Here is a 54124-nt window from a genome sequence, read left to right on the forward strand (position 1 = left end):
CGGTGAAGGACCCCGCGACGGGGCTCGACGTGCTCGAGAACGGCATGGTCGAGACGGTGAATGTCCGCGATGGGCTGGTGCAGTTCGCCCTCGCCGTGCCGCGGGAGCGCGCGCGCGAGCTCGAGCCGCTGCGCCAGGCCTGCGAGAAGGCGGCCGCCGCCGTGCCCGGCGTGCTCTCGGTGACGGTGGTGATGACGGCGCACCGCGAGGCCCCCGCCGCGCCGAAGGCGACCTCCACCCGCCCCCCGCCCGGCCAGGGCCAGATGCTGCTGCCCGAGGTGGGCAGGATCGTCGCCGTCGCCTCCGGCAAGGGCGGGGTGGGGAAATCCACCACCGCGGTGAACCTCGCCGTGGCGCTCGCCGCGCAGGGGCTGCGCGTGGGGCTGCTGGACGCCGACATCTACGGCCCCTCGCTGCCGCAGATGCTCGGCACGCAGGAGAAGCCGCGCGCCGTGGGCCAGCGCATCGTGCCGATCAGCCGCTGGGGGCTGAAGGCCATGTCCATCGGCTTCCTGGTGGAGCAGGAGACGGCGATGATCTGGCGCGGCCCCATGGTGATGGGCGCGCTGGAACAGATGATGGCCCAGGTGGAGTGGGGCGCGCTGGACGTGATGGTGGTGGACATGCCCCCCGGCACGGGCGACGCGCAGCTCACCATGAGCCAGCGCGTGCCGCTGGCGGGCGCGGTGATCGTCTCCACCCCGCAGGACGTGGCGCTGATCGACGCCCGGCGCGGCGTGCGCATGTTCGAGAAGGTGAATGTCCCCGTGCTCGGACTCATCGAGAACATGAGCTACTTCTGCTGCCCCGCCTGCGGGCATCGCAGCGACATCTTCGGCCATGGCGGGGCGCGGGCGGAGGCGGCGCGGCTCGGCGTCGAGTTCCTGGGCGAATTGCCGCTCAAGCTCGCCATCCGCGAGATGGCCGATGCCGGCACGCCCATCGTGCTGGCCGCGCCCGAGAGCGAGGAGGCCGGGCGCTACCGCGCCATCGCGGCGCGGCTGTGGGAGAAGCTGGGCGCGCCCGCCGCCGCGGCGGGGCCGCGCATCGTGATGGAGTAAGGGGGGCGGCCGCCGGGATGACGCTCAGCGCCCGGCGAGCAGCGCCTCGATCTCCGCCGCCCGCGGCATGGCGGGGGCGGCGCCCGGCCGGGTGCAGGCCAGCGCCGCCGCGGCGTTCGCGCGGCGCATGGCGGCGGGAAGCGGCGCGCCGCGATCCAGCGCGGCCGCCAGCACGCCGCACCAGGCGTCGCCCGCGCCCACCGTGTCGGCCACCGGCACGGCGAAGGCGGACAGCGTCACACGCTCCCCGCGCGCGGCCGCCTCCGCGCCGCGCTCGCCCCGCGTCACCGCCACCCCGCAGCCCAGCGCCGCGTGCAGCGCCTCCGCCTCCACCGCGCAGCCGAGCGCGGCGGCGAGCCAGGCGGCCTCCTGCTCGTTCACGATCAGCAGATCGAGCGCGGCCAGCGCCTCGCGCGGGAAGGACGCCGCCGGGGCGAGGTTGAGCAGCAGCCGCGCCCCCGCCGCCCGGCCGCGGGCGATCAGCGCCGCGTTCTCCTCCGGCGGAACTTCCATCTGCATGAGCAGCGTGGCGCCGGGCGGGATCGCCTCGACCTGCGCCGCGCGCGCGGCACGGTTCGCCCCGGCCGAGACGGCGATCTGGTTGCGCCCCGCCGCATCCACCACCACGGCGGCGAGGCCGCTCGGGCCCGGCGCCTCGGCGAGCCAGCCCGTCTCCACCCCCGCCTCGCGCAGCGCCGCGCGCAGCAGCGCGCCCTCCGCATCCGCGCCCACGCAGCCGGCGAAGCGCACCGAAACGCCGTCGCGCGCGGCGGCGATGGCCTGGTTGAGCCCCTTGCCCCCGGGCAGAGGCGGCCCCGCCTCGCCCAGCGCCGTCTCCCCCGGCGCGGGCAGGCGCGGCACGCGGAAGATCCGGTCCGCGATGGCCGCGCCGAAGACGATGACGCTCACGGCCTGAGCAGCCCGAGCGCCATGGCGCGCGCGTAGAGCGCCTCGATCATCGGCGCGAAGGGCGGGCCGAGATCGATGGCCGGCTGCATGCGCCTGAGGCTGCGCGCGCGCGTCAGCCCCACCTCGGCCCAGGCGGGCGCGCCGCAGCCCACCTGCTGGGCGAAGCCCTGCAGCCGGTCGCAGCCCATGGCGAAGCGCGCCTCGGCGCTCTCGCCGGCCTCGAACTCCTCCCACAGCGCCGAAAGCCGCGCGGCCAGATCGGCCGGCAGGGTGCCGAACAGGCGGCGGGCGGCGGCGCGCTCGCGCTCGGCCTGGGTGAGCAGGCCCGCCTCGTCGAAGGCGAAGGTGTCGCCCGCCTCGATCTCCACCAGATCGTGCACCGCGATCATCGCCAGCACCCGCGCGAGGTCGGGCCGCGGCGTCACCTCCTCGGCCAGCAGCACGGCGATCAGCGCCACATGCCAGGCGTGCTCGGCGCTGTTCTCGGCGCGGTCCTCGCCCGCATGGCGCGTGCGCGCGGCGCGCTGGACGTGCTTCAGCCGGTCGGCCAGCGCGAGGAAGTCGAGGATCGCCGAGAGACGCTCATCCACGCCCGAGCACCTCCATCAGCTCGCGCCATTCCCGCTTCGACAGGCCGCTCGCCTCCTGCGTCACCGCCTCGCCCGCCAGCATCCGCCGCACGAGGCCCAGCATCTGCGCCGAGAGCGTGACCGCGCCCATGCGGTAGTCGCGGAAGGCCTCGAAGCAGAGCGGCACCCAGGCCTCGACGGTGCGCAGCATCGCCTCGGCATAGGCGCGGATTTCGTACTGCGCGTGCGCGTCGGCGCGCAGCGAGAGGAAGTGGAACAGGTTGTGCAGGTCGGTCTTCCAGTACCACTGGGTGTAGGTGTTGAGGGTGAGGTTCATCCGCGCCAACTCGCGCGCCAGGCCGCTGCGCGCCTCGTCGAGCGGCTGGCCGGCCTCGTCCTCGTTCAGCATCCAGGCGTAGTGGTCGTAGTTGCGCTGCGCGTCCTCGCGCAGCAGGCGCAGCACCGCCTCGGCCTCCGCCCCTTCCAGCACCGCGCCGCGGCCCTGGCGGTTCACCGCCGACTGCGCGGCGAGATGGGCGGGGGCGGGGATGTAGAACTCCCGGTCCATCACGGAATAGCGGGCGGAATACTCGTTCACGTTCGCCGTGCGGTGGCGGATCCACTGCCGCGCCACGAAGATGGGCAGCTTCACGTGGTACTTGATCTCGCACATCTCGAAGGGCGTGGAGTGGCGGTGGCGCATGAGGTAGCGGATCAGCCCGCGGTCCTCGTTCGCCGCGCGCGTGCCGCGCCCGTAGGAGACGCGGGCGGCCTGCACCACCGCCCCGTCGTCGCCCATGTAGTCCACCACGCGGAGGAAGCCGTGGTCGAGCACCGGGATGGGCTCGAAGAGCATGGCCTCGAGCGCGGGCACGGTGGGGCGGCGCGTCTCGGCGCGGGCGGCGCGCGCCTCGCTCAGTTCCGCCCGCTGCGCCTCGGTGAGTTCCATGATCCGCCCCCGTCTGAAAGCCGGATGGGTGTAGCGGGCCATGCGCGGGGGGCAAGCCTGCCCCCTTCCCCCTCGCATCCGGCCGGTGGCTGCGCTACATGAGGGGTGCCGCTTGCGGCTATGGCGATAAACGTTGCGTGGAATAAACGTTGCGGACCCGGGGGCAGTGCCCGGCGTCTCCACCATCCTCCCGCCCCTGTCGTTGGGCGCGGCCGTGGGGACGAAACAGGCTCGACGCGCGTGGTAAAGACGCAGCTTTTGCCCGGCATGGTACCGCCGTCATCGGACCAAATCACAAGTGCCAACGACAACGTCCGCGAGGACGTGGCGCTCGCTGCCTAACCATAGGTAAGCGCGGTCTGGGGGGCACCGGGCAACAGAAGCCCCCCGCTTTCCTATGCCGCCCCGGGCAGGAAGCCCAGCAGCTCCTCCGCCGACATCACCTCGCAGTAGATCCGGTTGAGGATGCGCAGCTCCTGCTCGTGCAGATCCTGGCTGCCGGCGGCGCAGGCGTCCTCCACCAGCAGCACCTCGAAGCTCTCGTCGGCGAGGGAGCGGACGGTGGAGCTCACGCACTGGTCGGTGAAGATGCCGCCGACCACCGCGTGGGTGATGCCCATATTGGCCAGCACCAGGCGCAGATTCGTGCCGGTCAGCGCCGAATCGGTGGTCTTGGTCACCACGATCTCGTCGGCCCGGGGCGCCAGCTCGGGCACGATCTGGGACTCCCATGCGTCCTTGGGCAGCAGCAGATCGTTCCAGCCAGGCTTGCGCTGGCTGAGCGAGCGGTCCCGCCCGTCCGGCAGAAGGGCTGCGATGCGCGCGAAGACCACCGGATGCCCGCCCGCGCGGAAGGCCGCGATGAGGCGCTGCAGCGTCGGGATCACCACGCCGCGCATGCGCTCGTGGAAGGGCGTCCAGCGATGCCAGCGCGCCAGCGCCTCGCCCTGCAGCGTCGCGGGATCCTCGCGCTGCAGATAGGTGTTCTGCACGTCGATCACGATGAGCGCCACATGGCCCGGCCGCAGCACCGGGTCCGGCGCCTCGGGCGCGCCCTCGTAGTAGAAGGAGCGCCACGCCTGCTTCCAGCCCTGCGCCATCAGCGCATCGTCACGTTCATCACCATCACCCGGTTGTCGGGCCGGTGCGCGACCTGCACGCGCTGGCTCATCGCCCAGGGGATGGTGAGGGTGTAGAGGGGAATGTGCCCCAGCTCCTCGTTGTGGATGCGGTGCGCCTCGCGCATCAGGGCGATGCGGCGGTCCTGGTCCACCGTCGCCTCCGCTTCCTCGATCAGCGCGTCCACGCGGGGGTTCGAGTAGCCGCCGTAGTTCCAGGAGGCGGGGCCCGCGCGCTCGCGCGTCATCATGATCGCGCGCAGCGTGTAGGACGCATCGAGCGTCGGCACGCCCCAGGTGAGGCCGTAGAAGCTCGTGTCCAGCCGCCCGATCTTCTGGAACATCGGCGCCTGCGGCTGGATGTTCACGCGCAGCGTGATGCCGACCTGCGCGAGCATGGGCGCCAGCGCGAGGCAGACCTCGTCATACACGCCCACGGGGCAGTCGAGCGTCACCTCGAAGCCGTTGGGATAACCCGCCTCGGCCAGCAGCGCCCGGGCCCGCGCGCGGTCGAGCGGCAGGCGCCGGTCCAGCGCCGGGTCATAGCCCGTCACGAAGGAGGTCCACATGGAACCGGTGGGCACGCCCTGCCCGCGCAGCGTCCGCCGCACGATGGAGTCGACGTCGATGGCGTGCGCGATGGCCTGCCGCACGCGCAGGTCGCGGAAGGGGTTTCGACCGCGGACATTCGAGTAGAGGAGTTCGTCGCGCCACTGGTCCATGGCGAGCCAGAGCGTGCGGTTCTCCGGCCCCTCCAGCACGCGCAGCCGCGGGTCGCGCCGCAGCCGCTCGAGATCCTGCGGCGGGACGACGTGCGACATGTCCACCTCGCCCGAGAGCAGGGCGGCCGTCCGCGTCGGATCGGATGCGATGATGACGTGGTGGTATTCCGTCACATTGCCGCGGCCGGGGCCGCCCCAGCCCCACCACGCCTCGTTGCGCGCGAGGATGGTGCGCTGTTCCGGCTCCCGCGAGCGCAGCACATAGGGCCCGGTGCCATTGGTGTTGCGGGAGGCATGGGTCTCCTCCCGCTCGCGGAAGTTCTGCGGCCGCTCGGCCCGATGCTCGACCGCCCACTCCCGGTCCATGATGAAGACGCGGGACATCTTGTTGGGCAGCACGGGGTCGTGCACGCGGGTGACGATGTCCACGGTCAGCGCGTCCACCCGCTCGGCCCGTTCCACCGTGTCCACGAAAATGCCCATGTTCGAGGTCGGCGCGCGCGCCCGCTCGATCGAGAACACCACGTCGTCGGCGTCGAAGGCGTTGCCGTTGTGGAACCGCACGTTCGGGCGCAGCACATAGCGCCAGCGCGTGGGGGAGACCTGCGTCCAGGAGAGTGCGAGGCCCGGCTCGAGCGAGAGGTCGTCTCGGTTGAGCGCCAGAGTCTCGTAGATGTTGGCCAGCAGCAGCGTGTTCACCGCCGCGTTCGAGGCGTGCGGATCGAGCGTCGAGGCGTCCGTGCTGGTGGCCATGCGGAACACGACGGGCTGCGCCGCGACGGGCGCAGCCACCAGCGCCGCCGCGAGCGGGCCGACAAGCCCGAGCAGACCGACCAGACGTCGAGACATTCGCATGTTCTTGAGCCCCCTGGATGACGCCCGAAGCATAAAAGCCGCCTCGGGGCGCCCGCAACGTCCTCCTTGCCCCGGACCGCCGCCCCTTCCTTCCCATGCGCGGCTGCGCGCCATATGGTGCCGGGACAGGAATGCCCCGCATGAGCACCACCCCCCCGAACAGCCTCCTCCCCTACGAAGAATGGGCCGGGCGCGCGCTGCGCGCCGTGGCGGTGGACGCGCTGGAGCATGCCGCGCGCGAGGGGCTGCCCGGCGAGCATCACTTCTACCTCTCCTTCCGGACAGACCATCCGGGCACGCGCATCCCGGGCCATCTCAAGGCCAAATACCCGCGCGAGATGACCATCGTGCTGCAGCACCGCTTCTGGGATCTGAAGGTGGACCGGGCGCAGCGGCATTTCTCGGTGGGCCTCTCCTTCGGCGGGGTGCCGGCCACGCTGGTGGTGCCCTTCGCCGCGCTCACCGCCTTCCAGGACCCGCACGCCCAGTTCGGCCTGCGCTTCGAGCCGGAGTTCGAGGGGCAGGAGGATTCCGCCGGCCTGCCCGAGGCCGCCCCCGCCGCCGAGGCCCCGCCCGCGCCCGAACCCCCGCCCGCCGCGGCCCAGCCCCAGGTGGTGAGCCTCGACGCCTTCCGCCGCAAGCGCGACTGAACGACCCCAGAGACCAGGACGCCACACCGTGCTCGACAGCACCACGCCCCCGCGCCCCGAGGGCTTCCGCTACAGCCCCATGTTCCCGCTGGCGAAGGACGAGACGCCCTGGCGCCGCCTGCCCATCGAGGGCGTCACGGTGATGGAGGTGGACGGCCGGCGCGTCCTGAAAGTCCCGCCCCGCGTGCTGGAGGAGCTGGCCTTCGCCGCCTGCCGCGACGCCTCGCACCTGCTGCGCCCCGGCCACCTCGCGCAGCTCCGCAAGATCCTCGACGACCCCGAAGCCTCGGCCAATGACCGCTTCGTGGCGCTCGACCTGCTGAAGAACGCCAACATCGCCGCCGGCGGCACCCTGCCCATGTGCCAGGACACGGGCACGGCCATCGTCTTCGGCAAGAAGGGCCAGCGCGTCTGGGTCGAGGGCGACGAGGAGGAGGCGCTGAGCTACGGCGTGCATCGCACCTACACCGAGACGAACCTGCGCTACTCCATGATGGCGCCGCTCACCGTCTGGGAGGAGGCGAACACGGGCAACAACCTGCCCGTGCAGTTCGACATCATGGCCGCCCCCGGCGAGGCACATGCGGAGGAGTTCCACCTCATGTTCGTGCTCAAGGGCGGCGGCAGCGCGAACAAGACCTTCCTCTACCAGCAGACGCGCGCGGTGCTCTCCAAGCCCAAGCTGCTCGCCTTCCTGGAGGAGAAGATCAAGACGCTCGGCACCTCCGCCTGCCCGCCCTACCACCTCGCGGTGGTGATCGGCGGCACCAGCGCCGAGGCCACGCTGAAGGCCGTGAAGCTCGCGAGCACGCGCTACCTCGACGCGCTGCCCACGACGGGCAGCAAGGCCGGCCACGCCATCCGCGACCCGGAGCTGGAGGCCGAGATCCACAAGCTCACGCAGAACCTCGGCATCGGGGCGCAGTTCGGGGGCAAGTATTTCTGCCACGACGTGCGCGTGATCCGCATGGCCCGGCACGGCGCCTCGCTGCCCATCGGCATCGGCGTCTCCTGCTCGGCCGACCGGCAGATCAAGGCGAAGATCACGGCAGAGGGCGTGTTCCTCGAGGAGCTGGAGCACGAGCCCGCCCACTACCTGCCCGACCACACGGAGGAGATCGAGGGCGGGGAATGCGTGCAGATCGACCTCTCGCGGCCGATGAGCGAAATCCGCGCCACCCTCTCGAAATACCCGGTCAAGACGCGCGTGGCGTTGACCGGCACCATGGTGGTCGCGCGCGACATCGCCCACGCCAAGCTGCAGGAGCGGCTCGACCGCGGCGAGGGCCTGCCCGACTACATCAAGAACCACCCGGTCTATTACGCAGGCCCGGCCAAGACGCCCGAGGGCATGCCCACCGGCAGCTTCGGCCCCACCACGGCGGGGCGCATGGACAGCTATGTGGAGGCCTTCCAGCGCGCCGGCGGCAGCCTGGTCATGCTCGCCAAGGGCAACCGCTCACGCGCCGTGCGCGAGGCCTGTCGGAAATACGGCGGCTTCTACCTCGGCAGCGTCGGCGGCCCCGCAGCGCGCCTCGCGCAGGACTGCATCCGCAAGGTGGAGGTGCTCGAATACCCCGAGCTCGGCATGGAGGCGGTCTGGCGCATCGAGGTGGAGAACTTCCCCGCCTTCATCGTGATCGACGACAAGGGGAATGACTTCTACGAGGGGCTTGAGTAACAGAGGGGGCGCATGTTCCCCCTCCCCGCCCGCTTCGCCCATCTCGTGCAGGGTTTCTTCCTGACCCTGTTCATGACCTGCATCGTCTCGGGCATCTCCACGCTCTGGGCGCTCGGCCCCTCGGCCGAGTTCCTGGCGCGCTGGCCGGTGGCCTGGGGCATCTCCTGGCTCATCGCCTTCCCCTCGGTGCTGGTGGTCCTGCCCATCGTGCGGCGGATCACCCAGCGCCTCGTCGCCCATCCCTGAGAAGGGAGGCCCGCCATGGCCCGCCGCCTCATCAGCTCCGGCTCCGTCTTCGAGGAGCAGATCGGCTATTCCCGCGCCGTGGTGGACGGGGATTTCGTCTTCGTCTCCGGCACCACGGGCTACGACTACGCCACCATGTCCATCCCCGATTCCGTGGTGGAGCAGTGCGAGCAGGCCTTCCGCAACATCGAGGCCGCGCTGCGCGAGGCGGGGGCCAGCATGAACGACGTGGTGCGCGCCACCTTCATCGTGCCCAGCCGCGCCGACTGGGAGCCCTGCTGGCCCGTGATCCGGAAATATCTCGGCGCGGTGCGCCCCGCCTCCACCATGTTTCACGCCGACCTGCAGACCGACAGGATGCGCATCGAGATCGAAGTGACGGCGCGGCTGCGCCGCCGCAGCGGGGAGCGCTGAGATGCGCTTCGCGGTGGACCGGCTCGATCACCTCGTCCTCACCTGCAGGGACGTGGACATCAGCGCCGCCTGGTACCAGCGCGTGCTGGGCATGGAGCGCGAGGAGTTCGGCCCGCACCGGCGCACGGCGCTGCGCTTCGGCGGGCAGAAGATCAACCTCCGCCCCGTCGAGGCGACGCAGACGGAGTGGTTCTCCGGCCAGGCCGCGGCGCCCGGCGCGCAGGATCTCTGCTTCGTCGTCACCGTCAGCGCGCCGCAGGTGGTGGAGCACCTGCACCGCTGCGGCGTGACCCTGGAACTCGGCCCGGTGCCGAAGGAGGGGGCGCTCGGCCCCATCACCAGCGTCTATTGCCGCGACCCGGACGGCAACCTCATCGAGATCGCGACCTACAGCGACTGAGGCCGCGCATGCCGCGCCACCTGCGCAAGCGCAGCCTGAGGCTTGCGGGCCACGACACCTCACTCGCGCTGGAGCCCGCCTTCTGGGAGGTGCTGGAGGCGGAGGCGGCGCGCCGCGGCCTCTCGCTCGCCGCCCTGGTCGCGGAGCAGGACGCGGCGCGGGCCGAGACGGGCGAGCCGCTGGCCTCGCGGCTGCGCGTCTTCGCGCTCGGCTGCATCAGGACACCTCGCGGATGAGCTTGGCGCGCAGGGCGCGGGCCAGGTCGCGCCGGCTCTCGGCCGTCATCACGAAGGCGCCGGGGCCGCCGATCACGTCGCGGCGGTAGTGCTCCTCCAGCGGCTCGCCCGCCCGCGTCACCTGCCCCGCCGCGGCGACGGCCAGCGCGTTCACCACCATGCCCCGCCGCACCACGATGTCGCGCGCGATGGGCGCGGGGCGCAGGCTGCGCATGTCCGGCCCGTCGCCCGAGACGTCGATGACGAGCTGCTCCGCGCTGAAGGGGCCCTCGCGCAGCAGGTGGCTCGCGTGGTGGATGGCGTCGCCGATGGCGTTCCAGGATTGCGGGGTGCGCGGCGCGGCCAGCAGCGCCTCGGCCACCGCCTGGGCGGACGCGTCGTCGCCGATCCGCATCCAGTCCACGATCACCTGGGAGCCGCCGGGGCTGCCCCACTCGATCACCGCCACCCCGATCGCGCCGCGCCGGCGGCTGCGGATGGCGGCGATCACCGAGGGGTGGGTCAGCGCCTCGGCATAGCCTTCGCGCTGGAGCAGGAACTCGTCCTGGTCGATGGAGCCCGAGGCGTCCATGGCCAGCACGAGCAGCGCGTCCAGCACCTCGCCCGCCGCGATAAGGGCGGGGGCGGCGAGCAGGGCGCGGCGGCTAACCGGCGATGGCATGGGCGGGCCTCCGCGTGTCGGCCCCCGCGGCGACGAGGCCGCGTTCGGGCAGGGTGAGCACCGCCTCGACGCTGCCGGCGAGCCAAGTGCTCTCCGGCCACTCCACCACCCCGTGCCCCCGCCGCGCAAGCTCCGCGCGCACCGCGGCCGGCACCCGCGCCTCGATGGCGAGCCGCCCGGGGAAGGCCTCGAAGGGCGCGAAGGAGGAGGGGGCGGCGTAGCTGGCGAAGCGCGGCGCCTCGATCGCCTCCTGCAGCTCCATCCCGTGCTGGAACAGGTTGAGCAGCACCTGCAGCATGGCCTGGATCTGCACATCCCCGCCCGGGGTGCCGAAGGGCATCACGCCGCCCTCGCGCGTGACCAGGATGGCCGGGTTGGGCGTCAGCCGCGGCCGCTTGCCGGGCGCGACGCCGTTGGGGTGGCGCGGGTCGGGCCGCGACTGGCAGCCGCGGTTGGAGGGGATGAGGCCGAGCCCCGGCACGACCGGCGCGTTCCAGGACCCGTCCGAGGGCGTGGCGCTGAAGGCGTTGCCGTGCCGGTCCACCACCGCGACATAGCTCGTGTCGGCCTCCACCTTGGGGATGGCGCGGGCACTCGGCCGCAGCGGCGCCGGCGCGGGGCCGAGCAGCGGCCCGGGAAGCGAGGGGTGGGCGCGGTCCATGCGGATTTCGGCCGCGCGGGCGGCGATGTGCGCCTCGCCGAGCAGCGCCTCGAGCGGCACCTCCACGAAGGCCGGGTCGCCGAAATGGTATTCCCGGTCGGCCATGGCGGCCTTGAGGCATTCGGTCAGCAGGTGGATGTAGTCGGCGCTGTTGTGGGCATGGCCCGCGATGCCGGCGCGCTCGGCCAGCAGCAGCGCCTCGACCAGCGCGGGGCCCTGGCACCAGGGGCCGCAGGCGAGCAGCTCATGGCCGCGCCAGGGGCGCGAGACCACCGGCTCGATGCGCGAGCGGAAGCCGGCGAGATCATCGCGCGAGAGCCAGCCGCCCTCCTGGCGCTGGAAGCGCACCATGGCCTCGGCGATGTCGCCCTCGTAGAAGGCGCGCCGCGCGGCGGCGAGGCCCGCGAGCCGCCCGCCCCGCGCCTCGGCCGCGCGCGCCTCGTCGCAGAGATAGGCGAGGGTGCGCGCGAGGTCCGCCTGCACGAAGCGCTCGCCCAGCGCCGGCACGCAGCCGCCGGGCAGGAAGATGGCGGCGTTGCTCTCCCAGCGCGCGTAGTCGTCGCGGTGCGCCAGGATGCTCTCGCGCAGCAGGGGGAAGACCGCGAAGCCCTCGGCGGCCCAGCGCAGGGCGAAGCGCGCCACATCGGCGAAGCCCATGGTGCCGTGGCGCTCCAGCGCCGTGATCCAGGCGTCCGGCGCCGCGGGGATCACGGTGCGCCGCACCCCGTCGGGGATCATGCCGCCATGCTCGCGCAGGAACACGTCGGGCGGCGTGGCGGCGGGCCAGTGGCCGAGCCCCGCGATGCTCTCCGCCCGCCCGTCGGCGAGGCGGATGAGGATGGGCGCCACCCCCGCGACGTTCACGAGATCGGGCTGCAGCACGCCGAGCGCGATGCCGGCCGCGCAGCCCGCATCCACCGCGTTGCCGCCCTCCTCCAGCACGGTCATGGCGGCGGTGGCGGCGAGGTAGTGCCCGGCCGCGACGGCGTGGCGGGGCCCGTAGAGGGTGTGGCGGCTCACGGACTCACGCCTTCAGCAGCTTGCGCACGGCCGAGGAGGCGGCGCGCCGGCCCTCGCCCGCATAGGCCTCGTGGTTGTCCTCGATGAAGGCGGGATCATAGAGGTAGTTCACCATCAGCCCCGCGCTCTCGCGCATGCCCTTCTCGGAGGTGTCGGCCCGCCAGTTGATGCGCTCGATGCGCGCGCCGTTGGAGAGGTGGAAATGCGCCACCGGATCGGCCGCGCGCTTGCCGTCGCGCCCCGCCTCCACCGCCACCCAGCGCGCGCAGAGGCGGATCAGCACCGCCTCGAGCGGCTTGGGCCAGGCGGGGCCGCCGCGCCGCTCCAGCAGCAGGGCGAGGGCGGCGAGGCCCGAGACCTCGGGCGCGGCGCCGGCGGCGGCGCGCAGCGCCGCGCTCTCCTCGGCGGTGAGCAGCGCGGCGTCGCCCGCCTCCATGCGCTGATCGAGCCAGCGGCGGAAGCCGGGCACGGGCGAGAGGGTGGCGAAGCGGCGGATGTTCGGGAACTCCCGCCCCAGCTCCTCCACCACGCGCTTGATGAGGAAATTGCCGAAGGCGATGCCGTCCAGCCCGCGCTGGCAGTTGTTGATGGAGTAGAAGATGGCCGTGTCGGCCCGGGCGGGGTCCATCACCTCGGCCTTGGGGTCGAGCAGCGCCTGCACGCTGTCCGCCAGCCCCTGGGTGAGCGCGACCTCGACGAAGATCAGCGGCTCCTCCGGCATGCGGGGGTGGAAGAAGGCGTAGCAGCGGCGGTCGGAATCCAGGCGGTTCTTCAGATCCTCCCAGCTCTCGATGCGGTGCACCGCCTCGTAGCGGATCAGCTTCTCGAGCAGCGCGGCGGGCGAGTTCCAGTCGATGCGGCGCAGCTCGAGAAAGCCCACGTCGAACCAGGCGGCCAGCAGGGATTTGAGATCGGCCTCCAGCGCGCGCAGCAGCGGGTCGCCCTCGGCGGCGCGCAGCAGCTCCTCGCGCAGCCCGACCAGCAGCTTCACCCCGTCGGGGATGGCGGCGAACTGCTGCAGCAGGCGCACGCGCGGCGCCTCCAGCGTGCGGCGCAGCCGCACCAGGGCCGCGGCGCGCGCCGCCGCATCCTGCGCCCCGCTCCAGGCGGCGATGGCGTCCTCCACCGCCTTGGGGTCGGCGTCGAAGGCGGCAAGGCTGCGCAGGAAGGCGATGCGCTCGGCGGGGGGCAGGTCGCGGTAGGCGGCGGCGAGGCGCGCGGCGCGGGCGCGGGCCGAGACCTCGCCCCCCCGCCCGTCCAGGCAGGCGCGCATCTGCGCGGCGAGGTCCAGTTCCTCCTCGGCCTCGCGCCAGGTGAGGCGCTGGGCCATCTCGCGCCAGACCTCGCCGAGGCTGCGGCGCGTGCGGTGCAAAAAGCCGTCGGCGAGGGCCGGGGCGGTGTCGGGCATGGGCGTCTCCGTCAGGCCCTCAGCCTAACGGAGACACATGCCGAAACACAACGCGAGCCCTCGCCGCCCGCGCCTCTCAGTCGAACATGGAGCGGTTGCGCTCGCTGCGGGGGGCGGGGCGCGGCGGCGGGGGCGGCGGCGGCGCGAGGCGCAGCACCACATCCGCCCCCGGCGGCGGCAGCCCGCCCGAGACGAGGCGCGCGTAGGAGAGGCGCTCGTCCACCCGATAGACCTGGATGATGCCCGTCTCCCGCTCCACCCGGCCCAGGCTCTCGCGCGTGTGCGGGTCGAACATCTCCTCGCCGAGCTGCATGGCGCGGAAGCGCTGGCCCTGCTGCACCGTGACGCCGCCCTGGTTGATGATCAGCTCGTCGGGGTTGGTCATGGCGATGAGGCGCAGCGGATAGATGCTCTGCGTCACCTGCCGGCCCAGCTCCTCGCTCATGCGCGTGAGGATCTGGGTGAGGTTGCCCGCCGTGCCCGCATTGATCGTGCCCGCATGCAGCACCTGGCGCGTGGCGATCTCGATCACCTGGAAGTCGAGATCCCCGCGCGCGAACTGGCGCACGATGGTCTCGCCGGTGATGGTGATGTAGGTCTCCTGCCGCACCGCGCCCACATTGCGCATGCGGCCCACCACCACGTAGTCCGTGCCCAGCGCCTGCCCGATGCGCACGCGCTCGGCGATGGGCGCATCGGCGGCGAGCAGCGCCATCTCGCGGTCATAGGCGGCGTCGTTCGCGCGGTCGAGCACGGCGAAGCGGCGGGACTGGGTGAGGTAGGCCACCAGCCGGTCCCGCAACTGGGTGCCGAACTCGGTGCGCCGGCCCTGCTGGTCGCGGAACTCGGAGACGGCGATGCGCCGGCGCGTCGCCGCCTGGTCCTGGGTGGGGCGGAAGACGGCGACCTCGGCCTCGATCCGCACCACGGTGTTGGGCGGCTCCTGCCGCACCTCCAGCACGCGGTAGCTGCCGATCAGCCCGCCCGAGACGCGGGCGATCTCCTGCCGCAGGTTCTCGCTCACCACGAAGGTATCGGTGCGGTCGGTGACGATGAGGGCGAGGCTGCGCAGCGCCACGTCGCGCGTGCCGACGATGGCGCCCGTCACCTGCTCCACGGCGGCGAGGAGCGCGGAGGTCAGCGCCTGGTCGCGCGTCGGGCCGCTGCCCTCGGCGGTGGTGACGACGAAGCGCGCCCCGCCCGCGCGCTCCTGCGCCGCGACGGGGCCCGCGCCCAGCGCCAGCAGCGCGAACGCGACGAGCAGCAGCCGGCGCATCACCACATCACCGTCCGGCCGGAGCCGACGCGCGAGATCACCTCCTGCCCCTGCCAGAGCGCGATGCCGGTGCGGATGTTGGTCAGGTTGAGCTGGAAGACGTAGTCCACGCGCATCGCGCCCCCGTCCACGCGGGTGCTGCGCTGGATGATGTTGCCCGAGAGGCTGAGGTCGGGCGCGATCATCTGCCCGCGCGCGGCCACGGTGCGCTGGTTGAACTCGCCCGACTGGCGGAGCTGGCGCGTCTGCATCGCGAGCGGATCGGCCGGGCCGTCGAGGCCCACCGCCGTGGTGGTGACCACGCGGCCAGAGTTGTTCAGCTCCACCGAGACGAGCTGCGTCAGCTCATTGGTGTTGATGCGCAGCGTCGTGTCGTTGGTGATGCGGCTGATGGCCATGACGCGCGGCTGCCCGTCGGGCCGCGGCTGGAGGCGGCCGCTCTCGAGCATGGAGCGCACCAGCGCGCGCGCCGCCTCCTCGAAGTCGCGGTTGTCGAGGCCCATGCCGATGGGCGTGCGGTCGTTGCGCGGGTCCACGCGCTGGGTCGCCATCTCGCCCGCCACGCAGGCGGGAAGGGCGAGCAGCGCCGCCCCCGCGAGCAGGGCGCGGCGGGCGGGGCGGGCGGTGTCGGTCATGCAGGCGGGCCTTTCGGTCAGTTGCCGATGTCGAAGGTCATGCGGAAGTCGCGCGCGCGGGGGCTCGGCGCATCCGCCTCGATGGTGGTGACCGTCTGGCGCGCCAGCGAGCGGAAGACGGGGCGCGACTGCAGCGTGGGCAGGGGCCGGCCCGTCTCGTCCAGCCAGTCGGTCTGGATGCGCAGCGGGAAATCCCCGCCATGCGGGTTCACCACGTTCACGTTCACGCGCAGCCGCCCGTCCGGCCCCGCATTCACCACGGGGGCGGAGAAGGAGAGGCTCTGCACCGCCGGCGTGATGATGAGGCGCGGATCGCCGGGCGGCGGCGGCGGCGGGGTGGAGCAGGCGGCGAGGCCGAGGCCCAGCGCCAGCAGGGGAAGGGAGCGGCGGATCATAGCGGATGCACCTGGATGGTGAGCGGGCTGCCCGGGTTCTGCGCCTTGACGACGACGATGGAGGAGCGGCCCTGCGGCACGCTGATCGTCTCGGCCGGGCCGCCCAGCGCGCGCAGGCTGAGCTGGCCGTTGGCCGGCACGGGCACGCGCGCCGCCTGGAACTCCCGCGGCAGCATGTACCAGGAGCGCGTGTCCGATTGCGTGACATTCGCCGCCGCGGTGGCCGCGAGGTCGGCGAGGATGGCCACCGCCGGATGGGCGCGCTGCGTGGCCGCGCCCACGATGCTGATGCCGGCGGCCTTGGCGATGGCCTCGAACACCGCGGCCGCCAGCAGCGCGTTGTAGCGGGTGCGGAACTCGCTCGCCATCACGCCCTCGATGGAGCCCACGATCTGGGTGGTGGCGCGCTGCGCGCCCGCCTGCACCTCCAGCCCCTCATAGGCGGAGGGCTGGAACACCATGCGCGGCATGGAGACGGTGACGGGCCGCACCGTCACCCCGCCATGCATGAACACGGGCATGGGCACGGTGAAGTTGAGCTGCTCGAAGAGCGGGCTCTGCCCGTTCTCGAAGATCACCCAGACATGGTGGCCCGGCCGCTGGCCCGAGGCGGCGCGGCGCGCCATGGCCAGATCCTCGGCCACCACGCGCGGGTTGCCGGCGATGCCCGCCACGCGCTCGAAGGCGTTGCGCGCGGCCTCGGCGTCGCCCGGCACGCCGCTGTTGAGCAGGAACACGCCGCGCAGATAGGTGCCGGCCGGATTCACGAAGGGCTGGTAGCTGCGCCAGCGGTCCAGCGCCTGGAGCTGCTCGCGCACCTCGGGGCTGTTCTGGGCGTTCTGCAGTGCCTGGGCGCGGCTGGGGTCGCTCGCCGCCTGCTGCTCGGCCGCCTGCTGGGCGGCGCTGATCTGGTCGCGGAAACGCTGGACGGTGCGCGCCTGGCGCTCCTCCATGCGGTTCATCTCGACCCGGGCGTTGTCGCGGTCGCCCCGGCCGAGCATGGCCATCGCCTTGTAGGCGTTGACCATCACCGCGTCATAGGTGCCGAAGCGGTAGGTCTGGCCGAAGTTCAGGCCGGCCTCCTCCACCCCGCGCATCAGCTCCTCCGCGCCGTCCAGCATGGTCACGCTGCGGGGGTGGTCCTGCGCGTGCAGGGCGGCGGCGCCGGCGTTGAGCGACCACAGAAGCTCCGTGCCGCGGCCGCTGGAGTCGGGGCGGGCCAGGGCGGTGGCGATGTTGGTGGCGGCCTGGAAGTTGCCGGTCGCGACCGCTTGGCGGAAGCCGGCGACCGAGGCGGGATCGGCCTGCGGGGCGCAGGCGGCCAGCGCCGCCACCAGAACCGTCGCCGCCGCCGCCTGGCGCCAGCGCGCGCCCCCCTCTCCGGCCATCCGCGCCCAAGCTGCCACCATGCTCTCGCCTCCTCTGATCCCGCCTGGACATGCCGCCGGCCGGTTGAGGAAAGGTTGCGTGCACCGCGCGCGACGCGTCAAGGAAATCAGTAATCAACCGCAGGTCATGGCCTCGGCGAGGTCCTCCGCGATCAGCCCGCGCCCGAGGCGCCGGGCCGCCGCGCCCTGCCACCAGGCGGCGGCGGCGGCGGCCTCGAAGGCGGGCATGCCCTGCGCGAGCAGCGACGCCGCCGCGCCCGCCAGCACATCGCCCGTGCCGCCGGTGGCGAGCCAGGGCGGCGCGTTGTGGTTGATGGCGGCCCGCCCATCGGGCGCGGCGATCACGCTGTCGCTGCCCTTGAGCAGCACCACCGCCCCGGTGCGCAGCGCGGCGGCGCGGGCGGCGGAGAGCCTGTCCTCGCCCGGCGGGCCGAAGAGCCGCGCGAACTCGCCCGCATGGGGGGTGAGCAGGGCCGCGCCGCGCAGCGCCTCCACCGCGCCCTCGCAGGCGGCGAGCCCGCCCGCGTCCACCACCACGCGCCGCCCCGCGGCGATAAGCCGCTCGATGGCCCGGCGCGTGCGCGCCTCGGGCGGCAGGCCGGGCCCGAGGAGGAACACCTGCCGCCGCGCATCGGCGAGCAGGAGGGAGAGCAGCGCCTCCTCCCCCACCGCCTCGACCACCAGCGCGCCGGGTTCGGCGATCCGGTGGGCCTGGGCCGTCGCGGAATCGGCGCAGGCGAGCGTCACCAGCCCCGCCCCCGCCCGCCGCGCCGCCCGCGCCGCGAGCCGCGCCGCCCCGGCCATGGCGCTGCCCGAGAACACCGTCACATGGCCGCGCGCGTGCTTATGGCTGCGGGCGTCGGGGGCCGGGATGCGCCACAGATGCGGCCCGTTGGCGACGCAGCGCGGGGCGATCGCCTCCAGCACCGAGGCGGGCAGCCCGATATCGGCCAGCACCGTCTCGCCGCAGAGCTCGCGCCCCGGCAGCAGCAGATGGCCCGGTTTGAGCCGGAAGAAGGTGACCGTCAGCGCGGCCTGGGGCGCGAGGCCGCGCACCGCCCCCGTGGCGCCGCACACACCGCTCGGGGTGTCCAGCGCCACCAGGGGCGCGCGCACGGCGCCCAGCACCTCCGCCGCCAGCCCCTCGACGGGGCGGGCGAGCCCCGCGCCGAACACCGCATCCAGCACGAGCCCGGCCCGCGCAAGGGAGGCCGGGGCGAAGGGCCGCAGCGGGCCGCGCCAGCGCGCCGCCGCGCCGGCCGCATCGCTGCCCGGGCGGGGCGGCGCGAGGGGGGCCACCGCCACGTCCCAGCCCGCGCGTTCCAGATGCCGGGCGGCGACATAGCCATCCCCGCCATTGTTGCCGGGCCCGGCCAGCACCAGCACGGGGCAGGGCCGGAAGCGCACCCGCACGGCGCGCGCGACCGCGCGGCCCGCCGCCTCCATCAGCGCCGGCCCGTTCCCGGCCAGGGCGTCGGCGCGCGCCATCTCGGCGGGGGTGAGGAGGTGGGGTGCGTCTTGCAAACGGTTCATGGTTGCGCAAAAAGGAATGAACCGGACAGGGAGGGGCTCGTCATGAGCAAAGCCTACAGCAGCGAACGCCACATCCACGAACTCTATGCCGACGATCCCGAGCGCGCCGACGCCCTGGTCTGGGGCCGCCGCGGCGCGCTGAAGGGCGCCGCGCTGGCCGCCATGGGCGCGGCGGTGGGCGGGGCCATCCCCTTCGCGGGGTCCATGCCCTCGGGCACGATGCCCGCGCTCTTCGCCCGGCCGGCCGCCGCGCAGTCGGGCGGCGCGCCGCAGATGATGCGCCTCGAGGGCAAGGTGGATCTGATCCTGCTCGGCGAGCGCCCGCTGGTGCTCGAAACCCCCGAGCACGAGCTGGACGACGCGATCACGCCCTACTCCAAGTTCTTCGTGCGCAACAACGGCCAGACGCCGCAGCCGCACCAGGGCGACCCGAACGCCTGGCGAATCACGGTCGAGGGCGAGGTGAGCCGCCCGCTGACCCTCACGCTCGGCGAACTCAAGAGCCGCTTCCAGAACGTGACGCGCCAGCTCCAGATGGAGTGCGGCGGCAACGGGCGCAGCTTCTTCGCCCCGCAGACGCGCGGCAACCAGTGGGGCAACGGCGCCATCGGCAACGCGGAATACGTGGGCGTGCGGCTGCGCGACGTGCTGCAGGCCGCGGGGCTCGGCCCCAACGCCCGCTTCACCGGGCATTTCGGCTCCGACCCGCACCTCTCGGGCGATCCGAACCGGCAGGCCATCAGCCGCGGCATGCGCATCGAGAAGGCGATGGACGAGGACACGCTCATCGTCTGGCAGATGAACGGCCAGCCCCTGCCGCACATCCATGGCGGGCCGGTGCGGCTGCTGGTGCCCGGCTGGCCCGGCAGCCTCAGCCAGAAGTGGTTCACGCGCATCCTCATCCGCCCCGACGTGCACAACGGCGCGGGCATGGGCGGCACCAGCTACCGCATGCCGGTGCGCCCCATCGTGCCGGGCAGCAACAATGACGGGCGCGACTTCGCGGACATGGAGAGCATGCCGGTGCGCTCCATCCTCTCCTCGCACGCGCACGGCACGCGGCTGCCGGCCGGCACGCGCCACCTCGACATCCGCGGCGCGGCCTGGGCGGGCGATCTGACGGTGCGCGCCGTCCACACCAGCGTGGACTTCGGCGCGACCTGGCAGGAGATGCAGGTGGCGGCCCCCGCCAACCGCCACGCCTGGCAGCGCTGGCAGGGCCGGGTGAGCTTCCCCACCGACGGCTACTACGAGATCTGGTACCGCGCGACCGACAGCCAGGGCCGCATGCAGCCGCACGCGCCCGCCAACTGGAACCCGCAGGGCTACGGGGCAAACCCCGTCAGCCGCATCGCGGTGCTGATCGGCTGATGCTGCGCGTCGTGATGATGCTGGCCGCGCTCGGGGTGGGCGCGGCCCTCGCCCAGCAGGGCGGCCAGAGCCTGGAGACCGTGACCCAGGCGCAGGAAGACCCCTCCATCCTGCCCGCCGGCGAGGGGCAGGAGGAGACCTTCTACGCCTGCACCGCCTGCCACAGCACCGCGATCATCCGCCGCAGCCATTTCAACCGCGAGCAGTGGGACAGGCTGATGGACTGGATGACCGAGGTGCACGGCATGAGCCCGCTGGAGGGCGAGGAGCGCACGCTGATCGTGAACTACCTCACCCAGCATTTCGGGCCGCGCCCCGCGGCGCGCGGGCGCAACCCCTTCCTGAACTGATCGTCCCGGACGATCCGCGCCCGGGCTGGCGTTCTTCCGGCGCCCGCTTGCCGTGACCCGTGATGCGGTCGGCGGCGACGCCGCCCGCGTCACGCCCGCCCGGGCCCCCTCTCCCGCAGCCTCAGCCGGTCCATCTCGGGCACCGGCTGGCCCGCATCCACGAAGGCCTGCTTCAGCGCGGCGAGGTTGGGGGCGAAGATGCCCTCGCGGTTGGCCACGCACCAGTCGCGGCTCTGCGCCGGCATGCGCAGGCTGCCCTGGAAGCGCGGCATCACCCAGCGCGCGAAAAGCTCGTAGCTGCGCAGCGTCTGCTCGCGGTCGGCCCATTCATGGCTGCGGAAGAGCACGCCGCCCGCGCCCCCCTCGGTGAAGGCGAGAAGCCGCGCGATGCCCTCGGCCACCGTCTCGGGGCTGCCCACCAGCGTGGTGCCGGCGCGCAAGCCATCGCCCAGCGGATCCTCGCTGCGCGTGGGCGGGCGGCCCAGCGTCTCGCCGAAATAGCTCTCCGTCTCCAGCCGCTCGCCGTGGCGCACCTCGGCCATGGCGCGCGCGTCGTCCTCGGCGCAATGCATGTTGACGACGAGGCGCCAGTTCGCGCGATCCATGGTCTTGCCGTGCTTGGCGGCCTCCGCCTCGGCCATGCGCCACTGATCGGCGAGCTTCTGCGGCCCGCCCGGCAGCCCGGCGCCGAGCGAGATCAGCCCGAGCCCGTGCCGCGCCGCCGCGAGCGCCCCCGCGGGCGTGGTGGAGGAGGCGACGCTGATCGGAAAGCGCGGATGGGTGTAGGGCGCGAGATGCAGCCGCGCCTGCCGCAGCTCGAACCACTCCGTCTTCATCGTGACGGGCTCCTCGCAGGCGAGCAGCGCCATGATGGCGGCGAGCGCCTCCTCCATGCGCGGGCGCTGGGTGCGCGCCTCGATGCCCATCATGTACGCGTCGGAGACGAGGGCGCCGGGCCCGCAGCCGAGCATGGCGCGGCCGCGCGTCATGTGATCGAGCTGGACGAAGCGCTGCGCGACGAGGAAGGGGTGGTGGTAGGGCAGCGAGGTGACGCCGGAGCCGAGGCGGATGTGCTTCGTGCGCTCGGCCGCCGCGGCGATGATGAGCTCCGGGCTCGCGATGGTCTCCCAGCCGGCGGAGTGGTGCTCGCCGATCCAGGCCTCGTCGTAGCCGAGCGCATCCAGCGCGACGAGCAGCTCGATGTCGCGCGCCAGCGCGAGGGTCGGGTTGTCGCCCAGCCGATGGAAGGGGGCGAGGAAGATCCCGAACTTCAGTCCGGCATGGGGCATGGGCGTTTCTCCTGCGGGGAAGGCTGGCCGCGCGGCGCGCCGCGGTCAACGGCGCAAGGCTTCCCCCGCGCGCGGCGTTCACCGCCGCACGCCTTTCCCTTGCGCGCGCCGTTCACCGCCGCAACCTTTTCCCTTGCGCGCGGCGTTCACCGCCGCACGACCAGCGCGACGCCGATGGCCGCCACCGCCGTGCCCGCCATGGCGAGCGGCGTCATCGCCTCGCCTAGCACGAACCAGGCGATGAGGGCGGCGAGCGGCGGCACCAGGAAGAAGACGGAGGAGGCGCGCGCCGCCTCGCCATGGCGCAGCATGGCGAAGAGGATCGAGAGCGAGATCAGCGAGTTCACGAACACCATCCAGGCGAGCCCCGCGAACAGCCCCGGCGCCCATTCCACCCGCATCGTCTCCAGGAGTGCGGCGAGCGGCAGCGTCGCCGCCAGCGCCACGCCGCACATCACGAGGTTCGCGGTGACGAGATGCGTCGCGCGCCCCGAGCGCCGCTCGAGCAGCGCGCCCGCCGTCATGCAGGCCAGCGCGGCGAGGGCGAAGAACAGCCCCACCCAGCCGAAGTTGCGAAAGCCCGAGCCCGAGACGATCACCAGCCCCGCCCCCGCGAGGCCGAGCAGAAGCCCCGCCCAGCCCCGCGCATCCAGCGGCGGATCGCCCGCCACCCGCGGCGCGAGCACCGCCACCGCCACCGGCTGCAGCCCGATCAGCAGCGCGATGGGCCCCGCCCCCATGCCCGCCTTCATGGCGAGGTTCATCGAGGCGAAATAGGCGAACTGCACCAGCAGCCCCATGCGGCAGAGATGCGCGAGCGCCGCGCGCTCCGGCCAGGGCGGGCGCAGCGCGAGCCAGAGCGGCAGCAGGATCGCCACCACCGCCGCATAGCGCAGCACCTGCAGCGTCAGCGGCTCGACATGCGGCAGGCAGAGCAGGATGGCCGTGAAGCCGCCCGACCAGAGCGTGACGAAGGCATAGGGCGCGACGGCGAGCCAGGCCGGGCGCGGCGCGGCTGCGGCGGGCGGCGTGCTGCGGCGGGTCACCCTTCCTCCCCTTCCGGGAGGGCGAGCCTAGGGCGGATCGCGCCCGCCCGGCCAGACGCCGGCGCGGAACGTCTTGAGCGCGCGCGCGCAAACGGGCACACAGGCGGGCACAAGAAGCCCCAGGGAGGCCCCGACCATGACGACCCGCCGCACCGCGCTGCTGGGCGCGCTCGCCGCGCCCGCGCTGCTCTCCATCCCCCGCGCGCAGGCGCAGGAGCTCACGCTGCGCCTGCACCATTTCCTGCCCGCCGTCTCCAACGTGCACCGGCATTTCCTGACGCCCTGGGCCCAGAAGATCGGCCAGGAGAGCAACGGGCGGCTGCGGGTGCAGATCTTCCCCGCCATGCAGCTCGGCGGCGCGCCGCCCCAGCTCTACGACCAGGCGCGCGACGGGGTGGTTGACATCGTCTGGACCCTGCCGGGCAACACGCCCGGCCGCTTCCCCTCCATCGAGGTCATCGAGCTGCCCTTTGTCGCGCACAAGCGCGCCTCGGTGAACGCGCGCGTCACGCAGGAGCTGCACGACACGGTCTTCGGCCGCGAGTTCCAGGACACGCACATCCTCTGCGCCTGGGCGCATGACGCGGGCGTGATCCACGCGCGGCGCGAGGTGCGCCGGCTCGAGGACATGAACGGGCTGCGCCTGCGCTTTCCCACCCGCCAGGCGGGCGAGGCGCTGCGCGCGCTCGGCGCGGCGGCGGTGGGCATGCCCATTCCGCAGGTGCCCGAGGCGCTGGCCCAGGGCGTGATCGACGGCGCCGTGGTGCCCTGGGAGGTGGTGCCCTCCATCCGCCTGCACGAGACGCTGCGCCACCACACCGAGATCGCGGGCAGCCCGACCTTCTACGTCGCCTCCTTCGTGCTCGCGATGAACAAGGCGCGCTACGAGGGCATGCCCGCCGATCTCCGCCGCGTGCTGGATGCGAACTCGGGCCAGGCGGCGGCGGCCATGGCCGCGCGGGTGTGGGACGAACAGGGCCCGGTGGTGGAGGAGATGGTGCGCCGCCGCGGCAACGCCATCGTGGAGCTCGGGGCGGAGGAAACCCAGCGCTGGCAGCGCCAGACCCAGCCCGTGATCGAGGCCTGGCTGCGCGCGATGCGCGAGCGCAACATCGACGGCGGCGCGCTGCTCGAGCGCACGCGCGCGCTGGTCGCGCAATACGGCCAGGGCGTGACCTGAGGCCTTGAGCGCGCCGCCCTCCCTGCCCGGCGGGCGCTTCGCCCGGTTGCCGGCCGCGCTCGCCATCGCGGGCGGGCTCGTGCTGCTGGCGGCCGCGCTGCTGACCTGCGTCTCCGTGCTGCTGCGCTGGCTCACCAGCCAGCCGGTGCGCGGGGATTTCGAGCTGGTCTCGCTCGGCTCGGGGCTTGCGGTGCTGGGCTTCCTCGCCTGGGGTAGCCTGACGCGCGCCAACATCCTGGTGGACAGCTTCACCGGCTGGCTGCCGCGGCGCGCCACCGCCCTGCTGGACGCCTTCTGGACGCTGCTCTGGGTGGCGGCGCTCTGGCTCATCGCCCTGCGCATGGCGCAGGGCGCGATGGACACCTGGCGCAACAACATGCGCACCATCGGGCTGCTCGCCCTGCCCTACTGGTGGGCCATCGGCATCGGCGCGGCCTGTTTCGCGCTGGCGGGGCTTGCGGCGCTGCTCTGGCTGCCGCGGCTGCTCCGGGGCCGGGGCTGATGGCGCCCGAATTCGCGCTGGCGGCGACGGGCTTCGCCGTGCTGCTCGGGCTGATCGCGCTGCGCGCGCCCATCGCGCTCGCCATGCTGCTGGTGGGCGCGGGCGGCTATGTGCACATCCTCGACGCCAACGCGCTCGCCAACTACCTCAAGACCACGCCCTACCACCTGTTCGCGAACTACACGCTCAGCGTCATCCCGCTGTTCATCCTGATGGGCGCGCTGGCCGAGCGCGGGGGCCTCGCGCGCGATCTCTTCGCCGCGGCGAACGCGCTGCTGGGCCGCCGGCCGGGCGGGCTCGCGATGAGCGTGGTGGGCGCCTCGGCGGCCTTCGGCGCGGTGTGCGGCAGCTCGGTGGCCACCACCGCCACCTTCGGCCGCGCCGCCCTGCCGGAGCTGCGCCGCTACGGCTACGCGCCCGGCTTCGCCACGGGCGCCATCGCCGCCGGCGGCACGCTCGGCATCCTCATCCCGCCCTCGGTGATCCTCGTGGTCTATGCGATCAGCACCGAGCAGAACATCGCCAAGCTCTTCATGGCGGCGCTCATCCCCGGGCTCATCGCCACGCTGTTCTACCTGCTGGCCATCCGGCTCTGGATGACGCTGCGCCCGGAGCTCGGCCCGCCCGCGCCCCCGCCCGCGCCGGACGAGCGGCGGGCCGCGCTGCTGCGGGTGCTCCCGGTCATGGCCATCGCCCTGCTGGTGGTCGGCGGGATCTATGGCGGCGTCTTCACCCCGACCGAGAGCGCGGCGGTGGGCTGCGTGCTGGTGCTGGCCCTCGGCCTCGCCCGCCGCTCCCTGCCCTGGCGCGAGGTGAAGGCCGCGCTGCTCGGCACCGCCGAGACGAGCGCGATGATCTTCGCCATCCTGCTGGGCGCGGAGGTGTTCAACGCCTTCCTCGCCCTTTCCCAGGCGCCGGATCTGCTGGCGGTCTGGGTCAGCGAGCAGGACTTCCCGCCCTATGGCGTTCTGATCGCGCTGCTGCTCACCTACGTGATCCTGGGCGCGGTGATGGACGAGCTGGCGATGATCCTGCTCACCCTGCCCGTCTTCTTCCCCGTCGTCACCGCGCTCGACTTCGGCATGACGACGGAGGAGACGGCGATCTGGTTCGGCGTCCTCGTGCTCGTGGTGGTGGGGATCGGGTTGATGGCCCCGCCGATCGGGCTCAACGTCTTCGTCATCTCCGCCATCGCGCGCGATGTGCCGATCGCGCGCACCTATGCCGGGGTGCTGCCCTTCCTGGCCACCGACCTGCTGCGCCTCGCCCTCTGCGTGGCGTTCCCCGCGCTGAGCCTCTGGCTCGTGCGCCTTCTCACCTGAGGTTCCGCGATGAGCGACCCGACCCCCTACGCCCCGCACGCCCCCGGCAGCCAGCCGCCGCTCGATGCGCCGGCCTATGGCAGCACCCACAAGCGCCACCCGAAGCTCGCGCCGATCCGCGCCCCGCTCACCCTGACCGAGGCGACGAGCCCGCGCCTCACGCCCGAGCGTTTCCCGCCCGAGGCCGACATGTCCCGCGTGAACGGGAAGGACGCGCTGGGCCAGCGCATCATCGTGGGCGGGCGCGTGCTGGACGAGGCGGGCCGGCCCGTGCCGCACGCCATGGTCGAGGTGTGGCAGGCCAACGCCGCGGGCCGCTACCACCACCCCGGCGACACGCATGACGCGCCGCTCGACCCCAACTTCCTGGGCCGCGCGCGCCTCTTCACCGACGCCGAGGGCTGGTACCGCTACACCACCATCCAGCCGGGGGCCTATCCCTGGCGGAACCACCACAACGCCTGGCGGCCGGTGCACATCCACTACAGCCTGTTCGGCGCGGGCTTCGCGCAGCGCATGGTCACGCAGATGTATTTCCCGGGCGACCCGCTGCTGCCGCTCGACCCCATCTTCAACGCGGTGCCCGACGAGGCCGCGCGCGACCGCCTGATCGCGCGGTTCGACCTCGAGCTCACCGTGCCCGAATGGGCGCTCGGCTACCGCTTCGACATCGTGCTGCGCGGCCCCGCCGCCACCCCCTTCGAGGAGGACCACGCCTGATGGCCACCGCCCAGCAGACCGCCGGCCCCTACTGGCACATGATCGACTTCCCCGAATGGGCGGACACGACGCGCTTCGGGGACGAGGGCCCGCGCATCACCCTCACGGGCGTCATCCGCGACGGCGCGGGCGCGCCGGTGACGGACGCGATGGTGGAGATCTGGCACGCCGACCCGGCCGGCCGCTACGACGCCGCGTTCCAGGGCTTCGGCCGCTGCCGCACCGACGCCGAGGGCCGCTTCCGCTTCACCACCCTCAAGCCCGGGCCCGTGCCCGGCCGGGGCAACGCGATGCAGGCGCCGCATGTGCTGGTGGCCATCTTCGCCCGCGGGCTGATGCGCCACCTGCTCACCCGCCTCTACTTCGCGGGCGAGCCGCTGAACGAGACGGACCCGCTGCTCGCCCTGGTTCCCGAGGCGCGCCGGCCCAGCCTCATCGCGCGCGAGAGCGCGCCCGGCGTCTGGACCCTCGACATCCGCCTGCAAGGCGAGGGCGAGACGGTGTTCCTGGAGGTCTGACCGCCCATGGCCGTGAACCCCGCCGATTCCACGGTGCTCGGCGTGCTCTACGGCACGGAGGCGATGCGCGCCGTGATGGGCGAGCGCGCCTTCCTGCAGAAGATGCTCGATGTGGAAGCCGCGCTGGCCCGCGCCCAGGCGCGGCTCGGCATCGTCCCGGCCGAGGCGGCGCAGGCCATCACCGCCGCCGCGGATGTGGACCGCCTCGACCTCGCCGCACTCGCCGCCGCCACGCGCAACACCGGCTACCCCGTGGTGGGGCTGGTGAAGCAGCTCAGCGCCCTGGCCGGCGAGGAGGCGGGGCGCTGGACACATTGGGGCGCCACCACCCAGGACATCATGGACAGCGCCGTGGTGCTGCAGCTCCGGGAAGCGCTGGCGCTGTTGCGGACGGAGCTGCTGGCCGTGAACCGCGGCCTCGCTCACCTTGCGCGCGCGCACCGCGCCACGGTGATGGCCGGGCGCACCCACCTCCAGCACGCGCTGCCCACCACCTTCGGCTGCAAGGTGGCGGTGTGGCTCTCGCCGCTCATCACCATGCTCGAACGGCTCGATCAGCTCGCGCCGCGCGCGCTCCGGCTGCAGTTCGGCGGCGCGGCCGGCACCCTCGCCTCGCTGGGCGAGCAGGGGCTCGCGGTGGCGGAGGCGCTGGCCGAGGAGCTCTCGCTGCCCTGCCCCGACATCCCCTGGCATGCGGCGCGCGACGGCCTAGCCGAGGTGGTGGGCTTCTGCGGCCTGCTGGCGGGGGCGCTGTCGAAGATGGCGACCGACGTGATCCTGCTGATGCAGACAGAGGTGGCCGAGGTGAACGAGCCGCACGCGCCCGGGCGCGGCGGCAGCTCCACCATGCCGCAGAAGCGCAACCCCATCGCCTGCGAATACATCCTCGCCCAGGCGCGCGGCGTGCAGGCGCTCGTGCCGCTCATGCTCGGCGCCATGGCGCAGGACCAGGAGCGCGGCACCGGCCCCTGGCAGGCCGAGCCGCTGGCCATCGGCCAGGCGCTGACCCTGACCCATGGCGCGCTGGTGCAGGCGCGCGTGCTCGCCGAGGGGCTGGTGGTGGATCCTGCGCGGATGGCGCGCAACCTCGCCGCCACGAGCGGGCTCATCGCGGCGGAGCAGGTGATGATGGGGCTCGCCCCGGTGCTCGGCCGCGGCGAGGCGCATCATGTGGTGAACCGCGCCTGCGACCATGCGCTTGCCCATGGGGTGCCGCTCGCCGAGGCGCTGCTGCTGGAGGAGGCGGTGGCCTCGCGCATGGAGGCCGATGCGGTGGCGGCGCTGTGCGATCCGCGCCACTACCTCGGCAGCGCCATGGCCTTCGTGGACCGGGTGCTGGCGCGGCACGCGGCGGGGTGAGGGGGGCGGCCGCATGGCCGCCCGTATCAGTTACCCACCGGCGATCCCGACCCGCCGTGGATGAAACTGTGGCACTATGGTTTGGCTGGTGGCGAGGTCGGCATGCCGATGGTGCGCCAGAGACCGCGTGTCAGTTTCTGTCTATACCAGCGGCCGCTTGCCGTGACTCGCGCGGCAGTGGCGCGGCCGCTGGTATGCCCTTGTTTTGGCACGCCGCCGCCCCACCGGGCCCCAACGCGGCTTGCCGCGTTGGGTGGTGGCAACCCGGCGTGCGTGATACGTCCGACGTGACCGCCGGCCGTATCAGCGCGCCGCCCGCGCCGCCGCCGCCTTGGCCGCGCCCTTGCGCCAGAGCTTCGCCGCGGAGGCGAGCAGGATCGCGCCGAGGATGAGCTTCAGCGCGGCGACCGGCACGAAGGGCAGCAGCGCCGCCCCCGCCAGCGCCCCCGCCACCGAGCCCGCCGCCATGGGCAGCCCCACGCCCAGCACCATCGCGCGCTCGCGATAGCCCCCCGCGCGGGCGTGGCGGATCACGCCCACCAGCACGGCGGGCAGGCTCACGATCAGGCTCGCCGTGCCCGCGGTGCGGATGTCGAGGCCGAAGCCGAAGATGAGGGTGGGAATGATCAGCTCCCCGCCCGCCACCCCGAGCAGCGAGGAGACGAGGCCGATCCCCGCCCCCGCCGCGAGACCCGCGGGAACGCGCCACCACCCCCCGGGCTCCGCGCCCAGATGCAGCGCCTCGCCCGCCGCCGCCTCGAGCAGCAGCAGCGCCCCGATGCCGGCCAGCAGCACGGCGATGATGCGCGTCAGGCGCTGCGCGTCGAGCCGCGCGAGCAGCCCCGCGCCGAACCAGGCCGCCGCCATGGCGGCGAGCATCAGCGCCAGGATTTCCGGCCAATGCGCCGAGAGGGCGGGAAAGGCGGCGAAGCCGAAACGCCCCAGCGCCGAGGCGGCGAGGGTGGCGAGGCTCATCAGCAGGTTGAGCCGCACCGCCGCATGCGCCGCCAGGGCGAAGAGGCCGAGCAGCACGGGCAGGCGGAACTCCGCCCCGCCCAGCCCGATCAGCCCGCCCAGCAGGCCGATGGCCGCACCCGAGAGCAGGGCGGGCAGCGGCCCGGCGGGCGGGGCGCTCACGCCGCCCGCCGCGGCATGGCGTGGATCGCCTCGCGCAGCAGCGAGACGGTGCAGCAGGCGCCGGGCGCGAGGCCGTTGCGCCGGGCGGCGTGCAGCGGCAGGGAAAAGCGCAGCGTGTGCCCGTCCGGATCCGCCACGTCGAGAGTGACCTGCGCCTCGTCGCCCAACGGCAGCATCTCCACCACCCGCCCCTCCACCGGGTTCTCGCGCTCGCCCACCGATGGCCGGCCGCGCCGGTGCAGCACCACCGCCGCCCCGGGCGCGAGCCAGTCCACCTCCTCGCCCGGAGCCAGATGGGGGGCGTGGGCGGCCTCGAGCAGCCTCTCGCCCCAGCGCAGCCGCGTCAGCCCCGCCGCGGCGTCATGCGCCTCCACACGGGCGCGGAAGAGGTTGCGAAGGTCGAGCAGGCGGGCCACCTCGGCGCTGGCGGGGCGGGCCAGCATCTCGAAGGGCGGGGCCTCCTGCAAGGCGCGGCCGCGATGCAGCAGCACCATGCGGTCGGCGAGCGCCAGCGCCTCGTCGAGATCGTGCGTCACGAGCAGGATGGGGATGGAGAGGCTGCGCCGCAGCCCGGCGAGTTCGGATTGCAGGCGGCGGCGCGTCGCGCGGTCCACCGCCGAGAAGGGTTCGTCGAGCAGCAGCACCGCCGGGTCGCGCGCCAGGGCGCGGGCCACAGCCACGCGCTGCTGCTGCCCGCCCGAGAGCTCGGCCGGGCGGCGGTCCTCGAGCCCTGCGAGATGCACGCGCGCCAGGAGCTCGCGCGCCCGCCCGGCCCGCGCCCCGGGCGGGAGATGGCCCATGGCGGCCATCAGGTTCTGCGCCGCCGTCATGTGCGGGAACAGGGCGTAATCCTGGAAGACGAGGCCGGCGGCGCGGCGGTGCGGGGGCAGGTTGCGGCCCCCCTCCGAGTCGAACCAGCACTCGCCCGCGCAGCGCACCCGCCCGCGCTCGGCCCGGTGCAGCCCCGCCACGCAGCGCAGCGCGGTGGATTTCCCCGCCCCCGAGGGGCCGACCAGCGCCAGCAGCTCCCCGGGCGCGACGCGGAAGGAGAGGTCGAGCGGAATGGGGGTGCGCGCGGCCAGCGCGACCTCGAGGCCCGGCTCAGCCATCGGCGCGCTGCCGCCCCACGCGGCGGGAGAAGGTGTTGGTCAGCCCGAGCGCCAGCACCGAGACGGCGAGCAGCACGGCCGACATGACGCCCGCCGCGCGGTCGTCGAAGGCCTGGACGCGGTCATAGATGGCGATGGCTATGGTCTGGGTCTCCCCGGGGATGGAACCGCCCACCATCAGCACCACGCCGAACTCGCCCAGCGTATGCGCGAAGGTGAGGACAGCGGCGGTGGCGATGCCGGGCCAGGCGAGCGGCAGCTCGATCCGCCAGAGCACCCGCCAAGGCGGCATGCCCGAAACCGCCCCCGCCTCCCGCACGCGAGGCGGGATGGCGGCGAAGGCGTTCTGCACCGGCTGCACCGCGAAAGGCAGGTTCACGATCACCGAGGCGAAGAGCAGCCCCTCGAAGCTGAAGGCGAGCCCATGGCCGAACAACCGCTGCCAGAGCTCGCCCAGCGGCGAATGCGCGCCGAAGGCGACGAGCAGGTAGAACCCCACCACCGTCGGCGGCAGCACCAGCGGCAGCGCCACCCCCGCCTCGACGAAGCCGCGCCCCGGGAAGCGGCGATAGGCCAGCACCCGCCCGAGCCAGACGGAGAGCGGCATGAGCAGCGTGAGGGTGGCCAGCCCAAGCTCGACCGAGAGGAGGAAGGCCGTCCAGTCCACGCGCGTTCACTCGCCGGGCAGGACGAAGCCGTAGCGGCGCATGATCTCGCGCGCCGCGGGGCCCTGGATGTAGGCGTAGAAGGCTTCGGCCACCGGGCCCGCGCGGCGCGTCAGCACCATGCGCTGGCGCAGCGGCTCGTGCAGGCTGTCGGGGATCAGCGCATAGGCGCCGCGCCCGCGCAGCGCCGGCGCCAGCACCAGCGAATAGGCGACGATGCCGCCCTGGCTGCCGCCCGCGATGGCGAACTGCGCGGCCTGCGCCACGTTCTCGCCCAGCACGAGATGCGGCTGCACCCGCTCCCACAGCCCCGCCGCGCGCAGCGCCTGTTCGGCGGCCCGGCCATAGGGAGCGTGGCCCGGATGGGCGATGGCGAAGCGGCGAACCTGGTCTGCCTCCAGCGCCGCGCGCAACCCCTCGAACCCCGCCTCGGCGCGCAAGGGCGAACCGGGCGGGGTGAACAGCACGATCCGGCCCACGGCGTAGAGAGCACCCTGGTCCCGCGCATGGCCGCCGGAGTGCAGGCGAAAGACGAAGTCCTCGTCGGCCGAGAGGAACATCTCCACCGGGCTGCCCTGCTCGATCTGGCGGGCGATGTTGCCCGAGGAGCCGAAGGAGAGGCGCAGTTGCTGCCCGGTCTCGGCGCGGAAGCGCTGGGCGATCTCCTCCAGCGCGAATTGCAGATCCGCCGCGCCGGCGATCAGCGGCGGCTGCGCCTGGGCGCGCGCGGCGAAGGGCGCGGCGGCGGCGAGCCCGACCAGGGCGATGCGGCGGGAAAGGCGGGGCATGGGCGACAACGGCTCCTCGCTATCTTTCGTTGTGGATAGCGCCCTGCGCTGGCCTTGTCCAGCCATGGCTGGAGCCGCGCCGCGAAGCGTGGAACTCTGCGCCCATGCCCCGCCAGCGCCCCGCCGCCGCGTCCCGATCGCCCCGCCGCGCCCTGACCCTGCGGCTCACCCTGCGCGAGGATGTGGCGCTCGGCCCTGGCAAGGCGGAGCTGCTGGAGGCCATCCGCGACACCGGCTCCATCGCCGCTGCGGGCCGGCGGATGCGCATGTCCTACCAGCGCGCGCATGACCTCGTCTCCGCGCTGAACGCGGGCTTCGCGGCGCCGCTGGTCGAGTCGGCGATCGGCGGCAGCAAGGGCGGCGGCGCGCGGCTGACGCCGCTGGGCGCGGAGGTGCTGGCCGCCTATCGCGCCGCCGAAGCCGCGGCCGAGGCCGCGGTGGCCGAGAGCCTCGCCCGGCTGCACGCGGCCCTCGCCCCCGCTCCGGGTCAGGCCCGCGACCGCACCCTGTGATGCGGGCGGCATGACATGCCGACCGTATGATGCGGGCGGCGCGCCATGCCGACCGCATCAATCCCTCAAGAAGAGCCAGTCATAGCCGGCGCCGGCGCGCTTGAGCCGCCCGGCCGTGGGGCTCGGGAAATGGATGGGCAGCATCAGCGTGGGCGTGTCCGCGATCTCCTCGAAGACGCGGCGGCGCGAGGCGCGCGCGGCCTCCGCATCCCAGCAGAAGATGGTGGAGAGGCTCGGGTCCGTGCACTGGAGCTGGTGGTGCACCAGGTCGCCCGCGATGATGGCGGTCTGGCCCCTGCTCTGCAGCTTCACGCAGACATGGCAGGGCGAATGGCCGGGCGTGAGGATGAGCGAGACGCCGTCGTCGAGGCAAAAATCCTCGTCCACCAGCAGGGCCTGGCCGGCGGCGACGATGGGCTCGCAGTTCATCTTCCACACGCCGCCCGCCCCGCCCGGCCGCTCCACGCCCTGCTTCGCCAGCGCCTCCCAGGCGGCGTATTCACCCTTGTGGAAGACGTATTTCGCGTTGGGGAAGGTGGGCACCCAGCGGCCGTCCACCAGCTTCGTGTTCCAGCCCGTGTGGTCGATGTGCAGGTGGGTGCAGAAGACGTAGTCCACATCCTCCGGCCGCAGCCCCTCGGCGGCGAAGGCGTCGGCCCAGGGCTGCTTGGGAAAGTCCATGGGCGGGCCATAGCCCTTGTCCTCGCCCGTGCAGGTGTCCACCAGCATGACGTGGTGCGGGGTGCGGACCACGAAGGTCTGGTAGGTGATGACCATCTTGCCGCTCGCGACGTCGAACACCTCGGGCGCGAGGGCCGCGACATTCCCCGCCTGGGCGGCGCTGTCATAGCCCAGGAAGAAATCCTCCGGCCGGCGCCAGGGACCGTCGCGCTCGATGAGGCTGGTGATCGAGATGTCGCCGAGTTGCAGGCGCTTCATGGGGTTTCCTCCTCCGTGGCGGGCGCATCCTGGCCCGAGGGCGGGTTGCGCGCCAGCCAGGCCCGGGCCAGCGCGTCGAAGGCGGCGATGGGCAGCTCCTCCGCCCGGCGCTCGGGCGCGATGCCGCAGGCGGCGAGCAGCGCCTCCGCCCCGCCGAGCGGCCTGAGCGCGCCGCGCAGCATCTTGCGCCGCTGGCCGAAGGCGGCGGCGGTGACGCGCTCCATGGCGCGGAACAGGGCGGGCGGGGGCTGGGCGGGGCGCGGCGCGATCACCACCACGGCCGAATGCACCCGCGGCGGCGGGCGGAAGGCGCCCGGCGGCAGGCGCAGCCCCACCGCGCACTCCGCCACCCATTGCGCGAGCACGGCGAGCCGCCCGTAATGCTCCGTGCCGGGGGCGGCGGTGATGCGCAGCGCCACCTCCTCCTGGAACATCAGCGTCAGCCGCTCCCAGGCCGCGCCCTGGCGCAGCCAGCCGAGCAGCAGCGGCGTGCCGACATTGTAGGGCAGGTTCGCCACCACCTGGCGGGGGCCGGGCAGCGCGGCCGCGCCGTCGAAGCCCAGCGCGTCCCGCCGCAGCACGGTGAGCCGGCCCGGGTGCGCGGCCGCGAGCTCGGCGAGTGCGGCGAGCGCCCGCTCGTCCAGCTCCACCGCGGTGAGGTGGGCGAGCGGCGTGGCGAGCAGCGCGCGCGTCAGCCCCCCGGGGCCGGGCCCCACCTCCAGCACATGCCGCCCTGTCAGATCGCCCGCCAGCCGCGCGATGCGCGCGCAGACCGCCTCGTCGAGCAGGAAATGCTGGCCGAGCGCCTTGCGCGCATCCAGCCCGTAGCGGCGGACGACCTCGCCGAGCGGGGTCAGCGGCGGCCCGGCCTCAGGCGCGGATTTCAATGACGCCGCGCCGCCGCAGCTCGCGCAGAAGCTGGCGGGAGATCACCTCCACCCGCTCGCGCAGGATCTGCTGGCGGATCGCCTCCGGCGAAAGGGGCGAGGCCCCCTCCCCTTCCTCCATGCGCCGCTGCTCGCGCGAGCAGACCATGATGAGCAGGATGCCGTCGGGCGAGACGATGGGCTGGCTGGCGCGCCCGAGCGGCAGCGAGGCGAGAAGCTGGCGCAGCGGCGGGGGGTTCACCGCCTCGAGCCGCACCGGCCCCGGGTCCACCGGCCGGTTTCCGGCGCGGGGCAGCGCCTCCATCTGCTCGCAGCCGCGCAGCGTGGCCTGCAGGCGCTGGGCGCGCTCCAGCGTGGCGCGCTGCTGCTCGGTGGGGGCCTGGGGGTCGAGCCGCGTCTCGAAGGGCAGGAAGGCCTGGCGGATGGAGAGCATGGTGGCGATGCCGGGCCCCGCGCCGCTCACCTGGCCCGAGCCGTCGCGCCGGCCGCGCACGGTCACGATCTGGAAGCCGCCGGCCACGCGGATGGGGTTGCTGATCGCGCCATTGGGCATGCGCTCCACCACCGCCGCCACCTCCGGGTCGAGCTGGCTGAGCGGCACCCAGCCGAGCAGCCCCCCCTGCACGGCGGACTGCGCCTGGCTGAACTGCGTCGCCACGATGGGGAAGGCCACGCCGCGGCGAAGCTGCGCCAGCACATCCTCCATGAAGCGGCCGACCTCGGCCTCCTGCCGCGGATCGTCCACCGGGATGAAGATCTCGCCCACCAGGTATTCGGCGCGGTTCTGCTCGGCGCGGCGGGCGGCGAGGGCGGCCTGCACCTCGGCGTCGCTGATCTCGGCCTGGGGGCCCAGCACCTGGCGCAGCAGCCGGCCCCAGCCGATCTGCACGCGAAGCTGGTCATAGAGCACGCGCGGCTGGATGCCGGCGTTGCGCATCTGCGCCACCAGCGCCCCGCGCGAGAGGCCGTTGCGCGCCTCGATCTCGGCCAGCGCCTCGGCCACGTCCTGGTCGCTGACGGGGATGCGGCGGCGCTGCACCTCCTGGATGCGCAGCCGCTCGTCCACCAGCAGGCGCAGCACCTGCGGCTGCAGGCGCTGCAGCGCCTCGGCCGAGGCGGCCACCCCCGTGTTGAGCGCGAAGAGCCGCGCGCGCGAGTTCACCTCGGCCTGGGTGATCACGTCGCCGTTCACAACGGCCAGGATGCGGTTCGCGCCGGGCGGGGCGGGCTGCGCCCCGGCCCCGGGCCGCGCCACGCCCGGGTTGCCCGGCTGGGCGGCGACGGGCCCGGCCAGGGCGAGGAGCAGGCAGCACAGGGCGGGCAGGAGGCGGCGCATGGCCGGACCCTCATAGAGCCGTTTCGGCCGGGGTGGAAAGCGCCCCCGGGCCGCGGCGCGCAGCCTGATGGGGTCGGCAGTGGCGCCGCCCCGATCAGATGGCGCGCAGCCCGTATTCGCCCACCGTCTTGAGACCGATGCGGAACAGCAGCACCGTGTTGCCGCGGTATTCCTGGTTGGTGGTGGGGTCCACCGCGAAGCGGCGCTGCAGCCGCGCCTCGAAGATGAAGCACTCGTCCTCGTAGCCGGCGGTGGCGATGACGAGGGAGGGGCGGTCGTTGCGCAGGTCGTAGCGGGCGAAGGCGTTGGCGCGCCACACCCCTCCGCCCGCGCTGCGCACATGGCCCGAGACGCCGAAGGAGACCTCGCTGCGCCCCGCCTCGGTGGGGAAATAGGGCAGGCGCGGCGTGTAGAGATAGCCGCCGACCAGCGAGAGGTTGTCGAGCGGCCCCACCCGTCCGAGCGAGACCGAGGCCGTGGCGTCGGCCATGCGCAGCCGCCCGTTCTGGCTGTCGAGCCGCGTCCGCCCCATCACCTCGAACCAGGAGACGGGGGCCACGCCCGCCCGCCCCACCCAGTCCGACCAGCGCCGGTCGAGCCCCGTGCCGGCGGGGAAGAGGGCGTCCTCGCTGAAGCGGAAGGAGCGCCCCACCAGCCCCTCGATGCGCCCGCCATTGGGGAAGTTCCAGGCCCCGCGCAGCGCCGCGTCCACCCGGGTGCCGCCCTCCTGCCGGTCGCGCCCGGTGAAGCGGTTGAGCTGGAAGAGGTTGGCGTCGGTGAACTCGAAGTCGAGGCTGTCCTCGTTGGGGATGCGCGCCTGCCGGCCCAGGCTGGGGCCGGTGACGATCTGCACCCGCGGCTCGATGATCTGCTCGCCCCATTCGCCGGCGGGGCGCAGGAAGGGCATGCGCCAGTCCAGCGCCGCGCGCAGGTTGGGGTTGGCGTGGCTGCCGCTGGCCAGGGGCAGGTTGGTCGGCGCGCGCTCCTGGTTCTGCGCGTAGTAGCCGTGGATGTCGGATTGCAGACGCACGGTCCAGACGCCGCCCACGGGATCATGCACCGGCCGTTCCCAGGCGATGCGCATGCCCATGCGCTGGCTCATCGAGCCGATCCCGCGCGAGATGCCGAGCAGCCCGAAATCCGTGGTCAGGAAGCCGCCCGCCACCTGGCCGCGCGGCGCGTATTCGAAGATCAGGTTGGGCGCGACATAGGGCAGGAAATTCGTGTTGTCGGTGGCGCGCAGCCCCTGATAGGCGCGCGCATCCAGCCGCGCGTAGCGCTCCGTGTTCCAGAAGCCCTCCAGGAACACGGTGCTGACGAGGAAGCGCCGCACCTCGAGCCGGTAGGTGCGCAGATAGGCCTCGGAGGAGGCGCGGTTCACGTCGAAGCCGGTGCGCCAGTTCTCGTCTATGTTGAAGCGCCCGCGCGCCGAGAGGTTCCAGGCGAAGCGCTCGTTCTGCGACTGGCCGTAGAGGCCGATGCGCTCCAGCGTCTCGCGCGGGAAATAGCCGCCCGAGCCCTGCACGCGCAGCTCGCCCGCATTGAAGCGACGGCGGTATTCGAGGCTGAGGTTGGGCAGCACCTGGGTGCCGGCGGTGACGGTGGCCAGCAGATCCTGCTGGTCATCGATGGCCCAGAAATAGGGGAGCTGGGCGAAGGCGCCGAGGAAGCGCGTGTAGCCCATCTGCGGGAAGAGGAAGCCCGAGGCGCGCGGCGTCTGCGGATCGGGGTGCGAGAAGAAGGGCGCGTAGAGCACCGGGATGCCGCCCACCTCCACCACCGCGTCGCGGTAGGAGATGCGCTCCTGCTGGCGGTCCTGGGTGGCGAGGCGGGCGCGGAGCTGCCACAGCGGCGGGCGGGTGGGATCGCGCTCGCAGAGATTGCAGGAGGAATAGACCACCCGGGCGAGGTCGGTGATCGTCCCTTCCGTGCGCCGCGCGCCCGTGCCGGCCATGCGCGCGTTCTGCACGAGGCGGGCGCGGATTTCGCGCAGCACCCCGTCGCGGAAGCCAGGGCCGAGCTCCGCCTCCTCGGCGTAGAAGGCCTGGCCGTCGGCCTCCAGCACCTGCACATTGCCGCGCAGCACGGCGACGCCGGTGTTGCGGTCGTAGGTGAACTCGTCGGCGCGCACGAATCGCTCGCCCTGCCAGGCCTCGACGCGGCCGCGGGCGGAGAGGATACCGGTCTGCTGGTTGAACTCCACCTCCTCGGCCTGGAAGGTCACGGGGGTCTCGTTGTCCACGCGCAGGCCGGGGCCCGGACCGGGGGCGGCGGGGCGCGGCGCCTCCGCGCCGGCGGGGGCCGCCTCTGGGCTGACCGTCACGGCCGTGCCGGGGGCGAAGATGGCCCCCGTCATGTCGGATTGCTGGGCGCGAGGGGCGGTGGCGAGCAGGCCGGCCAGCGCGAGCGCGAGCGGCCCCGCCGCCCGGCGCGGCAGGCCGAGGGCGGCGCGCAGCCGCCGGGCGAGGCGCGCGCGCGCGGCCCGGCGGGCGCGGCGCGCGGCGGGGGAAGGCGGGGGCGCAACGGGGGGCGTCATCAGCCTTCCTCCAGATGGAGCAGCAACGCGACGGCGAGCAGCAGCCCGGTGGCGGTGGGCGCCCAGGCGGCGAGCCAGACGGGCAGCGTGCCCGCCTCGCCGAACTCGCCCGTCACCCGGTCGAGCAGGAAGAGGCCGAAGCCCGCCGCCACGCCGATGGCGATGGCCCGCGCCGCCCCCCCCTGGCGCGAGTGGCGCATCGCGAAGCCCGCGGCCAGCAGCCCCATCGCCATACACAGGAAGGGCGTGGCGAGCATGGTGTGGAACTGCAGCCGGTGGCGCAGCGCCGAGAACCCCGCCTGCTCCAGCACCTCGATGAAGCCGGGCAGGGCCCAGAAGGAGAGGGTGTCGGGCGAGGCGAAGCTGTTCTCGATCCGGTCGGGCGTCAGGTCCGTGGGCAGCGCGAGCGGGCGCGGCCCGGCGGGAAGCTGGCGGCCGGGGGTGAAGACCAGCGCCTCCTCGATCAGCCAGGCGCCGGGCGCGAGGCGCATGCTGGGCGCCTCGATCCGTTGCAGCACCCGGTCCTGGCGCGAGAGCCGCCAGATGCTCACCCCCGAGAGGGTGAACTCGCCCGCGCGATCGGTGGCGAGCAGCCGGGTGGGCCGGCCGGTCAGGATGGCCACCCCCCCGGGCTCCAGCCCGGAATCGCCCTGGCGCAGCCACAGCCGCCCGCCGGCCAGCGCCGTCACGCCGCCGCCCGCGCGGAGATAGGAGGCGTCGAGCCGCTCGGCCCGCGCCAGCATGGCCGAGGAGACGGGCGAGACCGCCCCCACCGCCACCGCCCCGAAGCCGAGCGCCACCAGCACCGGCCCGGCGAGGAAGGCGAAGGCCGAGATGCCCGCGGCGCGCGCCACGATCAGCTCCGAGGAGCGGGCGAGCCGCCAGAAGGCCAGCATGCCGCCCAGCAGGATGGCGAAGGGCAGGATCTGCGTGGCGACGAAGGGCATGCGCAGCCCCGCGATGGAGGCGACGATGCCGAAGCTCGCCTCGGCCCGGCCGGCGGCGCGGCGCAGCAGTTCCACGAAGTCGAACAGCGCGACCAGCAGCGTCAGCGCCGCCAGCATGATCAGCACCGCGCCGAAGAAGCGCCGGCCGATGTAGAGGGCCACGGTGCGCGGCAGCGCCATCCCCCGCCCCCTCATCCGGCCCAGCGGCGCAGGCGCAGCGGCACGCCCGGCGCGCCCAGCAGCACCCAGGCCGAGGCGAGGCCCGGCAGCAGCGCGTGCAGCCAGATCAGCGGGATCAGCGCATGCTGCCGCGCCGCCATGTTGCCGAAGGCGAGGCCGAGCGCGAGCAGCCCCACCATGGCCGCGCAGCCCAGGAACAGCCGCATCCCGCCGCCGAAGCGGCGGAACTGCCCCGTCAGCGCCACCGCCAGCGCGAAGAGGGCAAGCCCCACGGCGGTGAGCGGGCTGGAGAGGCGCTGATGCGCCTCGGCGCGGAAGCGGCGCTGGTCGCGCACCGAAACCCCTTCCTCGGGGTGCAGAAGCTCGCCCAGCGTGCGCTCCTGCGCGTTGCGGTGGCGCACCCCCTCGGCGCGGGTGGCGCGCGCGAGGTCGAGGGTGTTCTCCTGGAAGCTCAGCACCGACAGGCGCAGGCTGCGCGTGCCGTCGGGCATCTGCACCGTCTCCACCTGCTGGCGCTGGCCGTTGAGCAGCGTCACGCGCGGGCCCTCGGGAGTGATGGTGAGCCGCCCATGCTCGGCGAGGATGGTCACCGCCGCCCCCGCCTCGCGCGTGTCGTGCACCAGGATGCCCCAGAGATGGCCGGCGCGGTCGCGGTGCCGCGCATAGACGGTGAGATCGGCGCCGAGGGAGCTGAACACCCCCTCCTGCAGCAGCAGCCCGGCCATCTGGTTGCGGATTTCGAACTGCCAGTCGCGGAAGCTGCGCTGCGCCGCCGGGGTGATCCAGAGGTTGAGCGCGTAGCAGGCCAGCATCGCCATGGAGGCGACGGCGATGGCCGGCCGGGTGAGCTGCCAGTTGGACAGCCCCGCCGCGCGCATCACCACCAGCTCCCGGTCGGAGGCGAGGCGCACATAGGTGAAGAGCGTCACCACGAAGGTGGTGATGGGCAGGATCATCCCGAAGAAGCCCGGCAGCAGCAGCCCCGTCAGCTCCAGGAACACCCAGATGGACAGGCCCCTGTCCAGCACCAGCTCGATGAAGCGCAGCGACTGGGTGAGCCAGACCAGCGCCGCGAGCCCGACCGTGACGGCGAGCAGCGCGAGCGCGAGCTGGCGCATGATGTAGCGGTCGAGGCGCGTCATGGAGCGGGCGTCATATCAGCCGCGGCCCGCCCGGTCATCCGCCGGGCAGCAGCTTGCCCGGATTCATGATCCCCAAGGGGTCGAGCGCGGCCTTGATGGCCCGCATGGCGGCAAGCTCCGCGCCCCCGCGCCATTCGGCCAGCATGCCGGTCTTGAGCCGCCCCACCCCGTGCTCGGCGCTGAAGGAACCGCCCAGTTCCCGCACGATGTCGTTGACCGCATGCATGATCTCCTCGCTGCGGGCGAGGAAGGCGGCGGGCTCCATCCCCTCGGGCTGGAGCAGGTTCATGTGGATGTTGCCATCGCCCAGATGCCCGAAGGGCACGGGCCGGCTGCCGGGGATGAGCGCGGTGAGCGCGGCCGAGCAGCGGCGGATCATCTCCGGCACCCGCGAGACGGGCACCGAGACGTCGTTCTTCACGCTGGCGCCGGCGCGCTTCTGCGCCTCGGGCTGCTCCTCGCGCAGGCGCCAGATGGCGGCGCGCTGCGCCTCGGAGCCGGCGATGGCCGCGTCCAGCACCTCGCCCGCCTCCATCGCCGCCTCCAGCACCCCCTCCATCAGCGCCGCGAGCCCCGCGCCCTCGCGCGAGGCGGTGAGGTCCACCAGCGCGTAGTGCCGCGCGGGGGCGGCGAGCGGCAGCACCGCGCCCTCGATGGTGGCCAGCAGCGCATCCATCCCCGCGCCCGAGATGTATTCGAAGGCGCGCACCGCCCCCTCGTCGGCCGCGCGGAAGCGGCGGAACAGGGCGAGGGCGGCGTCCTCGTCCGGCAGGGCGCAGAGCGCGGTGGCCGTCTCGCGCGGGGCGGGAAAGAGGCGCAGCACGGCCGCCGTGATGACGCCCAGCGTGCCTTCCGCCCCCACGAAGAGATGGCGCAGCGCATAGCCCGTGTTGTCCTTCCGCAGCCGGCGCAGCCCGTGGATCACCGAGCCGTCGGGCAGCACCACCTCGAGGCCGAGCATGAGTTCGCGCGCATTGCCGTAGCGCACCGTGGTGTTGCCGCCCGCATTGGTGGAGAGCAGCCCGCCGATCATGGCCGAGCCCTCGGCGCCCAGGCTAAGCGGAAAGAGGCAGCCATGCTCCGCGGCAATCTGCTGCGCGCGGGCGAGGACGAGGCCCGCCTCCACCGTCATGGTCATGTCCAGCGGATCGATTTCGCGCACCCGGTTCATCCGGGCGAGGCTGAGCACCACCTGGCCCGGCCGCGCCTCGGGCGTGGCGCCGCCCACCATGGAGGTGTTGCCGCCCTGCGGGATGATGGCGATGCGGTGCGCCGCGCAGAGGCGGACGCAGGCCGCCACCTCCTCGGTGCTGGCCGGGCGCAGCAGTGCCATGGCCTCGCCCCGGTAGAGGCCGCGCCAGTCGGAGAGGGCGGGGGCGATGTCCTCGGGCGCGGTCAGCAGGCCCTGCGGGCCCAGGATCTCGCGAAAGGCGTCCGGCAGCGCGGGGGGGGGCGGCAGGTCGGGCATTGCGCCAGATGCCCCCGGCGCGCCCGGCCGGTCAATGGGCCGGGGCGAGCTCGGCCGCGCGGTCCCAGAGATTGGGCAGATGTGCGTTGTGATAGCCCGAGACGAAGCGGCGCGGCGCGCTGGTCTCGGGGTCGAAGACATGGCGCTCGATGGCGCCGATGTTGCCGCCATAGACGTGGATGGAGAGGGAGGGCCGGTCCGTCAGCGCATTCTCGACCCAGTGGGCGTCCTCCTCGGCCGAGCCCACCGCCACCACCTCGCCGGGCGAGAGGTGGTCCACCTGGCCCGCGCGCATGGGCTGGCCGGGCACGGGGTGCATGGTGGTGCTGCGCTCCGCCCCGCGCAGCATGCCGACAAGGCCCCAGGTCCTGTGGTTGTGGATGGGCGTGCGCTGCCCCACCCCCCAGACGAAGCTGACGACGCAGAAACGCTCCAGCGGGTCGCAGTGCAGGAGGTATTGCCGGTAGCTCGGCCCCGGCGCCGCGAACTCATCGGGCAGCCAGTCGTCGTGGCGCAGCAGGCCGGCCAGCAGCGCGCGCCCCTCGGCGAGCCAGGTGGCCTCGTCCGGCGCGCGGTCGGCGAGGCGGGTCATGGCCTGGATGTAGTCGCGCAGGCGGGCGATGCGGGTCATGGGCTCAGCCTTCCGAAAGCGCGCGCTTCGCCACGGCCGCGAGATAGCCGGAGGCCGTGGGCAGGATCGCGTCGTTGAAGTCGTAGGCGGGGTGGTGCAGCTCGCGCCCGCCCTCGGCGGGGCCGTTGCCGATCCAGACGAAGGCGCCGGGCACCTCCTTGAGGAACCAGGCGAAATCCTCGCCGGTCATGGCGGGGGTCATGTGCTCCACCACCTCGGCGACCTCCGCCGCCGCGCGGGCGGCGAGGTCGCGCTCGGCCGGGTGGTTGGCGGTGACGGGCACGCCGACGCGGAACTCCACCTCCGCCTGCAGCCCATAGGCGGCGGCGATGCCGTGGGCGATCTCGCGCATGCGGGTCTCGATCAGCGCGCCGACGGACTCCTCCAGCCAGCGCGCCGTGCCCTTCAGCGTGGCGCGGCGGGGCACCTGGTTCTGCGCCTCGCCGGCCTCGGCGATGGTGACGCTGACCACGCCGGACTTCATGGGATCGAGCCCGCGCGCGACGATGGACTGCAGCGCGACGATGGCATGGCCTGCGCCCAGCATCGGGTCGCGCGTCAGGTGCGGCAGGGCGGCGTGGCCGGCATGGCCCTCGAAGGCGATCTCGAAGCGGGCGCCGGCGGCCATCACGGCGGAGTCATGCACCCCCACCACGCCGGCGGAGAGGCCGGGCCAGTTGTGCCAGCCGAAGATGCGCTCCATCGGGAAGCGCCGGAACAGCCCGTCCTGGATCATGTGGCGGGCGCCGCCCGCCCCCTCCTCCGCCGGCTGGAAGACGAGGCGGATGATGCCGCTCCAGGAGGGATCGGCCTGCAGCAGCGCCGCCGCGCCGAGCAGGGCGGCGGTGTGGCCGTCATGGCCGCAGGCGTGCATCACCCCGGGCTTGGTGCTGCGCCAGGGCAGGGTCTCGTCCAGCTCCTGGATCGGCAGCGCGTCCATGTCCGCGCGCAGCCCGACCGAGCGGTTGCCGCCTGCGCGGCGCAGCGTGGCCACCACGCCATGCCCGCCCACCCCCGTCTCGATTTCCGAGACGCCGAGTTCGCGCAGCCGCTCCACCACGAAGGCGGCGGTCTCTCCTTCGTCGAGGGTCAGGCCGGGATGGGCGTGGAGGTGGCGGCGCCAGGCGGTGAGGCGCTCATGCAGGGAGGGATCCATGGGTTGAATGTAGCGCGGGCCGGCCATGCTCGGAAACGCCCGGGCTCCGGGGCGGAGCGCGCCCGGCGGCTTGCCCTTTCTCTTGCCAATGCTTATCCGCGCCATCTATGTTTTTGAGCAAAGCCTAAGGAAAAGATATCGCCGAGGCGGAAATTTAAGTTGCGCCGCGGCCATGATCGCGACCTTGGGTTGTATCGCGTTGAGATCGCTTCGGAATCGGGCGTTGCGCGCCCCCCTGCATGGGGCAGGCATCGCGGCAGGGGTCAGACCGGGAAGAGGGCCGGCATGAAGTTCGCGGATATCGGGCAGCAGCTCCGGGCCTATCGGATGGAATCGGGCATGCGCGCCGAGGAGATCGCCGCTCGGCTCGGCGTCTCGCGCGCGGCGCTCTACCGCTACGAGAAGGGCGAGGTCATCAAGCTCGAGACGATCCGCCGCCTCGCCGAGCTGCTGAAGGTCTCCCCGCTCTCGCTGCTGGGCATCGGCATCGAGTATTTCGCCCGGCCCGGCGCCTATCTCGAAAGGCTGCGCGGCCTGGAGGAGCAGGCGGACCAGATCCTGATGGTGGGCGGCGCCTTCTGCTACCAGGTCACCACCGAGGCCTTCGACGGCGCGCTGGCGGAGGCCTGGACCCAGGCCATCGCCGCCGGAACCGACCGCGCGGCGCAGCTCTCCCTGGTCGAGCAGACGCTCGGCGTGCTGGCCGCGCGCAAGCGGCTCTACCAGCAGAAGCGCCCCACCATCATCGCCGTGCTCAGCGAGGGTGCGGTGGTGCGCGCCCTGCAGGAGGGGGTGGCCGCCGGGCTTCCCGCGCCCGAGGCCACGCGCAGCCGCTGCCGCGAGGCCGCGCGGCGCGAGGCCGAGAACATGGCGCAGCTCATGGAGAGCGTGCCCATCGGCCTGCAGCTCGGCCTCGCCACGGGGCCGGAGCCCAGCGCGGCCTTCATGCTGCTGCGCGGGCGGGACAGGGCGCATGTGGTCACCTCGGCCATCCCCGCCGACACGCCCCCGGTGGCGGTGACCGGGGTTGCGGGCATCACCGCCGCCGAGGAGGCGGTGAGCGTCTATCAGCGCGTGGCCGAGGGCCTCTGGCGCGATGCCGCCAAGGGTGTGGCCGGCGCGCAGCGCCTGCGCGAGCTGATCGCCCGGCACGGGTGATGCGGGCCGCCGCATCGTTTCATTGGCGTGACGCGCGCGCCTAGCCCTCCAGGTGCCGCGGCGGCCGCCAGCGCGCCCAGAGCCCGTCCACCGGCCCGAGCAGCAGCGACACCGCCCAGAGCCCGGCCGCGCAGAGCGTGATGGCCGGGCCCGTGGGCACATCCGCGTGGTAGGAGCCGAGCAGCCCGAGCACCGAGGCCAGCACCGCAAGCCCCACCGCCGCCAGCACCATCCCGCCGAGGCCGCGCGCCCAGTGCCGCGCCGCCACCACGGGCAGCATCATCAGCCCCACCGCCATCAGCGTGCCCACCGCCTGGAAGCTCGCCACCAGCGTGAGCACCACGAGGGCGAGAAAGCCGAGGTGCCACCAGCCGCCGCGCAGCCCCACCGACCGGCCGAAGCCCGGGTCGAAGCACTCGAGCGCCAGCGGGCGCCAGGCCAGGGCGAGGAAGAGCAGCGCGGCGCTCGCCGCCCCGCCCGCCAGCAGCAGCGCCGCATCGTCCACCCCGAGCACCGAGCCGAAGAGAAGCTGGGTGAGTTCCACCGGCGAGCCGCGCCAGGAGATCAGCGCCACCCCCGCCGCGAGCGCGGAGAGATAGAGCGCCGCCAGCACCGCATCCTCCCGCCCTCCGGTGGCGCGCGAAAGCGCCCCCGCGCCCAGCGCCACCAGCAGCCCCGCCGCGAGCCCGCCCGCCGCCAGCGCCGGCGGCGAGAGGCCGGCCAGCAGGAAGCCCAGGGCCACACCGGGCAGAATGCCGTGGGAGAGCGCATCCCCCGTCAGGCTCATCCGCCGCAGCATGAGGAAGACGCCGAGCGGCGGGGCGGCGAGGCTGAGGGCGAGGCAGGCCACCAGCGCCCGGCGCAGGAAGCCGAACTCCGCGAAGGGCGCGACCAGCGCCTCCCACAGCATGGGCGGGCCGTCAGGCCGCGCGGGCGCAGGGCGCGGCGTGCTCCGCCCAGGCCTCGGCCATCATCCGCGCGCGCAGACGATTCTCGGCCGAGAGCACCTGGGCGGTGGGGCCGCAGGCGATCACCTCGCGCGCCAGCAGCAGCGTCTCCGGGAACTCGCGCCGCACCAGATCGAGGTCATGCAGCACGGCGAGGATGCTGCGCCCCTCGCCGTGCCAGCGGCGCAGCACGCCGAGCAGATCCTCCACCGTGCGGGCATCGAGCGCGTTGAAGGGCTCGTCGAGCAGGATCACCGGCGCGTCCTGCAGCAGCAGCCGCGCGAAGAGCACCCGCTGGAACTGCCCGGCCGAGAGGCTGCCCACAGGGCGCCGCGCGAAGCCCGAAAGGCCCACCGCCGCCAGCGCCTGCTCCGCCCGCTCCGGCGCGGCGAGGGGGCGGAAGGCCCCGGCCTCGGACCACAGGCCGAAGAGCGCCGCATCGCGGCAGGTGAGCGGGAAGCCGCGGTCCAGATCGCCCGACTGCGGCAGCAGCGCCACGCGCCCCGCCCCCTCGATGCGGCCCTCGGCCGGCGGGTGCAGCCCGGCGATGGCGCGCAGCAGGGTGGATTTCCCCGCGCCATTGGGCCCCACCACCGCCATCTTGCCGCCGGGGGCGAGGCGGAAGCTCGCATGATGCACCGCCGGGTGCCGGCCATGCGTCACCGTCAGGTTGCGGACGACGAGTTCGGGCGTCACGCCGCAAGCGCCCAGAGGATCAGCGCCCACAGCGCGAGGAGCAGCCCCGCGGCCCAGAGAAGGCGCAGCCCCGCGCCGGCGGCGAGGTCGAGCGGGTGGAGGAAGGAGCGCATGATGTTATCCGATAACACAGCGCAGCCCCCGTCGCCAATGCGCGCGGCGCTGGGCTAACCTCCCCCCATGACATCGCCCGACGAGGGGCTGCGCCGGACCCTCGCCCGCCACCGCGCCTTCGCCACCTTCCTGCTGCTGCTCATGGCCGGCCTCACCGTGCTGGCCTACCGGTTTCCGGCCGGTTTCTGGCCCGATCTCCTGGCCGCCTCGGCCAAGGCGGGGGTGGTGGGCGGGCTTGCGGACTGGTTCGCCGTCACCGCCCTGTTCCGCCGCCCGCTGGGGCTGCCCATCCCGCACACGGCGATCATCCCCCGCCAGAAGGACAGGCTGGGCCGCAGCCTCGGCAATTTCGTCGCGGGCCATGTGTTCACCCCCGCCGAGGTGCATCGGGTGCTGGGAGAGCTCGACCTCGCGGGGATCATCGGCGCCTACCTCGCCGAACCCGGCCACACGCGCCCCGCCGCCCGCGCCTTCGCCGAGGCCATGCCGCGCCTGCTCGCCACGCTGGAGGACGGCCGGGCGCGCCGCCTGGTCACGCGGCTGCTGCCGCGGCTGGCGGGGGGGCCGGGGGCGGCGCAGGTGCTCGCCCGCGCCTTGCGGGCGCTGATGGCCGGCGGCCAGCACCAGGCGGTGTTCGACCTCGCCCTCGCCCAGATCAAGACCCTGCTCGCCGCCAAGCAGGAGGATCTGCGCGAGGCCATCAAGCGCCGCGTGCGCGACCAGGGCGGCGCGCTGGTGGGCTGGGCCGCCGGGGCCTATGTGGCCGACCGGGTGCTCGCCGCCGTGAACGCCGAGCTCGAGCGCATCGAGCCGGGCGATTCGGAGCTGCGCCTCGCCTTCGAGGCCTGGGTGGAGGCGGAAATCCGGCGCCTCGAGACCGATCCCGCCCGCGCCGCGGCGGTCGGCGCCGCCATCCGGCGCGGCCTCTCCCACCCCGTGGTCGCGGAATGGCTGGCCGACGCGTGGCGGCGGCTGCGCGACGCCCTGCTGGCCGACGCCGCCCTGCCCAGCGGCCGCACGGTGGAGCTGGTGGAGGCCGCGCTGGGCAATGCCGGGCGCTACCTCGTCGAGGATCCGGGAGCGCGCGCCCGGCTGAACGCCGCGCTGGAGAAGGCGGTGGCGAGCCTGCTGCCCGGCGCCCAGGCGCGGCTCTCGGGCTTCATCGCGGGGGTGGTGGGCGGCTGGGACGCAAAGGAGATCAGCGACAAGCTGGAGCTGCGGGTGGGCAAGGACCTGCAGTACATCCGCGTCAACGGCACGCTGGTGGGCTTCCTGGCCGGAGGGGCGATCTACCTCCTCATCCACTGGCTGAACCAGGGGAGGGTCGTGCATTGACCGCGCCCATCGCCTCCTTCGACGCGCTCTCCGTCGGGCAGCGCTTCGCCTATGGGCGTTTCGTCCTGAGCGAGGCCGAGATCATCGCCTACGCCCTGAAATACGACCCCCAGCCCTTCCACACCGACCCCGTGGCGGCGCGCGAGGCGCCGCTGTTCCGCGGCCTCGTCGCCTCCGGCCTGCACAGCATGGGCATGTGCTTCGGCCTGATCATGGGCAGCGGAATCTGGCGGGAGATCAGCCTCGGCGGCTCGGGCATCGAGACGCGCTGGCCGGCCCCCCTGCGCCCTGGCGAGGAGGTGGCGGTGGAGACGGAGGTGCTGGAGCTCACCCCCTCGCGCAGCAAGCCCATGGGGGTGGCGAAGCTGCGGCACACGGGAACCCGCCTCGCCGACGGCGTCTGCGTGATCGAGATGATCGGCACGCATTTCCTGAAACGCTGAGACGGTCGGCGGCCGCGCCGGAAGTTCCGACCGGCGGCCGCCGACACGCGCTACTCGTGATGCGCGAGGTAATGCGCGATGGCGCGGATGTCGGCGTTGGTGAGGCCGTGCATCAGCCCGTTCATCTGCGTGTCCGCGCCCACGCGCAGCCCGTCGCGGTATTCGGCGAGGGTGTGGACGAGGAAATCCTCCCGCTGGTGGTTGATGCGCGGCACATTCGCGCGGCCCGAATAATCGGGCAGGTGGCAGGCGTTGCAGTTGCGCGCGGCCGAGAGCTCCGCACCCCGGCGCGCCAGCGCCTCATCGCGCGGGCCGCGATCGGGCTTGGGGGCGGAGGGCTGGGCGGCGAACCAGGCGGCGATGTCGAGGATCTGCTGGTCCGAGAGGCCGCGGGCGGGCTCCATCATGGCCGGCACCTGGCGCAGACCCTCGCGGAACAGGATCATCTGCAGCGCCAGGAAATCCGCCTGCTGCCCGGCGAGGGAGGGCATCAGCGGCACGGGCGAGACGCCGCCCGGCCCGTGGCAGGCGGCGCAGTTGCGCTCGGCGATCAGCGCCTCGGCGGCGGGATTCGCCGTGGCGGGCGAAGAAAAGGCGGCGGCCAGGACGGCCGCCGCCAGGACCATGCGCGCCGCCATCACCGGCCGCGATAGGTGATGCGGTAGATCGCGCCGTTCTCCTCGTCGGAGACCAGCAGCGCGCCGTCGGGCATGGTCAGCAGCCCGGCGGGCCGGCCGAGGAAGCGCTGGTTCGCGTCGTCGCGCAGGCCGGAGAGGAACTCCTCCATCACCAGGCGCCCGCCCTCGGCCTCGCGCACCACCACCACGTTGAAGCCCGAAAGCCGCTCGCGGTTCCAGGAGCCGCGGTTGGCGATGAACAGCGCGTTGCGGTAGCGCTCGGGGAAGGCGGTGCCGGTGTAGAAATGCGTGCCGATGGGCGCGACATGCGGCCCCAGGATGAGCGCGGGCGGCGGGAACTCGCTGCACAGGCGCTGCGCCGGCACGGCCGGGTCCTGGAAGCCGCCATGGCACCAGGGGAAGCCGTGATGCTCGCCGCGGCGGAGGTTCACGTGCAGCGTGTCGGAGGGGTTGTCGTTCCCCGCCCAGTCGCGCCCGTGGTTGGTGAACCAGAGCTGCCCGGTGCGCGGGTGGAAGTCGAAGCCCACCGAGTTGCGCACGCCGCGCGCCTCGATGCGCCGGTCGCTGCCGTCGGGGCGGAAGGAGGCGATGAGCGCATAGCGCTCGCCATCCGTCTCGCAGATGTTGCAGGGTACGCCGCGCGGCACGTAGAGCCGGCCATCGGGGCCGAACTGGATGTGCGTCCAGCCATGGTGCGGCGCATCGGGCAGGTTGAAGGCGGCCGTCATGTCCACGGGCTGCGGGTTGGCCAGGTTCTGCTCGACATTGTCGATGCGCAGCATCCGGTTGATGGCCGAGACGTAGAGCGCGCCGCCCTGGATCGCGAGGCCGGAGGGCTGGGTGAGGCCCTGCAGCAGGATGCTCACCTGCCGCTCCGCCCCGGTGTCGCGCACGGCATAGACGCGGCCGATGACGCGCGTGCCCACGAAGATCGTGCCATTGGGCCCGCGGACCATCACGCGCGCGCCGGGCAGGCCATGGGCCCAGAGCTCGGCCTGGAAACCCTCGGGCAGGCGCAGCGAGGCGACGGGCACGCGATCGGGCGGCGTCACCGTCAGGCGCGGCGGGTGCGGGGCGAGGCGGGAGTTCGCCATCTCGGCCGGGCGGCCCTGCGCCCAGGCGGGGGGCGCCGGCGTCTGCTGCGCGAGGGCGAGGCCCGGCAGCGCGGCCGCCAAGGCGGCAAGTCCCAGGATGCGGCGTGGCGTCATTGGCGTCTCCTCCCCGATCCGTCGCGGGATCGTTGCCGTCATGAAAGGCCCTGGGGCGCGATCCGGCAAGATGCTGGCCGGCGCGTCATCCGGGGTTCATGTCGTCGCACCGTGCTCGCGCCAGATGAAGCGGTCGGTCCCGGCCTCCTCCAGCGCCCCGGCGAGCAGATGATGCTGCGGCGAGAGGGCGCAGGCCGGATCGGTGGCCGCGGCCTCGCCCGTCAGCGCGAAGGCCTGGCAGCGGCAGCCGCCCCAGTCCTGCTCGGCGCGCGCGCAGCCGCGGCAGGGTTCGCGCATCCAGCCCGTGCCGCGGAAGGCGGCGAAGGCCGGGCTCTCGGCCCAGGCGGCGGCGAGGCTCGTCTCGCGGATGTCGGGGAAGACGAGGCCCGCGATGGATTCCGCGGCGTGGCAGGGCAGCACCTTGCCGGCGGGCGAGACGGCGAGGAAGCGCCGCCCCCAGCCGCCCATGCAGGCCTTGGGCCGGCTGGCGTGGTAGTCGGGCACCACGTAGTCGATGACGAGCCGCCCGCGGTGTTCGGCGCGCGCGGCCTCGACGGTGGCGGTCGCGGCGTCGAGCTGCGCGCGCGTGGGCAGCAGCGCCGCGCGGTTGGCGAGCGCCCAGCCGTAATACTGCACATGCGCCACCTCGAGCCGGCGCGCGCCCCAGTCGAGGGCGAGGGCGATCAGCTCCGGCAGGTGGTGCAGGTTCTGCCGGTGCACCACGGCGTTGAGGGTGAGCGGCAGCCCCGCCGCGCGCACCAACGCCGCCGCGCGCGCCTTGCGAGGCTGCGCGCCCCTGAGGCCGCCGATGCGCTCCGCCCCTTCCTCGGTCGCGTCCTGCACGGAGAGCTGCACATGGTCGAGCCCGGCGGCGCAGAGGCGCTCCATCAGGGGCGCGTCCAGCAGCACGCCCGCGGTGATGAGGTTGGTGTAGAGCCCCGCCTCATGCGCGGCGGCCGTGATCTCCACGATGTCGCGCCGCGCCGTGGGCTCGCCGCCCGAGAGATGCACCTGCAGGCAGCCCAGCGCCGCCGCCTCGCGGAAGACGCGCGCCCATTCGGCGGTGGAAAGCTCCTCGGAGGCGCGGGCGAGAGCGAGCGGGTTCGAGCAGTAGGGGCAGCGCAGCGGGCAGCGGTGGGTGAGCTCCGCCAGCAGCGCGAGCGGCGGCTCGAGGCTCATCCCAGCAGCGCCCCGCGCGCGACGAGGTCCTCCAGCAGCGCGCGCACATCGGCGGCGATCACCTCGCGCGGTGCGTCGAAGCGCGCGGCCAGCGCCTCCACGATCGCGGCCTCGTCGCGCGCGCCGTCCACGAGGCGCAGCACCTCGAGCGCCGTCTCGTCGGGAACGAACATGCGCTCGGGCGCCATCACGATCCAGCGGCCGCGCGCCCTGTCCTCCTGCAGCCGCACGCCGGGGGCGAAGCGCGGCGTCATGGCATCAGCGCCGGGTCGGGGCGGAAGGCGCCGGGCGGCGGCAGCCGAGGTTCGACATAGGCGAAGTGCAGCGCGTCGAGCTGCGCCCAGAGCAGGTCGCACTTGAAGCGCAGCGCGGCGAGGCAGGCCTCCTGCTTCTCGCGCGTGTCGGCGTGGCGCGTCACATAGCCGAGGGCGAAGGCGACATCCTGCGGGGCCTGCGTCAGCCGGGGCTGGAAATAGGCCAGCGTGGCCTCGCTCACGAAGTCATAGCCCGCCAGCATGCCCGAGACGCGCTGGCGGATGATGCCGGGCGAGAACATCTCGGTCAGCGAGGAGGCGATGGCCTCCAGCACGCTCGCCTCGCGCACGAAGCGCACATAGGCCTGCACGGCGAAGCGCGTGGCGGGCAGGGCGCCGGCCTCGGAGGTCACGTAGTCGCGATCGAGGCCGAGGCCGTCGGTCAGGATCAGCCAGCGCTCCACGCCGCCCGGCGTCACCCCGTCGCCGTCATGGTCCACGAGGCGCCGGCGCCACTCCCGGCGGAGTTCCGGCGTGGGCAGCCGCGCGAGCAGCGAGGCGTCCTTGGCCGGGATGGCGGCCTGGTAGCAGTAGCGGTTGAGCGCCCAGGCCTGCACCTGGCCCTTGGTGAGCTTCCCGCCATGCAGCAGGTGATGGAAGGGGTGATGGACGTGGTAGCGCTCCTCGCCGACGGCGCGCAGCGCGGCCTCGAAGGCCTCGGGCGAAAGGGGCGTCACAGGCTGAACTCCATGCCGTCCTCCGCCACCTCCCAGCCTTCGCGCGCGAGCTGGGCGCGCTCCGGGCTGTCCTCCAGCAGGGCGGGGTTGGTGTTGTTGAGGTGGATGAGGATGCGCCGCCGCACGCCGAGCTCCGCGAAGGCCTCCAGCGTGCCGCCGGGGCCAGAGATGGGCATATGGCCCATGCGCCGCCCCGTCTTGGGCCCCGCGCCGAGGGCGATCATCTCCTCGTCCGTCCAGAGCGTGCCGTCGAAGAGCACCGCCTCCGCCCCGCGCAGCCGGGCGGCGAGCGCGGGCGTCATCATCGCGCAGCCGGGGATGACGTGCAGCGTGCCCGCGCCGGCGGACAGGGCGAGGCCGATGGTCTCGCCGGCCTGGGTCATCCCGGGGTCCGCCCCTTCCTGCTCGGCGAAGAGCGGCAGCTTGCCCGGCACGACATAGGCGGTGAGGGTGAGGCCGAGCGGCGCGCCCGCCGCGTCGCGCGGGGCGAGGGGCTGATCGAGCGGCAGCGCCTCGCGCGGCACCAGGGCCGGGTCGAGGGCGCGGAAGATCGGGTTCTCCGCCAGCACGGCGAGGCTCGGCGCCGCGCCATAGAGGCGGAAGGCGTGGCGCTCGCGCAGGTGCAGCAGGCCCATCACCGTGTCCACCTCCGCCCCCGTCAGCGCCACGGCGGCGATGGGCGAGTTGCGCAGCGGGGCGGGGCGCGGATGCAGGGCGGGGGTGGCCGCGATCTGCTGGCGCAGATCGGGCGAGGCGTTGATGAGCAGCCAGCGCGCGCCGTCCGCCGACACGGCGAGCCCGGCCTGGGTGCGGGGCCGCGCCGCCGGATCGCCCGCGCGGGCGCGCCGGCAGCCCGGCCCGGCCGAGTTCCATTGCGGGAAGCCGCCGCCGGCCGCCGCCCCCAGCACGATGACGCGCAGCATGGCCGGAAGGGATATGGCCCGCGGCGCTCACCGCGGGCCAGGGGCCTCAGCCGATCTCGGCGCAGGCGTAGCTGTTGATTTCCAGGGCGAGGGAGATTTCGACGATCTTCGGGGTCTTCCAGCGCATGGTGCATCCTCCCAAGGGGCCGGCCCGGCGCCGGCTTGTGCGAGGATGGCGGCAGAGGGGCGCGCGATCAAGCCGGCGGTGCTACAGGGGCGGCCATGGCGAAGACGGTGAAGCGGGCGCTGCGCGTCGCGGTGGCGGGGGCGAACACGGCGGCGGGGCGGGAGGTGCTGCGCGCCCTGGCCGAGCGGGGACCGCCGGTCTCGGACATCCGCGCCCTCGGCCCCGCGCGGCTGGCGGGGCAGGAGCTGAGCTTCGGCGAGCGGACGCTGCGGCTTTCGGGCGTGGAGGGGGCGGATTTCTCGGGGCTCGACCTCGTGATCCAGGCGGGCGGCGCGGCCGAGGCGCGGGCGCTCGCGCCCCGCGCCGCGGCGGCCGGGGCCTGGGTGCTCGATCTCTCGCCCGCCTTCCGGCTGGAGCCGGGCGTGGCGCTGCTCGCGCCCGGCGTGAACCCGCAGGCCCTGAAGCGCGCGCGCAAGCGGCGGATCGCG

57 protein-coding genes and 1 other RNA gene (2 of these 58 only partly in view) are annotated in these 54124 nt (G+C 73.6%); 21 read left to right on the forward strand and 37 right to left on the reverse strand.

Features of this window, described 5'->3' with window-relative positions; genetic code table 11:
• Nucleotides 1–1061: the 3' portion of an Mrp/NBP35 family ATP-binding protein gene (locus H596_RS0108785; RefSeq protein ID WP_027284569.1), read on the forward strand. Its footprint begins 43 nt before the window's first position; only the last 1061 of its 1104 coding nucleotides appear in the window; its start codon lies off the left edge, out of view; the stop codon is at nt 1059–1061.
• A 24-nt stretch (nt 1062–1085) separates the two neighbouring features.
• On the opposite strand, the gene H596_RS0108790 is transcribed toward H596_RS0108785, so the two are convergent.
• The 3 genes from H596_RS0108790 to thyX are packed head-to-tail and all read right to left on the reverse strand — an operon-like array spanning nt 1086 to nt 3488.
• On the reverse strand, nt 1086–1970 hold the full coding sequence (locus tag H596_RS0108790; protein ID WP_027284570.1) for a PfkB family carbohydrate kinase: 885 nt from the start codon (nt 1968–1970) through the stop codon (nt 1086–1088).
• Nucleotides 1967–2560 carry an HD domain-containing protein gene (locus H596_RS0108795; RefSeq protein WP_027284571.1) on the reverse strand — a complete coding sequence of 198 codons (594 nt, stop codon included), beginning with the start codon at nt 2558–2560 and terminating at the stop codon, nt 1967–1969. Before H596_RS0108795 ends, H596_RS0108790 begins: the two co-directional genes overlap by 4 nt.
• A complete protein-coding gene (gene thyX / locus H596_RS0108800; protein WP_027284572.1) occupies nt 2553–3488 on the reverse strand; it encodes an FAD-dependent thymidylate synthase in 936 nt (311 codons plus the stop codon). The genes H596_RS0108795 and thyX overlap by 8 nt, the downstream gene beginning before the upstream one ends.
• Before the next feature lie 68 nt (nt 3489–3556).
• Here thyX and ssrA point away from each other — a divergent pair.
• Nucleotides 3557–3880, forward strand: a transfer-messenger RNA (tmRNA) gene (gene ssrA, locus H596_RS23365).
• 3 nt (nt 3881–3883) lie between these two features.
• Here the strand turns inward: ssrA and H596_RS0108805 are convergent.
• Both H596_RS0108805 and H596_RS0108810 read right to left on the reverse strand, forming a co-directional pair.
• Nucleotides 3884–4588 (reverse strand): cysteine hydrolase family protein, encoded by a 705-nt coding sequence (locus H596_RS0108805; RefSeq protein WP_037300667.1) that lies wholly within the window; start codon nt 4586–4588, stop codon nt 3884–3886.
• Nucleotides 4588–6177, reverse strand: coding sequence for an ABC transporter substrate-binding protein (locus H596_RS0108810; protein ID WP_027284574.1), 1590 nt, complete (start codon nt 6175–6177; stop codon nt 4588–4590). Before H596_RS0108810 ends, H596_RS0108805 begins: the two co-directional genes overlap by 1 nt.
• Nucleotides 6178–6323: 146 nt before the next feature.
• Here H596_RS0108810 and H596_RS0108815 point away from each other — a divergent pair, with 146 nt between their 5' ends.
• The 6 genes from H596_RS0108815 (at nt 6324) to H596_RS0108840 (ending at nt 9810) form a co-directional block, all read left to right on the forward strand.
• Complete coding sequence (locus tag H596_RS0108815; RefSeq protein WP_156910079.1) at nt 6324–6833, forward strand: SspB family protein; 510 nt, start codon at nt 6324–6326, stop codon at nt 6831–6833.
• Nucleotides 6834–6912: 79 nt separating this feature from the next.
• Entirely contained in the window at nt 6913–8514 is a 1602-nt protein-coding gene (locus H596_RS0108820) for a fumarate hydratase (protein ID WP_051212706.1), read from the forward strand.
• 12 nt (nt 8515–8526) lie between these two features.
• A complete protein-coding gene (locus H596_RS0108825) occupies nt 8527–8760 on the forward strand; it encodes a DUF2798 domain-containing protein (RefSeq protein ID WP_027284577.1) in 234 nt (77 codons plus the stop codon).
• Between the two features lie 15 nt (nt 8761–8775).
• On the forward strand, nt 8776–9174 hold the full coding sequence (locus tag H596_RS0108830; protein WP_027284578.1) for a RidA family protein: 399 nt from the start codon (nt 8776–8778) through the stop codon (nt 9172–9174).
• A 1-nt stretch (nt 9175) separates the two neighbouring features.
• Nucleotides 9176–9574 (forward strand): VOC family protein, encoded by a 399-nt coding sequence (locus tag H596_RS0108835; protein WP_027284579.1) that lies wholly within the window; start codon nt 9176–9178, stop codon nt 9572–9574.
• A gap of 8 nt (nt 9575–9582) precedes the next feature.
• Entirely contained in the window at nt 9583–9810 is a 228-nt protein-coding gene (locus H596_RS0108840) for a ribbon-helix-helix domain-containing protein (RefSeq protein WP_027284580.1), read from the forward strand.
• On the opposite strand, the gene H596_RS0108845 is transcribed toward H596_RS0108840, so the two are convergent.
• The 8 genes from H596_RS0108845 to H596_RS20835 form a co-directional block, all read right to left on the reverse strand.
• Nucleotides 9791–10471 carry a DUF1194 domain-containing protein gene (locus H596_RS0108845; protein ID WP_027284581.1) on the reverse strand — a complete coding sequence of 227 codons (681 nt, stop codon included), beginning with the start codon at nt 10469–10471 and terminating at the stop codon, nt 9791–9793. The two genes, H596_RS0108840 and H596_RS0108845, sit on opposite strands and share 20 nt — an antisense overlap.
• Nucleotides 10455–12152, reverse strand: a complete 1698-nt coding sequence (locus H596_RS0108850) for a gamma-glutamyltransferase family protein (RefSeq protein ID WP_027284582.1) — start codon at nt 12150–12152, stop codon at nt 10455–10457. Before H596_RS0108850 ends, H596_RS0108845 begins: the two co-directional genes overlap by 17 nt.
• A 4-nt stretch (nt 12153–12156) precedes the next feature.
• Nucleotides 12157–13560, reverse strand: coding sequence for a malonyl-CoA decarboxylase (locus H596_RS0108855; RefSeq protein ID WP_027284583.1), 1404 nt, complete (start codon nt 13558–13560; stop codon nt 12157–12159).
• 76 nt (nt 13561–13636) lie between these two features.
• Nucleotides 13637–14836 carry a CsgG/HfaB family protein gene (locus tag H596_RS0108860; RefSeq protein WP_156910080.1) on the reverse strand — a complete coding sequence of 400 codons (1200 nt, stop codon included), beginning with the start codon at nt 14834–14836 and terminating at the stop codon, nt 13637–13639.
• Nucleotides 14836–15471 (reverse strand): penicillin-binding protein activator LpoB, encoded by a 636-nt coding sequence (lpoB, locus tag H596_RS24115; protein ID WP_037300671.1) that lies wholly within the window; start codon nt 15469–15471, stop codon nt 14836–14838. Before lpoB ends, H596_RS0108860 begins: the two co-directional genes overlap by 1 nt.
• Before the next feature lie 17 nt (nt 15472–15488).
• Nucleotides 15489–15866 (reverse strand): putative periplasmic lipoprotein, encoded by a 378-nt coding sequence (locus H596_RS24120; RefSeq protein WP_027284586.1) that lies wholly within the window; start codon nt 15864–15866, stop codon nt 15489–15491.
• Nucleotides 15863–17275 carry a hypothetical protein gene (locus H596_RS24125; protein WP_169579859.1) on the reverse strand — a complete coding sequence of 471 codons (1413 nt, stop codon included), beginning with the start codon at nt 17273–17275 and terminating at the stop codon, nt 15863–15865. Before H596_RS24125 ends, H596_RS24120 begins: the two co-directional genes overlap by 4 nt.
• Nucleotides 17276–17368: 93 nt before the next feature.
• Complete coding sequence (locus H596_RS20835) at nt 17369–18787, reverse strand: bifunctional ADP-dependent NAD(P)H-hydrate dehydratase/NAD(P)H-hydrate epimerase (RefSeq protein WP_037300673.1); 1419 nt, start codon at nt 18785–18787, stop codon at nt 17369–17371.
• A 42-nt stretch (nt 18788–18829) separates the two neighbouring features.
• Between H596_RS20835 and H596_RS0108885 the strand changes: the two genes are divergently transcribed.
• Both H596_RS0108885 and H596_RS20840 read left to right on the forward strand, forming a co-directional pair.
• Nucleotides 18830–20158, forward strand: coding sequence for a sulfite oxidase (locus H596_RS0108885; protein ID WP_027284588.1), 1329 nt, complete (start codon nt 18830–18832; stop codon nt 20156–20158).
• Entirely contained in the window at nt 20158–20508 is a 351-nt protein-coding gene (locus H596_RS20840) for a hypothetical protein (protein WP_051212684.1), read from the forward strand. Before H596_RS0108885 ends, H596_RS20840 begins: the two co-directional genes overlap by 1 nt.
• Nucleotides 20509–20597: 89 nt before the next feature.
• Here H596_RS20840 and H596_RS20845 read toward each other — a convergent pair whose 3' ends face one another.
• Both H596_RS20845 and H596_RS0108900 read right to left on the reverse strand, forming a co-directional pair.
• On the reverse strand, nt 20598–21797 hold the full coding sequence (locus tag H596_RS20845; RefSeq protein ID WP_084602647.1) for an LLM class flavin-dependent oxidoreductase: 1200 nt from the start codon (nt 21795–21797) through the stop codon (nt 20598–20600).
• Between the two features lie 146 nt (nt 21798–21943).
• The gene (locus H596_RS0108900) at nt 21944–22843 is read right to left on the reverse strand and encodes a DMT family transporter (protein ID WP_027284589.1); all 900 of its coding nucleotides are present in this window, start codon (nt 22841–22843) and stop codon (nt 21944–21946) included.
• Nucleotides 22844–22979: 136 nt separating this feature from the next.
• Between H596_RS0108900 and H596_RS0108905 the strand changes: the two genes are divergently transcribed.
• From H596_RS0108905 to pcaB, 6 genes are read left to right on the forward strand one after another with little or no spacing between them, the layout of a single operon-like run.
• On the forward strand, nt 22980–24023 hold the full coding sequence (locus tag H596_RS0108905; protein ID WP_027284590.1) for a TRAP transporter substrate-binding protein: 1044 nt from the start codon (nt 22980–22982) through the stop codon (nt 24021–24023).
• A 4-nt stretch (nt 24024–24027) separates the two neighbouring features.
• Nucleotides 24028–24525, forward strand: a complete 498-nt coding sequence (locus H596_RS0108910) for a TRAP transporter small permease (RefSeq protein ID WP_027284591.1) — start codon at nt 24028–24030, stop codon at nt 24523–24525.
• Nucleotides 24525–25847 carry a TRAP transporter large permease gene (locus H596_RS0108915; RefSeq protein WP_027284592.1) on the forward strand — a complete coding sequence of 441 codons (1323 nt, stop codon included), beginning with the start codon at nt 24525–24527 and terminating at the stop codon, nt 25845–25847. The genes H596_RS0108910 and H596_RS0108915 overlap by 1 nt, the downstream gene beginning before the upstream one ends.
• Nucleotides 25848–25856: 9 nt before the next feature.
• Nucleotides 25857–26567: a protocatechuate 3,4-dioxygenase subunit beta gene (pcaH, locus tag H596_RS0108920; protein WP_027284593.1), complete on the forward strand. Its 711-nt coding sequence runs from the start codon at nt 25857–25859 to the stop codon at nt 26565–26567.
• A complete protein-coding gene (gene pcaG / locus H596_RS0108925; RefSeq protein WP_037300675.1) occupies nt 26567–27085 on the forward strand; it encodes a protocatechuate 3,4-dioxygenase subunit alpha in 519 nt (172 codons plus the stop codon). The genes pcaH and pcaG overlap by 1 nt, the downstream gene beginning before the upstream one ends.
• Nucleotides 27086–27091: 6 nt before the next feature.
• Nucleotides 27092–28444, forward strand: a complete 1353-nt coding sequence (gene pcaB / locus H596_RS0108930; RefSeq protein ID WP_027284595.1) for a 3-carboxy-cis,cis-muconate cycloisomerase — start codon at nt 27092–27094, stop codon at nt 28442–28444.
• 303 nt (nt 28445–28747) lie between these two features.
• Here pcaB and H596_RS20850 read toward each other — a convergent pair whose 3' ends face one another.
• Genes H596_RS20850 through modA form a run of 4 tightly spaced genes read right to left on the reverse strand, consistent with a single transcriptional unit; the run spans nt 28748 to nt 32143 of the window.
• Nucleotides 28748–29581, reverse strand: coding sequence for a TSUP family transporter (locus H596_RS20850; protein ID WP_051212686.1), 834 nt, complete (start codon nt 29579–29581; stop codon nt 28748–28750).
• A complete protein-coding gene (locus tag H596_RS0108940; protein ID WP_027284596.1) occupies nt 29578–30690 on the reverse strand; it encodes an ABC transporter ATP-binding protein in 1113 nt (370 codons plus the stop codon). Before H596_RS0108940 ends, H596_RS20850 begins: the two co-directional genes overlap by 4 nt.
• Entirely contained in the window at nt 30683–31357 is a 675-nt protein-coding gene (gene modB / locus H596_RS0108945) for a molybdate ABC transporter permease subunit (RefSeq protein ID WP_027284597.1), read from the reverse strand. Before modB ends, H596_RS0108940 begins: the two co-directional genes overlap by 8 nt.
• Nucleotides 31358–31363: 6 nt before the next feature.
• Nucleotides 31364–32143, reverse strand: coding sequence for a molybdate ABC transporter substrate-binding protein (gene modA, locus H596_RS0108950; protein ID WP_027284598.1), 780 nt, complete (start codon nt 32141–32143; stop codon nt 31364–31366).
• 104 nt (nt 32144–32247) lie between these two features.
• Between modA and H596_RS0108955 the strand changes: the two genes are divergently transcribed.
• Nucleotides 32248–32655 (forward strand): winged helix-turn-helix domain-containing protein, encoded by a 408-nt coding sequence (locus tag H596_RS0108955; RefSeq protein WP_051212688.1) that lies wholly within the window; start codon nt 32248–32250, stop codon nt 32653–32655.
• A gap of 57 nt (nt 32656–32712) precedes the next feature.
• Here H596_RS0108955 and H596_RS0108960 read toward each other — a convergent pair whose 3' ends face one another.
• The 9 genes from H596_RS0108960 to H596_RS0109000 all read right to left on the reverse strand — a co-directional run bounded on the left by H596_RS0108960 (nt 32713) and on the right by H596_RS0109000 (nt 43877).
• A complete protein-coding gene (locus H596_RS0108960) occupies nt 32713–33594 on the reverse strand; it encodes an MBL fold metallo-hydrolase (protein WP_027284600.1) in 882 nt (293 codons plus the stop codon).
• Nucleotides 33591–34481, reverse strand: a complete 891-nt coding sequence (rsmA, locus tag H596_RS0108965) for a 16S rRNA (adenine(1518)-N(6)/adenine(1519)-N(6))-dimethyltransferase RsmA (protein WP_245583977.1) — start codon at nt 34479–34481, stop codon at nt 33591–33593. Before rsmA ends, H596_RS0108960 begins: the two co-directional genes overlap by 4 nt.
• Nucleotides 34465–35817: a peptidylprolyl isomerase gene (locus H596_RS0108970; RefSeq protein ID WP_027284602.1), complete on the reverse strand. Its 1353-nt coding sequence runs from the start codon at nt 35815–35817 to the stop codon at nt 34465–34467. The genes rsmA and H596_RS0108970 overlap by 17 nt, the downstream gene beginning before the upstream one ends.
• Nucleotides 35818–35911: 94 nt before the next feature.
• Nucleotides 35912–38353: an LPS-assembly protein LptD gene (locus H596_RS0108975; RefSeq protein ID WP_245583978.1), complete on the reverse strand. Its 2442-nt coding sequence runs from the start codon at nt 38351–38353 to the stop codon at nt 35912–35914.
• On the reverse strand, nt 38353–39480 hold the full coding sequence (lptG, locus tag H596_RS0108980) for an LPS export ABC transporter permease LptG (protein ID WP_027284604.1): 1128 nt from the start codon (nt 39478–39480) through the stop codon (nt 38353–38355). Before lptG ends, H596_RS0108975 begins: the two co-directional genes overlap by 1 nt.
• 11 nt (nt 39481–39491) lie before the next feature.
• Entirely contained in the window at nt 39492–40622 is a 1131-nt protein-coding gene (lptF, locus tag H596_RS0108985) for an LPS export ABC transporter permease LptF (RefSeq protein WP_027284605.1), read from the reverse strand.
• Between the two features lie 34 nt (nt 40623–40656).
• Entirely contained in the window at nt 40657–42090 is a 1434-nt protein-coding gene (locus tag H596_RS0108990; protein WP_027284606.1) for an FAD-binding oxidoreductase, read from the reverse strand.
• Between the two features lie 31 nt (nt 42091–42121).
• Nucleotides 42122–42721 (reverse strand): cysteine dioxygenase family protein, encoded by a 600-nt coding sequence (locus tag H596_RS0108995; protein ID WP_027284607.1) that lies wholly within the window; start codon nt 42719–42721, stop codon nt 42122–42124.
• Between the two features lie 4 nt (nt 42722–42725).
• On the reverse strand, nt 42726–43877 hold the full coding sequence (locus tag H596_RS0109000; protein WP_027284608.1) for an amidohydrolase: 1152 nt from the start codon (nt 43875–43877) through the stop codon (nt 42726–42728).
• Between the two features lie 285 nt (nt 43878–44162).
• Here H596_RS0109000 and H596_RS0109005 point away from each other — a divergent pair, with 285 nt between their 5' ends.
• Nucleotides 44163–45035 (forward strand): helix-turn-helix domain-containing protein, encoded by an 873-nt coding sequence (locus H596_RS0109005; RefSeq protein ID WP_027284609.1) that lies wholly within the window; start codon nt 44163–44165, stop codon nt 45033–45035.
• Nucleotides 45036–45075: 40 nt separating this feature from the next.
• Here the strand turns inward: H596_RS0109005 and H596_RS0109010 are convergent, their stop codons facing one another.
• Nucleotides 45076–45945 carry a metal ABC transporter permease gene (locus tag H596_RS0109010; RefSeq protein ID WP_027284610.1) on the reverse strand — a complete coding sequence of 290 codons (870 nt, stop codon included), beginning with the start codon at nt 45943–45945 and terminating at the stop codon, nt 45076–45078.
• 10 nt (nt 45946–45955) lie between these two features.
• Nucleotides 45956–46678, reverse strand: coding sequence for a metal ABC transporter ATP-binding protein (locus tag H596_RS0109015; protein WP_027284611.1), 723 nt, complete (start codon nt 46676–46678; stop codon nt 45956–45958).
• A 180-nt stretch (nt 46679–46858) separates the two neighbouring features.
• Between H596_RS0109015 and H596_RS0109025 the strand changes: the two genes are divergently transcribed.
• Complete coding sequence (locus tag H596_RS0109025) at nt 46859–48127, forward strand: DUF445 domain-containing protein (RefSeq protein ID WP_027284612.1); 1269 nt, start codon at nt 46859–46861, stop codon at nt 48125–48127.
• A complete protein-coding gene (locus H596_RS0109030) occupies nt 48124–48570 on the forward strand; it encodes a MaoC/PaaZ C-terminal domain-containing protein (RefSeq protein WP_051212690.1) in 447 nt (148 codons plus the stop codon). Before H596_RS0109025 ends, H596_RS0109030 begins: the two co-directional genes overlap by 4 nt.
• Nucleotides 48571–48620: 50 nt before the next feature.
• Here H596_RS0109030 and H596_RS0109035 read toward each other — a convergent pair whose 3' ends face one another.
• The 7 genes from H596_RS0109035 to pqqA form a co-directional block, all read right to left on the reverse strand.
• The gene (locus H596_RS0109035) at nt 48621–49208 is read right to left on the reverse strand and encodes a c-type cytochrome (protein WP_027284614.1); all 588 of its coding nucleotides are present in this window, start codon (nt 49206–49208) and stop codon (nt 48621–48623) included.
• Nucleotides 49208–50416: a PQQ-dependent sugar dehydrogenase gene (locus H596_RS20855; RefSeq protein WP_037300677.1), complete on the reverse strand. Its 1209-nt coding sequence runs from the start codon at nt 50414–50416 to the stop codon at nt 49208–49210. The genes H596_RS0109035 and H596_RS20855 overlap by 1 nt, the downstream gene beginning before the upstream one ends.
• A 96-nt stretch (nt 50417–50512) precedes the next feature.
• On the reverse strand, nt 50513–51595 hold the full coding sequence (gene pqqE / locus H596_RS0109045; protein ID WP_027284615.1) for a pyrroloquinoline quinone biosynthesis protein PqqE: 1083 nt from the start codon (nt 51593–51595) through the stop codon (nt 50513–50515).
• Complete coding sequence (gene pqqD, locus H596_RS0109050; RefSeq protein ID WP_027284616.1) at nt 51592–51849, reverse strand: pyrroloquinoline quinone biosynthesis peptide chaperone PqqD; 258 nt, start codon at nt 51847–51849, stop codon at nt 51592–51594. Before pqqD ends, pqqE begins: the two co-directional genes overlap by 4 nt.
• Nucleotides 51846–52586, reverse strand: coding sequence for a pyrroloquinoline-quinone synthase PqqC (gene pqqC / locus H596_RS0109055; RefSeq protein ID WP_027284617.1), 741 nt, complete (start codon nt 52584–52586; stop codon nt 51846–51848). Before pqqC ends, pqqD begins: the two co-directional genes overlap by 4 nt.
• Nucleotides 52583–53509, reverse strand: coding sequence for a pyrroloquinoline quinone biosynthesis protein PqqB (gene pqqB, locus H596_RS0109060; protein WP_027284618.1), 927 nt, complete (start codon nt 53507–53509; stop codon nt 52583–52585). The genes pqqC and pqqB overlap by 4 nt, the downstream gene beginning before the upstream one ends.
• Before the next feature lie 46 nt (nt 53510–53555).
• Nucleotides 53556–53636 (reverse strand): pyrroloquinoline quinone precursor peptide PqqA, encoded by an 81-nt coding sequence (gene pqqA, locus H596_RS24975; RefSeq protein WP_037300679.1) that lies wholly within the window; start codon nt 53634–53636, stop codon nt 53556–53558.
• Between the two features lie 95 nt (nt 53637–53731).
• Here pqqA and H596_RS0109070 point away from each other — a divergent pair, with 95 nt between their 5' ends.
• Nucleotides 53732–54124, forward strand: partial view of an aspartate-semialdehyde dehydrogenase gene (locus H596_RS0109070; RefSeq protein WP_027284620.1) — the beginning only. 645 nt of this gene lie beyond the right edge of the window; only the first 393 of its 1038 coding nucleotides appear in the window; the start codon lies at nt 53732–53734; its stop codon lies beyond the right edge, outside the window.

It is taken from the genome of Rubritepida flocculans DSM 14296, from assembly GCF_000425365.1.
GTDB classification, from domain to species: domain Bacteria; phylum Pseudomonadota; class Alphaproteobacteria; order Acetobacterales; family Acetobacteraceae; genus Roseococcus; species Roseococcus flocculans.

Coding starts and splice junctions, on each gene's coding strand:
- modA (WP_027284598.1), bottom strand. CDS start 32,143: ATGCCCCGCCTTTCCCGCCGCATCGCCCTGGTCGGGCTCGCCGCCGCC.
- H596_RS0108885 (WP_027284588.1), top strand. CDS start 18,830: ATGAGCAAAGCCTACAGCAGCGAACGCCACATCCACGAACTCTATGCC.
- H596_RS0108820 (WP_051212706.1), top strand. CDS start 6,913: ATGTTCCCGCTGGCGAAGGACGAGACGCCCTGGCGCCGCCTGCCCATC.
- H596_RS20840 (WP_051212684.1), top strand. CDS start 20,158: ATGCTGCGCGTCGTGATGATGCTGGCCGCGCTCGGGGTGGGCGCGGCC.
- lpoB (WP_037300671.1), bottom strand. CDS start 15,471: ATGACCGACACCGCCCGCCCCGCCCGCCGCGCCCTGCTCGCGGGGGCG.
- lptF (WP_027284605.1), bottom strand. CDS start 40,622: ATGACGCGCCTCGACCGCTACATCATGCGCCAGCTCGCGCTCGCGCTG.
- H596_RS0109035 (WP_027284614.1), bottom strand. CDS start 49,208: ATGGCGGCGCGCATGGTCCTGGCGGCGGCCGTCCTGGCCGCCGCCTTT.
- H596_RS0108845 (WP_027284581.1), bottom strand. CDS start 10,471: ATGCCATCGCCGGTTAGCCGCCGCGCCCTGCTCGCCGCCCCCGCCCTT.
- H596_RS20845 (WP_084602647.1), bottom strand. CDS start 21,797: ATGCCCCATGCCGGACTGAAGTTCGGGATCTTCCTCGCCCCCTTCCAT.
- H596_RS0108830 (WP_027284578.1), top strand. CDS start 8,776: ATGGCCCGCCGCCTCATCAGCTCCGGCTCCGTCTTCGAGGAGCAGATC.
- H596_RS0109005 (WP_027284609.1), top strand. CDS start 44,163: ATGAAGTTCGCGGATATCGGGCAGCAGCTCCGGGCCTATCGGATGGAA.
- pqqD (WP_027284616.1), bottom strand. CDS start 51,849: ATGACGCCGCGCTTCGCCCCCGGCGTGCGGCTGCAGGAGGACAGGGCG.
- H596_RS0109000 (WP_027284608.1), bottom strand. CDS start 43,877: ATGGATCCCTCCCTGCATGAGCGCCTCACCGCCTGGCGCCGCCACCTC.
- H596_RS0108815 (WP_156910079.1), top strand. CDS start 6,324: ATGAGCACCACCCCCCCGAACAGCCTCCTCCCCTACGAAGAATGGGCC.
- H596_RS0109010 (WP_027284610.1), bottom strand. CDS start 45,945: ATGCTGTGGGAGGCGCTGGTCGCGCCCTTCGCGGAGTTCGGCTTCCTG.
- H596_RS0108975 (WP_245583978.1), bottom strand. CDS start 38,353: ATGACGCCCCCCGTTGCGCCCCCGCCTTCCCCCGCCGCGCGCCGCGCC.
- pqqA (WP_037300679.1), bottom strand. CDS start 53,636: ATGCGCTGGAAGACCCCGAAGATCGTCGAAATCTCCCTCGCCCTGGAA.
- H596_RS0108805 (WP_037300667.1), bottom strand. CDS start 4,588: ATGGCGCAGGGCTGGAAGCAGGCGTGGCGCTCCTTCTACTACGAGGGC.
- H596_RS0108915 (WP_027284592.1), top strand. CDS start 24,525: ATGGCGCCCGAATTCGCGCTGGCGGCGACGGGCTTCGCCGTGCTGCTC.
- H596_RS0108995 (WP_027284607.1), bottom strand. CDS start 42,721: ATGACCCGCATCGCCCGCCTGCGCGACTACATCCAGGCCATGACCCGC.
- pqqB (WP_027284618.1), bottom strand. CDS start 53,509: ATGCTGCGCGTCATCGTGCTGGGGGCGGCGGCCGGCGGCGGCTTCCCG.
- pcaB (WP_027284595.1), top strand. CDS start 27,092: ATGGCCGTGAACCCCGCCGATTCCACGGTGCTCGGCGTGCTCTACGGC.
- H596_RS0108855 (WP_027284583.1), bottom strand. CDS start 13,560: ATGCCCGACACCGCCCCGGCCCTCGCCGACGGCTTTTTGCACCGCACG.
- pcaG (WP_037300675.1), top strand. CDS start 26,567: ATGGCCACCGCCCAGCAGACCGCCGGCCCCTACTGGCACATGATCGAC.
- H596_RS0108940 (WP_027284596.1), bottom strand. CDS start 30,690: ATGGCTGAGCCGGGCCTCGAGGTCGCGCTGGCCGCGCGCACCCCCATT.
- H596_RS0108955 (WP_051212688.1), top strand. CDS start 32,248: ATGCCCCGCCAGCGCCCCGCCGCCGCGTCCCGATCGCCCCGCCGCGCC.
- H596_RS0108960 (WP_027284600.1), bottom strand. CDS start 33,594: ATGAAGCGCCTGCAACTCGGCGACATCTCGATCACCAGCCTCATCGAG.
- H596_RS20855 (WP_037300677.1), bottom strand. CDS start 50,416: ATGACGCCACGCCGCATCCTGGGACTTGCCGCCTTGGCGGCCGCGCTG.
- H596_RS0108840 (WP_027284580.1), top strand. CDS start 9,583: ATGCCGCGCCACCTGCGCAAGCGCAGCCTGAGGCTTGCGGGCCACGAC.
- H596_RS20835 (WP_037300673.1), bottom strand. CDS start 18,787: ATGAACCGTTTGCAAGACGCACCCCACCTCCTCACCCCCGCCGAGATG.
- H596_RS0108810 (WP_027284574.1), bottom strand. CDS start 6,177: ATGTCTCGACGTCTGGTCGGTCTGCTCGGGCTTGTCGGCCCGCTCGCG.
- H596_RS0108860 (WP_156910080.1), bottom strand. CDS start 14,836: ATGCGCCGGCTGCTGCTCGTCGCGTTCGCGCTGCTGGCGCTGGGCGCG.
- H596_RS0108825 (WP_027284577.1), top strand. CDS start 8,527: ATGTTCCCCCTCCCCGCCCGCTTCGCCCATCTCGTGCAGGGTTTCTTC.
- thyX (WP_027284572.1), bottom strand. CDS start 3,488: ATGGAACTCACCGAGGCGCAGCGGGCGGAACTGAGCGAGGCGCGCGCC.
- H596_RS0108905 (WP_027284590.1), top strand. CDS start 22,980: ATGACGACCCGCCGCACCGCGCTGCTGGGCGCGCTCGCCGCGCCCGCG.
- H596_RS0109025 (WP_027284612.1), top strand. CDS start 46,859: ATGACATCGCCCGACGAGGGGCTGCGCCGGACCCTCGCCCGCCACCGC.
- pcaH (WP_027284593.1), top strand. CDS start 25,857: ATGAGCGACCCGACCCCCTACGCCCCGCACGCCCCCGGCAGCCAGCCG.
- H596_RS24120 (WP_027284586.1), bottom strand. CDS start 15,866: ATGATCCGCCGCTCCCTTCCCCTGCTGGCGCTGGGCCTCGGCCTCGCC.
- pqqE (WP_027284615.1), bottom strand. CDS start 51,595: ATGAGCCTCGAGCCGCCGCTCGCGCTGCTGGCGGAGCTCACCCACCGC.
- H596_RS0108970 (WP_027284602.1), bottom strand. CDS start 35,817: ATGCGCCGCCTCCTGCCCGCCCTGTGCTGCCTGCTCCTCGCCCTGGCC.
- H596_RS0108990 (WP_027284606.1), bottom strand. CDS start 42,090: ATGCCCGACCTGCCGCCCCCCCCCGCGCTGCCGGACGCCTTTCGCGAG.
- H596_RS24125 (WP_169579859.1), bottom strand. CDS start 17,275: ATGGTGGCAGCTTGGGCGCGGATGGCCGGAGAGGGGGGCGCGCGCTGG.
- H596_RS0108835 (WP_027284579.1), top strand. CDS start 9,176: ATGCGCTTCGCGGTGGACCGGCTCGATCACCTCGTCCTCACCTGCAGG.
- lptG (WP_027284604.1), bottom strand. CDS start 39,480: ATGGCGCTGCCGCGCACCGTGGCCCTCTACATCGGCCGGCGCTTCTTC.